The 46,352-nt window shown below is 45.9% G+C and carries 37 protein-coding genes; 16 read left to right on the top strand and 21 right to left on the bottom strand.

Going from position 1 to position 46,352, the window contains the following annotated elements:
* Positions 1-54 precede the first annotated feature (54 nt).
* Positions 55-669: a LuxR/HapR/OpaR family quorum-sensing transcriptional regulator gene (locus RH86_RS06925; RefSeq protein WP_009385704.1), complete on the bottom strand. Its 615-nt coding sequence runs from the start codon at positions 667-669 to the stop codon at positions 55-57.
* Positions 670-1,075: 406 nt separating this feature from the next.
* Here RH86_RS06925 and hpt point away from each other — a divergent pair, with 406 nt between their 5' ends.
* The gene (hpt, locus tag RH86_RS06920) at positions 1,076-1,606 is read left to right on the top strand and encodes a hypoxanthine phosphoribosyltransferase (protein ID WP_009385703.1); all 531 of its coding nucleotides are present in this window, start codon (positions 1,076-1,078) and stop codon (positions 1,604-1,606) included.
* A gap of 99 nt (positions 1,607-1,705) precedes the next feature.
* Here hpt and can read toward each other — a convergent pair whose 3' ends face one another.
* On the bottom strand, positions 1,706-2,374 hold the full coding sequence (gene can / locus RH86_RS06915) for a carbonate dehydratase (RefSeq protein ID WP_005593193.1): 669 nt from the start codon (positions 2,372-2,374) through the stop codon (positions 1,706-1,708).
* Between the two features lie 245 nt (positions 2,375-2,619).
* Here can and RH86_RS06910 point away from each other — a divergent pair, with 245 nt between their 5' ends.
* From RH86_RS06910 to RH86_RS06900, 3 genes are all read left to right on the top strand, one after another.
* Positions 2,620-4,293 carry a SulP family inorganic anion transporter gene (locus RH86_RS06910; protein WP_005593194.1) on the top strand — a complete coding sequence of 558 codons (1,674 nt, stop codon included), beginning with the start codon at positions 2,620-2,622 and terminating at the stop codon, positions 4,291-4,293.
* Positions 4,294-4,493: 200 nt separating this feature from the next.
* Positions 4,494-5,417 carry an ABC transporter ATP-binding protein gene (locus tag RH86_RS06905; RefSeq protein ID WP_009385701.1) on the top strand — a complete coding sequence of 308 codons (924 nt, stop codon included), beginning with the start codon at positions 4,494-4,496 and terminating at the stop codon, positions 5,415-5,417.
* Between the two features lies 1 nt (position 5,418).
* Positions 5,419-6,189, top strand: a complete 771-nt coding sequence (locus tag RH86_RS06900) for an ABC transporter permease (RefSeq protein WP_009385699.1) — start codon at positions 5,419-5,421, stop codon at positions 6,187-6,189.
* 166 nt (positions 6,190-6,355) lie between these two features.
* On the opposite strand, the gene panC is transcribed toward RH86_RS06900, so the two are convergent.
* From panC to sfsA, 7 genes are all read right to left on the bottom strand, one after another.
* Positions 6,356-7,258: a pantoate--beta-alanine ligase gene (panC, locus tag RH86_RS06895; RefSeq protein ID WP_009385697.1), complete on the bottom strand. Its 903-nt coding sequence runs from the start codon at positions 7,256-7,258 to the stop codon at positions 6,356-6,358.
* Positions 7,259-7,269: 11 nt separating this feature from the next.
* On the bottom strand, positions 7,270-8,064 hold the full coding sequence (gene panB / locus RH86_RS06890) for a 3-methyl-2-oxobutanoate hydroxymethyltransferase (protein WP_009385696.1): 795 nt from the start codon (positions 8,062-8,064) through the stop codon (positions 7,270-7,272).
* A gap of 24 nt (positions 8,065-8,088) precedes the next feature.
* Positions 8,089-8,574, bottom strand: coding sequence for a 2-amino-4-hydroxy-6-hydroxymethyldihydropteridine diphosphokinase (gene folK / locus RH86_RS06885; RefSeq protein ID WP_009385695.1), 486 nt, complete (start codon positions 8,572-8,574; stop codon positions 8,089-8,091).
* Positions 8,571-9,947 (bottom strand): polynucleotide adenylyltransferase PcnB, encoded by a 1,377-nt coding sequence (gene pcnB / locus RH86_RS06880; RefSeq protein ID WP_009385694.1) that lies wholly within the window; start codon positions 9,945-9,947, stop codon positions 8,571-8,573. Before pcnB ends, folK begins: the two co-directional genes overlap by 4 nt.
* A gap of 85 nt (positions 9,948-10,032) precedes the next feature.
* Complete coding sequence (gluQRS, locus tag RH86_RS06875; protein ID WP_009385693.1) at positions 10,033-10,923, bottom strand: tRNA glutamyl-Q(34) synthetase GluQRS; 891 nt, start codon at positions 10,921-10,923, stop codon at positions 10,033-10,035.
* 76 nt (positions 10,924-10,999) lie between these two features.
* A complete protein-coding gene (dksA, locus tag RH86_RS06870; protein ID WP_005593204.1) occupies positions 11,000-11,446 on the bottom strand; it encodes an RNA polymerase-binding protein DksA in 447 nt (148 codons plus the stop codon).
* 129 nt (positions 11,447-11,575) lie between these two features.
* Positions 11,576-12,295: a DNA/RNA nuclease SfsA gene (sfsA, locus tag RH86_RS06865; protein WP_009385692.1), complete on the bottom strand. Its 720-nt coding sequence runs from the start codon at positions 12,293-12,295 to the stop codon at positions 11,576-11,578.
* Between the two features lie 61 nt (positions 12,296-12,356).
* On the opposite strand from sfsA, the gene hrpB reads away from it, so the two are divergent.
* From hrpB to acnB, 4 genes are all read left to right on the top strand, one after another.
* The gene (gene hrpB / locus RH86_RS06860) at positions 12,357-14,843 is read left to right on the top strand and encodes an ATP-dependent helicase HrpB (protein ID WP_038219393.1); all 2,487 of its coding nucleotides are present in this window, start codon (positions 12,357-12,359) and stop codon (positions 14,841-14,843) included.
* 27 nt (positions 14,844-14,870) lie between these two features.
* Complete coding sequence (mrcB, locus tag RH86_RS06855) at positions 14,871-17,237, top strand: penicillin-binding protein 1B (RefSeq protein WP_009385690.1); 2,367 nt, start codon at positions 14,871-14,873, stop codon at positions 17,235-17,237.
* Positions 17,238-17,319: 82 nt separating this feature from the next.
* Positions 17,320-19,602: a patatin-like phospholipase family protein gene (locus tag RH86_RS06850; RefSeq protein WP_411572003.1), complete on the top strand. Its 2,283-nt coding sequence runs from the start codon at positions 17,320-17,322 to the stop codon at positions 19,600-19,602.
* A 277-nt stretch (positions 19,603-19,879) separates the two neighbouring features.
* Positions 19,880-22,468 (top strand): bifunctional aconitate hydratase 2/2-methylisocitrate dehydratase, encoded by a 2,589-nt coding sequence (gene acnB, locus RH86_RS06845; protein ID WP_009385688.1) that lies wholly within the window; start codon positions 19,880-19,882, stop codon positions 22,466-22,468.
* Between the two features lie 260 nt (positions 22,469-22,728).
* Here the strand turns inward: acnB and RH86_RS06840 are convergent, their stop codons facing one another.
* From RH86_RS06840 to RH86_RS06825, 4 genes are all read right to left on the bottom strand, one after another.
* Entirely contained in the window at positions 22,729-23,862 is a 1,134-nt protein-coding gene (locus tag RH86_RS06840) for a glycerate kinase (protein ID WP_009385687.1), read from the bottom strand.
* Between the two features lie 19 nt (positions 23,863-23,881).
* Entirely contained in the window at positions 23,882-25,147 is a 1,266-nt protein-coding gene (locus RH86_RS06835) for a GntP family permease (RefSeq protein WP_009385686.1), read from the bottom strand.
* A gap of 133 nt (positions 25,148-25,280) precedes the next feature.
* The gene (locus RH86_RS06830; RefSeq protein ID WP_038219391.1) at positions 25,281-26,432 is read right to left on the bottom strand and encodes a sugar diacid recognition domain-containing protein; all 1,152 of its coding nucleotides are present in this window, start codon (positions 26,430-26,432) and stop codon (positions 25,281-25,283) included.
* A gap of 185 nt (positions 26,433-26,617) precedes the next feature.
* Positions 26,618-27,784: a DUF5666 domain-containing protein gene (locus RH86_RS06825; protein ID WP_009385684.1), complete on the bottom strand. Its 1,167-nt coding sequence runs from the start codon at positions 27,782-27,784 to the stop codon at positions 26,618-26,620.
* Positions 27,785-27,871: 87 nt separating this feature from the next.
* Between RH86_RS06825 and RH86_RS06820 the strand changes: the two genes are divergently transcribed.
* From RH86_RS06820 to RH86_RS06780, 8 genes are all read left to right on the top strand, one after another.
* Positions 27,872-28,540: a response regulator transcription factor gene (locus RH86_RS06820; protein ID WP_009385683.1), complete on the top strand. Its 669-nt coding sequence runs from the start codon at positions 27,872-27,874 to the stop codon at positions 28,538-28,540.
* Positions 28,512-29,768, top strand: a complete 1,257-nt coding sequence (locus RH86_RS06815; protein ID WP_009385682.1) for a sensor histidine kinase — start codon at positions 28,512-28,514, stop codon at positions 29,766-29,768. The genes RH86_RS06820 and RH86_RS06815 overlap by 29 nt, the downstream gene beginning before the upstream one ends.
* Before the next feature lie 80 nt (positions 29,769-29,848).
* Positions 29,849-30,220, top strand: coding sequence for a YacL family protein (locus tag RH86_RS06810; protein ID WP_038219390.1), 372 nt, complete (start codon positions 29,849-29,851; stop codon positions 30,218-30,220).
* Positions 30,221-30,449: 229 nt separating this feature from the next.
* Positions 30,450-30,788 carry a P-II family nitrogen regulator gene (locus RH86_RS06800; RefSeq protein WP_005593219.1) on the top strand — a complete coding sequence of 113 codons (339 nt, stop codon included), beginning with the start codon at positions 30,450-30,452 and terminating at the stop codon, positions 30,786-30,788.
* A gap of 23 nt (positions 30,789-30,811) precedes the next feature.
* Positions 30,812-32,041 carry an ammonium transporter gene (locus RH86_RS06795; protein WP_005593220.1) on the top strand — a complete coding sequence of 410 codons (1,230 nt, stop codon included), beginning with the start codon at positions 30,812-30,814 and terminating at the stop codon, positions 32,039-32,041.
* Between the two features lie 151 nt (positions 32,042-32,192).
* On the top strand, positions 32,193-33,206 hold the full coding sequence (locus tag RH86_RS06790; protein ID WP_009385680.1) for a Fe(3+) ABC transporter substrate-binding protein: 1,014 nt from the start codon (positions 32,193-32,195) through the stop codon (positions 33,204-33,206).
* 87 nt (positions 33,207-33,293) lie between these two features.
* On the top strand, positions 33,294-34,919 hold the full coding sequence (locus RH86_RS06785) for an ABC transporter permease (RefSeq protein WP_005593222.1): 1,626 nt from the start codon (positions 33,294-33,296) through the stop codon (positions 34,917-34,919).
* Complete coding sequence (locus RH86_RS06780) at positions 34,919-35,950, top strand: ABC transporter ATP-binding protein (protein ID WP_005593223.1); 1,032 nt, start codon at positions 34,919-34,921, stop codon at positions 35,948-35,950. The genes RH86_RS06785 and RH86_RS06780 overlap by 1 nt, the downstream gene beginning before the upstream one ends.
* Here RH86_RS06780 and RH86_RS06775 read toward each other — a convergent pair.
* The 8 genes from RH86_RS06775 to RH86_RS06740 all read right to left on the bottom strand — a co-directional run.
* On the bottom strand, positions 35,947-36,225 hold the full coding sequence (locus RH86_RS06775) for a ribbon-helix-helix domain-containing protein (RefSeq protein ID WP_005593224.1): 279 nt from the start codon (positions 36,223-36,225) through the stop codon (positions 35,947-35,949). The genes RH86_RS06780 and RH86_RS06775 overlap by 4 nt on opposite strands.
* Before the next feature lie 97 nt (positions 36,226-36,322).
* A complete protein-coding gene (locus RH86_RS06770) occupies positions 36,323-36,883 on the bottom strand; it encodes a DJ-1/PfpI family protein (protein ID WP_009385679.1) in 561 nt (186 codons plus the stop codon).
* Positions 36,884-37,044: 161 nt separating this feature from the next.
* Positions 37,045-38,457, bottom strand: a complete 1,413-nt coding sequence (locus tag RH86_RS06765; protein WP_009385678.1) for a phosphoglucomutase/phosphomannomutase family protein — start codon at positions 38,455-38,457, stop codon at positions 37,045-37,047.
* A 49-nt stretch (positions 38,458-38,506) separates the two neighbouring features.
* On the bottom strand, positions 38,507-40,915 hold the full coding sequence (locus tag RH86_RS06760) for a GH36-type glycosyl hydrolase domain-containing protein (RefSeq protein WP_009385677.1): 2,409 nt from the start codon (positions 40,913-40,915) through the stop codon (positions 38,507-38,509).
* Positions 40,916-41,008: 93 nt separating this feature from the next.
* Positions 41,009-42,922: a beta-N-acetylhexosaminidase gene (locus tag RH86_RS06755; protein WP_009385676.1), complete on the bottom strand. Its 1,914-nt coding sequence runs from the start codon at positions 42,920-42,922 to the stop codon at positions 41,009-41,011.
* Between the two features lie 12 nt (positions 42,923-42,934).
* Positions 42,935-43,810 carry an N-acetylglucosamine kinase gene (locus RH86_RS06750; protein ID WP_009385675.1) on the bottom strand — a complete coding sequence of 292 codons (876 nt, stop codon included), beginning with the start codon at positions 43,808-43,810 and terminating at the stop codon, positions 42,935-42,937.
* A 4-nt stretch (positions 43,811-43,814) separates the two neighbouring features.
* Positions 43,815-45,533 (bottom strand): glycoside hydrolase family 9 protein, encoded by a 1,719-nt coding sequence (locus RH86_RS06745; RefSeq protein WP_009385674.1) that lies wholly within the window; start codon positions 45,531-45,533, stop codon positions 43,815-43,817.
* 80 nt (positions 45,534-45,613) lie between these two features.
* Positions 45,614-46,352, bottom strand: a 739-nt coding sequence (locus RH86_RS06740; protein WP_009385673.1) for an ABC transporter ATP-binding protein, incomplete at its 5' end; no start/stop codon positions are given.

Genomic DNA, 46,352 nt, shown 5'->3' with positions numbered 1-46,352 from the left:
GCCTAGACTGCGGTTTTTTATTGCTCAATTTTGTGTATTTGTTGATGACGTGAGTTATTGGTCTTCTTTGTAAATACACAGCATGTTTAGGTAGCTGTCTGCTAACTTCAACATCGCTTGTTCATCGGTGTGGCGGTTAGCTTGCACAAACAGTGAATAACAAATGCCGTGGAATAGCGTTGCAAGATCAGCAGGATCATGATCGTTACACACTTCGCCGCGCTCCATCGCTTTGATAAACATGTTTTGCACTAATAACTGGTTAGTTCGGTTGGTGCTAACAAACAGTGGCCAGACTTCATCACGGGTTGAAGCGCTCCACTCAAACCACACTTTAAGCCAATGACAATCTTCAGCGATGAGATTAACCATCTCTGATGTCAAATTCGCGAGGTTTTGTTTGGCGTGTAAATCTAGGTCGATATTGTCTGACAGAAAATTAGAGAACTGACGTACCACATAGTTCAGTACATCATCGACTAAGTCTTCACGTGTTGGGAAGTAGTTGAATACTGTTGCGACCGATACTTGTGCAATTTCTGCAATATCGGCATGACCACCACGACCAATCCCACGGCGCGCAAATACATCCAGAGAAATATCCATCAGCTGTTGCTTACGTTTTTTGGGCGAGAGTCGGGTGCGGGGTCTTTTTGCTATAGAGTCCATATTAATTTAAATCCTTGCCAAATGAGTTGATTACATCCATGCACATCATCATTCTTAGGTTCTCTTATTCAATTTAGCGATATCAATGGAATAAGAGTACTGCTGACCTCGGAAAATAAGGCGCATCTTAGTAAATGGGCTTTGCCCTAATTAGTATTTTATTAATTGTATATCGCGATTATGAGTGTAATGGTGCATATGGTTAGGGTCAATATTTTCAGTACACTTAATAATCAATTTTGTTAGTAACGTGCGAAAGGTCATACTGTTTTTCGCTCGTTTCAGAGAATTGTAGTCGCTTGAGGTTTATTCTCTTTCTGTGCTGGTGTTAAACTACGCGCTTGCAAACGCCCAACGGTGTCTGAGCTACTATTATTAGACGCTAAAAATGACAAGCGAGAGTGGTATGAAACATACAATAGAAGTAATGATTTCTGAGCAGGAAGTTCAGGAACGTGTGCATGAATTAGGTAAGCAAATCACAGCTCATTACCAAGGTAGTGAAGATCTTGTCTTAGTTGGTCTACTACGTGGCTCATTTGTCTTTATGGCAGACCTTGCGCGTGCTATTGAACTTACCCACCAAGTTGATTTCATGACTGCGTCTAGCTATGGCAACACCATGGAAAGTTCACGTGATGTGCGCATCCTTAAAGACCTTGATGATGACATCAAAGGTAAAGACGTGTTGCTAGTAGAAGACATTATCGATACCGGTAATACCTTAGCGAAAGTAAAAGAAATTTTGTCGTTGCGTGAGCCAAAATCGATTGAAATCTGTACCTTGCTAGATAAGCCTTCTCGCCGTGAAGTCGATGTGCCAGTACAGTGGATTGGTTTTGAAATTCCAGATGAGTTCGTTGTCGGCGTGGGTATCGATTACGCCCAAAAATACCGTCACCTACCATACATCGGTAAAGTGGTTCCTCAAGAATAAGCCAATGGCTTAATAATGCTTGAGTGGAAAGATTAAAAAAGCCCATCACGGTAACGTGGTGGGCTTTTTGCTATGTATTCATCTGTATAAGCTAAGCGATTAACGACACAGCAGTTTGAAATCAGGGTTAAGTATCGCTTCCAATGAAGAGAGGTAAGAAGCTTCTACTGATTCTTTCGAGTTGGAGCGATTGCCTAGATACTGCAAACGACCATCATCAATGCCATAAACCACACCGTGAATTTCAACTTCTTGACCGCGTTCCCATGCATTTTGAATGATGGTTGAGTTGCCTAAGTTATACACTTGCTCTGCTACATTGATCTCACCTAATTTATCGGCTTTATCTGCTTCAGACATTTGGTCTAGGTAAGCGCGGTGTTTGAAATAGATATCGCGGATGTGTAACAACCAGTTATTGATCAGACCCAATTGTGGATTATCAATCGCTGCATTGACACCACCACAGCCATAGTGACCACAGATAATAATGTGTTTGATTTTCAACACATCCACTGCGTACTGCACCACAGATAGGCAGTTAAGATCAGTATGTACTACGAGGTTTGCTACATTACGGTGTACAAACAACTCGCCAGAAAATAATCCGGTTAAACGCTCTGCTGGTACGCGGCTGTCAGAACAACCAATCCAGAGAAAGTCAGGCTTTTGCCCTTCCGCAAGTCGGGTAAAATATTCAGGTCGTTCCGATTTGATTTCTTCAGACCATTTCGAGTTATTGTCGAACAACTGTTTCATTTTCGGCATTGTCGTTACTTATATCCCTAAAGTTTCTGCTCAACAATATACACAATGTTACAAAGCCATTCTCTAAAAAAATGCATGAAAATGCACTCATCTGACGTGTTGCTGTAGTCAAAATCATAAACTTAGTCATTTTTATGTCAAATCCATCAGTTGTTATAGGTGTGTGATGTAATTAACACTGTCGTATCGCTAGTAACGTTTGGTAATATAAATCGGTTTGGCTGTTTACTATTGCAGGGAGCGATATGTTGTTTGGAGATCGTTTTAAAGAGATCAATTTGAAGGGAGATCTGTTTGGTGGTGTGACGACCGCTATCATCTCTTTGCCATTGGCGCTGGCATTTGGTGTTGCCTCCGGAGCCGGGGCTGAAGCTGGCTTGTGGGGCGCGATCATGGTTGGTTTGTTTGCGGCACTGTTTGGTGGCTCATCAACGCTGATCTCAGAACCAACAGGCCCAATGACAGTGATCATGACTGCGGTATTGACCAGCATGATGGCTAAGTACCCAGAGACGGGTATGGCGATGACGTTTACCGTGGTGATGATGGCCGGTGCTTTTCAAGTATTACTCGGTACCTTAAAGCTGGGAAAATACGTCACTTTGATGCCATATAGCGTGATTTCCGGATTTATGTCGGGGATTGGCGTTATTCTTATTATTTTGCAACTCTCGCCGTTATTAGGCCACGCAGCGCCCTCAGGCGGGGTGATGGGCACTCTGTCTGCATTGCCCGATACATTGGCTAATGTGAAATTTGGTGAACTGTTTTTGGGCGCGCTAACGCTCGGAATTTTATTTTTCTTTCCATCGAAATACCGCAAATACGTGCCTGCCCAATTAGTTGCATTAGTTGCGGTGACGTTACTCTCGGTTATTTTGTTTGATAACGATGCGATTCGTCGCATTGGTGAAATCCCTGCTGGGTTGCCTTCGTTAGTCGTGCCGCACATTAATACAGAAATGTTTACCACCATGGTGATTGATGCCTTGGTGCTGGGAACATTGGGCTGTATTGATACTTTATTGACGGCGGTTATCGGTGATTCATTAACTCGAAAAGAGCATGACTCTGATAAAGAGCTACGTGGTCAAGGTCTTGCGAATATGCTTTCTGGCTTGTTTGGCGCATTGCCAGGGGCAGGTGCCACCATGGGCACGGTGACCAATATTCAAGTTGGAGCTCGCTCGCCACTTTCCGGGGTGATTCGTGCATTGATGCTGGCATTGGTGGTACTTGTCGCGGGGGGCTTAACCGAGCCGATTCCAATGGCGGTGCTGGCCGGTATTGCGGTCTATGTTGGTTTTAACATCCTTGATTGGAGTTTTATTCAACGAGCACACAAAGTGAGTGTGCAGGGCATGGCGATCATGTACGGCGTGATGCTGCTGACGGTGTTTGTTGATTTGATTGCTGCGGTGGGATTGGGGGTTTTCATTTCCAATATTATCATCATTGAACGCTTGAGCCGTGAGCAGGCGCGCCAAGTTAAAGCCATCAGTGATGCTGATGAAGACGATGTACCACTGACGGAAAGTGAACGCGGCTTACTTGACCAAGCAAATGGCAAAGTACTGTTTTTCTATCTGTCAGGGCCGATGATTTTTAGTGTCTCGAAAGCGATTTCTCGTCAGCATAGCAGTATTGATGAATATGAAGCGATGATTCTTGATCTGACCGATGTACCGATGATTGATGTCACTGTTGGTCTGGCATTGGAAAATGCGATAAACGATGCGCTTGATGCTCATTGTGCGGTGTATTTACTGTGTCCGAATAAACAGATTTGGCAGCAATTAGAGAAATTCCACATTCTCGATTTAGTGCCGGGACAAAACATATACTCGTTCCGTTACGAAGCGTTACGTGCTGCGATTAAACATGTTGAAACGGATGAACATCAGATGATTACCGTTTAATTTGACCAATAGATTAGTGATTTAATTGAGGCCGTAAGAGAGATCTTACGGTCTTTTTATTTATCGCTAGGCTAAATGTTTCGAACTTATTCGAAAGGTTTATTTGTAATCATCGTTATTCGACGATAAACTGGTTTGAAATTGATAGTCGCTAACCGCTTTGTCATCGAAAAGCGGTTGGTCACAACAAGCGAGCGATTATGTACGCATTAGAAATAGATCAGCTAAGAAAGACTTATGCTGGCGGATTTGAAGCATTGAAGGGTGTTAGCCTGAATGTGGAAAAAGGGGATTTTTACGCTTTACTCGGGCCAAACGGTGCCGGTAAATCGACCACGATTGGCGTAATCTCGTCTCTTGTGAACAAGACCTCTGGCAAAGTAAAAATCTTTGGTTTTGATATTGATAGCGATCTTGAGCGCGCGAAGCAAAACTTAGGCTTAGTGCCGCAAGAATTTAATTTCAACCCGTTTGAAACGGTTGAACAAATCGTAATGCAGCAAGCTGGCTATTACGGTGTTGCCAAATCGCTTGCCAAAGAACGTGCTGAAAAATACCTAACCAAGTTAGATTTGTGGGAAAAGCGCAAAGAGCGCGCGCGTAACCTCTCTGGTGGTATGAAGCGTCGTTTGATGATCGCGCGTGCCTTGATGCATGAGCCACAACTTCTGATCCTCGATGAACCAACCGCAGGGGTGGATATTGAATTGCGCCGCTCAATGTGGGAATTCCTCAAAGAGATCAATTCAGAGCAAGGTATTACGATTATTTTGACCACACACTATCTTGAAGAGGCAGAAATGCTGTGTCGTAACATCGGTATTATCAATCGTGGTGAGTTGATTGAAAACACCTCGATGAAGGCGTTGCTCTCTAAACTGGATGTGGAAACGTTTATTCTTGATGTCGATACAGAGCAAACTCTTCCAGAGTTAGAAGGGGTCATTTCTCAACATGAAATCAATGGCTCGCTTGAGATTGAAATTGCCAAGAATAAAGGACTTAACCATGTGTTTGCTCAGTTGAGTGAGCAAGGTGTTCAGGTGATGTCGATGCGCAATAAAGCCAATCGATTGGAAGAGCTGTTTGTCAGCATTGTTCAGCAACAAAGCCGAGGCGAATAATATGTATCAACTTTACTGGACGGCTTTTTGTAGCTTATTGACTAAAGAAATCAATCGTTTTACGCGAATTTGGGTTCAAACTCTTGTTCCACCCGCGATCACGATGACGCTCTATTTTATTATCTTTGGTAACTTAATCGGTTCACGCATTGGCGAAATGAACGGTTTTAGTTATATGGAATATATCGTACCGGGTTTGATCATGATGTCGGTGATCACCAACTCATATTCCAATGTTGCATCGTCGTTCTTCAGCTCTAAGTTCCAACGCAATATTGAAGAGCTATTGGTTGCACCAGTACCAAACTACGTCATCATTCTTGGCTTTGTCATGGGCGGCGTGGTGCGGGGCTTGCTGGTGGGGACAATCGTGACGTTTGTGTCGCTGTTTTTTGTTGACCTACAAGTGGACCATTGGGGCATTATCATTGCTACCGTCTTTTTGACTTCAGTGGTTTTTTCTTTGGGTGGCTTGATCAATGCGGTCTATGCTCGCACGTTTGATGATATCTCTATTATCCCAACCTTCGTACTGACACCTCTAACCTATTTGGGTGGTGTGTTTTACTCGATCAGTTTGCTGCCTGAGTTTTGGCAGGGCATTTCGAAGATTAACCCAATCGTCTATATGGTCAATGCATTCCGTTACGGCTTTTTAGGTGTTTCCGATGTAGGTATTGTTACTTCATTTGGTGTGCTGGGAGTGTTTGTCGTCGTGTTATACGCGATTGCGCATCACCTAGTGACGAAAGGTATTGGTTTACGTTCGTAGGGTGTGGAGAAGCGAGAGGATAGAGCGCTTCGCTAGAGAAGTAAGGTGGTTAGTTACGAGATATTTTTAGAGTCTCAAAGCTTTGCTGTTTCTAATTGAACACTATTAAAAAAGGTTGGCATGTGCCAACCTTTTTTGTTTTATGTCTCATCGCTAGCGATTGAGTTTAACTCTCTGGAGAGTTCTCTTCGCTCGTATCAGCCTCTTCTTTCGCTTCAGTCGCCATCTCAACCGTTTGGTTGTCGATCAGACGAGCTTTACCGAGGAAAGCGGACATCAGAATCACTGCTTGAGTGGTTTCAGTTGTGATGGCTTGCAGCGTGCGAGCATCACGGATAAAGATCTCATCAGGCTGTAGGCCGGCTGCGCGTAGTTGGTCGCTAGCATCTTCAATCACTGAAGCGTAATCATCGCGGCCGCCGCGCATCGCGCTGCTGATCCAGCGCATGGTACGCGCTAACACTGGTGCACGTTGACGCTCATCCAGAGTCAGTAAACCGTTACGTGAGCTCATGGCTAAACCGTCCATTTCACGTACGGTTGCAACGCCGATGATTTCGATATCCATCGCCAAGTCTTCCACCATCTTGCGGATGATCGCTAGTTGTTGGAAATCTTTCTCACCAAAACAAGCCACGTCTGGTTGAACGATGTTGAAAAGCTTCGTCACGATGGTCGATACGCCACGGAAGTGGCCCGGACGAGAGGCGCCCTCAAGCATGGTTGACAGTCCTGGAACATCAACCGATGTTTGGCTTTCTAACCCTTCAGGGTAGATAGTTTCTGGTGTTGGTGTGAATACCAACTCAACCCCTTCGCCATTCAGTTTGCTCAGATCATCTTCAAGTGTGCGTGGATAGTTGTTGAGATCATCCGCACGCTCAAATTGCATTGGGTTGACGAAGATACTCACTACAACGATATCTGCGTATTCGCGTGCTTTGCGAACCAGTGTTAGGTGACCTTCGTGCAGGTTACCCATGGTTGGTACAAAAGCGACTTTGCGACCGTCACGCTTATACTGTTTAATCTGCTCACGGAGAGCTGAAATGTCAGCAAATGTTTGCATGATGATATCCTCTAGGCAATCGTATGTGCTTCATCTGGGAACGCACCACTCGCAACATCATCGATGTACTTAGTGATGGCTTGGCGTATATCGCCTGTTTCAGCTAGGAAGTTTTTCGAGAATTTCGGCATGTAGTTGGCTGCGATGCCAAGCATATCGTGCATTACTAGGATCTGACCGTCAGTCACATTACCAGCACCAATGCCGATCACTGGAACATCCAGCACTTCGGTAATGCGTGCAGCAAGTTCTTGCGGTACACATTCAAGCAGTACGATTTGCGCACCAGCTTCTTGCAATGCAAGCGCGTCACGAACCATACGATCCGCTTTTTCTTGCTCACGGCCTTGAACTTTAAAACCGCCAAAAATATTGACCGATTGAGGGGTTAAACCCAAGTGAGCACACACAGGTACCGCGCGCTCAGTCAGCATTTTCACGGTATCAATTAACCAATCACCACCTTCTAGCTTGACCATGTTAGCACCCGCACGCATTAGCTTGCCTGCGTTTTCACAAGCTTGCTCAGGCGTCGCGTAGCTCATGAATGGCATATCGGCCATTAGTAAGCTATTTGGGCTACCAGCGCGCACACAGCGCGTGTGGTAAGCAATTTCTTCGACTGTTACAGGCAGTGTGCTTGATTCACCTTGCAATACCATGCCAAGTGAATCGCCAACCAGTAGCACTGGCATTTCTTGTTGTTCAAACAACTGGCCAAAGCTTGCGTCATAAGCTGTAGAAGAGGCAAATTTACGACCTTCTTGTTTCCACTTGATAAGGTCGTTGATGGTAATTTTTTTCATTAATTATCCTTAATAAGGAGCTGGCTATGAGTGCCAAATTCTGAGTCCATTGCGGTCAACACTGTGTAGTAGTTGTGCAAGCTCAGTCCCGTCAGGGAGTGTTAAATTAGGGGCGATTTCAGCGAGCGGGTAGAGAACAAATTCTCTTTCACGCATTCCATAATGTGGAACGGTTAATCGCTCGGAATCGATTTCCTCATTGCCATAAAGAATGATGTCGAGATCTAGAGTTCTTGGTCCCCAGCGCTCATCTTTACGGACTCGCCCTTGTTCTAGTTCAATTGCTTGGGTGCAATCGAGTAGTTCAAGAGGCGTTAATTCAGTTTGAATTGCCACAACTGCATTGATGTAGTCAGGTTGATTTTGTGGCCCCATTGGCGTGCTACTATAGAGCATTGAGGCCTGAATAAACTCTGATCTAGGCAGTTGTTTTAGCGCCTCAATGGCGCTATTTGCTTGTGCAACAGGATCGGCCATATTACTGCCGACAGCAATATAGGCGGTGATCATGATGCGTTGCTGCTTTTACGCGTATTGCGTCGATTACGGTTATTGCTCTTACGACGACGTTGTCCGCTTTTCGCCGCTGGCTCGCTGTCTAATTCTGCGGCCATTTCTTGGCGAATATTACGACCGGCATTTTGGAAAGTGTTCCACCATTTTGCCAGTTTTCCGGTTTCGCCACCTTCGATTTCAGCGCGCATTTCTAAGAAGTCGTAACCAGCACGGAACTTGTTGAGCTCCATTAAACGGAAAGCACGTTTACCGTTGCGACGAGGCAAGCGCAATTGCAGTTGCCAAATTTCGCGAATGGTTGCGGTATGGCGGCGAGGAATTGCGATGGTGCGCACTTGCTCATCAAGAATGATGTTGCTAGCTTCCATCATGGCATCGTAATCACACAGTTTACGAGTTTCCATCAGCTCTTTTGCTTTCGCTTGCAGTGGGTACCACAGCATGGCCGCAAACATAAACGCAGGGTTAATGCGTTTACCTTCTTCAACTCGTTGGTCGGTTGAATCTAAAACGAGATCAAGCATTTGTTCCGCTGGTGAATCGTACTCTTCAGTGAAGAATTCCGACACCGTTGGGAATAGCGGTTGGAAAAGGTTGTATTCACGCATTAAATGGTACGTCTCAAGGCCGTAGCCGGTTTGTAGCATTTTAAGCGACTCTTCATACAAACGCGCTGAAGGGATCTCTTTTAACAGGTGCGCTAACTCTTCGATTGGCGCTGCGGTATCTTCTTCGATATCAAAATCAAGTTTTACGGCAAAGCGGATCGCGCGCAACATACGCACCGGATCTTCACGGTAACGCGTTTCTGGATCGCCGATTAGGCGGACCAGTTTGTCTTCGAGGTCTTCATTGCCGCGAGCGTAATCGTGAATGGCAAAGTTACCAATGTTGTAATACATCGCATTGATGGTGAAATCACGACGCTCTGCATCTTCATCAATGGTGCCATAGACGTTATCGCGTAGCAGCATGCCTTCTTTTGATTGCATTGCGACATTTTTGCTTGGCTCTTGGTGGTGACCACGGAAAGTCGCGACTTCGATAATATCGCGGCCAAACATAATGTGCGCTAAGCGAAAACGGCGGCCAATTAGGCGGCAGTTTTTAAACAAATGGCGAATCTGCTCTGGCGTTGCATTGGTTGCGATATCAAAATCTTTTGGCGAATGACCTAATAATAAGTCGCGTACGCCGCCGCCAACAAGAAATGCATCAAAGCCTGCACCATGAAGTCGGTATAGCACCTTCAGTGCATTGTCACTGATTTGCTTGCGCGAAATATTGTGCTCTTCTCGAGTAATAATATTTAGAGCGAGCTCCGGAAAGCTAGTTAGCTCGCTTGGTGTATAGTCGTTTTTATTCATGTGCTTTTGACAAAATCGGTCATTAAACCGCTTCTGTTTCCATTAAATTCTGGCGCCCAAGGGCGAATTTGCGGCTAATAATAGCTTAACAAGGCCGATTTGAGAATCTCGGCGTGATCTCTGTTGTATTAGGTAGCTGCTTAGTATGCCAATTTTGTACGCCCCAATGGATGATTTCTGCTAAGGAAGCGTTTGCTAAATCTTTTTCTAAATCAAAGCCTAAAAAGTGCATTGCTTCTAATAATGCGGGCTTAGGATTGAGATTGTCCACCGCAGGAGCATGATTTTGTTTTGATAATTTTTGACCATTCTCACCCAACGCTAAAGGCAGGTGAAGGTAGCTAACAGGGGTTTGACCTAACATTTTATAGAGGCTGATTTGACGTCCAGTCGGTTCAATCAAGTCTGCCCCTCGCACCACTTGAGTGATTCCTTGGTCAATATCATCCAATACTACCGCAAGGTTGTAAGCAAATAAGCCATCACGACGCTTTATAATAAAATCTTCATCAGCCAGTGTGGTCGGAATCGTCAGCAGGCCATGTTTTTGGTCGACGAAATCGTACACAGGTTCTGTCATGCGTAGGCGAATCGCACAAGGTGTTGTGGCAGAGAGTTTCAGATCGCGGCAGGTTCCTAAGTAAAACCCACCCGCTTGTTTGATCTCTTTTCGACTGCATTGGCAATAGTAAGCCTGACCACTCGCGAGCCATTGCTCGATTTGATCTTGGTAGAGCTGATGACGTTGGCTTTGGTAAACCACTTCACCATCCCAATGCAGTTGATAAGCCTCTAAGGTGCGCAAAATGAGATCCGACGCGCCCACCATTTCTCTGGGAGGGTCAATATCTTCAATTCTGACTAACCACTGGCCTTGATGGGCTTTGGCTTGAAAATAACTGCCCAAAGCGGCCACTAAAGAGCCAAAGTGAAGCGGGCCAGAAGGGGAGGGAGCGAAGCGACCGATGTAACTCATAATGAAACCGAACAAAGAAGTGAAGAAACCAAAAAGGGAGCATATCTGCTCCCTTTTCACTTAATGGCTGGCAAGATTAACCTTGCATCTGCTTTTCTTTCATCTCTGCAAGTGTTTTACAGTCGATACAAAGATCTGCAGTTGGACGAGCTTCTAAACGACGCACGCCAATTTCAACGCCACAAGATTCACAGAAACCAAAATCGTCTTCTTCGATTTTAGTTAATGTTTTTTCGATTTTCTTGATCAAGCGACGCTCACGATCACGGTTGCGTAGCTCTAGGCTAAACTCTTCTTCTTGCGAAGCACGGTCAACTGGATCTGGGAAGTTCGCCGCTTCATCCTGCATGTGGTGAACAGTACGATCAACTTCCTGTCTTAGCTGGTTGCGCCAAGCTTGTAAAATTTGGTTAAAGTGAGCCATTTGCTCAGGTGACATGTACTCTTCACCTGGCTTTTCTTGATAAGGTTCAACGCCTGCAATGGCTAGGATGCCTATCGCTTTTTTCTTTAATTCTGACATGCAGTATCTCCTAACACCTAGTCAACTGCTTGAGCAGTTAATTTAAGGCGGGTATCTATAGCAAAAAGAACTTTAGGAGGCAAACACTGTTGCGTAAAGTTATTGTCATTGTGAAGACGGCATCATTTTTTAGCAGTGATAGTTAAATTCCACAGCGTTAATGAGCTTTATCTCACTTTCTGAAAGCTGCGCCTTATAGCACAACACTTCCACTCCTTGTTCGATCGCAATTTTGAGTAATTGTGAATAGTTGGCGTCTATATGGTGTGCGGGAGATACTTTTTCAATCCCCGAATGTAAAACAATAAATAAAAGTACAGAACGCTTCCCATTTTTCGCCATTTCTGCCAGTTCACGTAGGTGTTTCTGCCCTCGAGTCGTCACTGCGTCGGGAAAAAATCCTTGCCCTTGGCTCTCTTCTGCCAATAATGTCACGCTTTTCACTTCTATATAGCATGTTGCTTTTTGCGGATCACTGAGCAAGATATCAATCCGGCTATTTTCTTGACCATATTTCACTTCAGTTTGAAGTTGCTCGTAATCGAGTAACTCGGTGATGACACCTTGTTGAATTCCTTCTACGGCTAACTGATTCGCGAGTGCTGTATTAATACAGATACGGTGGCCAGCGGCAGTTTGGCTCAACTCCCAGCTATTGGGATATTTTCGTTTTGGGTTGTCTGAGGTCGAAAACCAGACTTTGTCTCCGGGTGTCGCACACCCAGTCATGGCTCCGGTATTGGCGCAATGAATGGTGCGTTCACTGCCGTCATCAAACTGAATGTCGGCTAAGAAGCGTTTATAACGCTTTAATAGCGTGGCGGACTCTAGTGGAGGGAGGAACTTCATTTTGGTCTGGTTACGTTTCTTCTATACAATGTGGCTTCCATTACATCATAAGGCCTATCCATTGTCACAACTGCCGATTGAAGGCGTGATACCAGAGCTTCTCTCTGGTGTTCGCGATTGTAACCAACTCATCCTTAAAGCCGCCCCTGGTGCAGGTAAGTCGACCTTTTTCCCTTTGCAGCTGCTGCAACAGCAAGTGGTGAGCGGGAAAATCATCATGCTCGAACCTCGTCGTTTAGCCGCGCGTAATATCGCTCGCTATCTGGCACAGCAACTCGGTGAAACGGTAGGGCAGCGTGTCGGGTATCGGGTTCGTGGTGAGAATAAGGTGAGTCAAGCGACGCAGTTGGAGATTGTGACGGAAGGGATCATGACGCGGATGATTCAAAGTGATCCTGAACTCAATGGCGTCGATTTAATTATCTTTGATGAATTTCATGAGCGTAGTATTCATGCCGATATGGGCTTGGCGCTGTGTTTAGAAATCCAAGAGGCGCTGCGTGATGATCTTAAATTGGTGGTGATGTCAGCAACACTCGACCAACAAGCGTTAGCGCGTTTAATGCCACAAGCTCGTTATGTGCAATCGCAAGGTCGTAGCTATCCTGTTGAATTTCGTTACGCGCCACTTAAAGTGAATGAACGCTTTGTTGATGTAATGGCAAGAAACATCCATAGTCTGATGAATAGCGAATCGGGCTCCCTGTTGGCTTTTCTTCCTGGGGTTAGCGCAATTCAGCAATTACAGCAGCAGTTGCAGTCATCCAGTTTGCTGCTAAGTGATGTTGATATTTGCCCTTTATATGGTCAATTGAGCTTCGAACAGCAGCAAGCGGCTATTCATCCAGCACCTACGGGACGGCGTAAAGTGGTGCTAGCGACCAATATTGCTGAAACATCACTGACGATTGAAGGCATTCGCATGGTGGTCGATTCTGGTTTAGAGCGCATTGCCAAATATGACTTAAAAACCGGTATTACTAAGCTTGAGCAAGTGCGTATTGCCCAGTCGTCAGCTGAACAGCGCGCAGGCCGTGCAGGCCGTACAGAGGCGGGCATCTGTTTACGTTTGTACAGCGAAGGACAATTAGCGCAGCAACCTGCTGTACCTGCGGCTGAGATCCTGCATAGTGACCTCTCTTCATTAGCGATGGAACTGGCGCAATGGGGTTGCCTTGATGCGGGTGAGTTGAATTGGTTGGATCTGCCGCCTAATAGCGCAATGGCACAAGCGCGTAGTTTACTCTCTTCGCTTGGTTTGGTGGATGACAAACACCAATTAACGCCAATGGGGCAAAGTGCGCAAAAGCTGGGTTTAGAACCGCGTATCGCGGCGATGTTGGTGCAAGCGACGCAATGGGATCATGGTAGGCCAAACCATTGGCCAACGACCGCTTTAGCGGTTGCGGCATTGCTCGAAGAGCCAGAACGCAATGTCGTGGATTTCGCTCACTCAGTGCAGCGTTTTAAAGTTCGCAAACACACCAAGCAACGTATCGTTGAAGCGCGAGCGCAGGGTCTTGCGCGCAAGTTAGGGCTGAGTTTTTCTCTTGCTGAGGTTGAGGAAATGCAAGTCGCGCTGGTGCTAGCGTTGGCGTTTCCCGATCGCGTGGCACAGAGCCGTAGTAAACAAGGTGGTCGTTATCTCCTGGCGAATGGCCACGGTGCACAATTGCGTGACGATGAACCGCTTGCGGCGAGTGATTACCTGATTGCGATTGATTTGATGCGCAGCCACGGCGATGCGGCAATGATTTATTCCGCGATCGATCTTGATCTCCATGCGTTGCAAAATGCCTTGCCAGAAAAATTTATCCAGCAACAAATTGCGGATTGGGATGATAAGCGCGGCAAGTTAGTAGCTGAAGAGCGCACTCAATGGGGCGATTTAATTGTTGATAGCCGCGAAATGGCACAACCATCCGCAGACAAAATGAGTGAGGCGCTGCTCAATTATGTCCGCCGCCAAGGGTTACAATGCTTAAACTGGACGGACTCGGCGAGTGATCTATTAGCAAGGCTGCGTTGTGGTTGTGAATGGTTACCTGAGCAAGCATGGCCAGGATTAAGTGATGACGCATTGCTCAATGACCTTGAGCTGTGGTTGTCCCCGTATTTGGTCGGCGTACGCTCTGCTAAAGCGCTGAGCCAAGTTAATCTTAATGAAGCTTTATTGGCCTATTTAGGTTGGCCACTCAACCAAGAAATTGAGCAATGGTTGCCGATCGACTATGTCTTGCCGACTGGCAGTAAAAAGAAGATCCGTTATCAGGTCGGCCATGAGCCAATTTTGTCTGTTAGGATGCAAGAAGTATTTGGTGAACAAAGTTCGCCAACGGTGGCGCAAGGACGCAAAACAGTGGTGTTAGAACTCCTTTCTCCGGCACAACGCCCATTGCAATTGACCAGTAATCTTGCAAGTTTTTGGTCAGGAGCGTACCAAGAAGTTAAAAAAGAGATGAAAGGTCGTTATCCTAAGCACGTTTGGCCTGACGATCCTGCTAATCACGTCGCTACGACCAAAACCAAACGACACTTTAATCAGTAGCCTATTCGATGAATATGACCAATAAACATGACCGATAAAAATAAAACGCCGCGCAAACCGGCAGCGAAATCCGCAGCGAAACCAAAGGCGAAGCGTGCCAAAGCCGCACCCAAGAAGAAAAAGGCAGTAACCAATAAAACGTGGCTAAAAACCTTATGGGGTATGACATGGAAGCTCGCATTAGTTGGCTTTGCCATTTTGTTTTTTGTCGGTATTTATCTCGATAGCTTAGTTAAGCAGAAATTCGAAGGACAGCTGTTTGAACTACCAACGGTGGTTTATGCGCGTATTTTGAATTTAGCGCCTGGTGATCAAATCAGTTTAAAAGAAGTGCGTAATGAGCTGGATGTATTGAACTACCGTAAGGTTAGCCAGCCTAAGTACCCGGGCGAATACTCCTCTTCTTTGACCAAGATTGAGTTGATGCGCCGCCCATTTGAATTTACCGATGGGCCAGAGCCTGATCGTCATGTGATGCTGCATTTCGATGCTTCAGGTTTAACGCGTATTCAATCGTTGGAAAAACCGGGAGATCTTGGTTATTTGCGTATCGAGCCGAAGATGCTGGGTATGCTAGAAAAAAATCGAGATGAACAACGTTTATTCCTACGTCGTGAGCAATTTCCAGAAGTCATGGTCGATGCGCTATTGGTGACCGAAGATCGCGACTTCTATCAACATGATGGTGTTTCACCGTTGGCGATTGCCCGTGCTTTGGTGGCGAACATCAAAGCGGGTCGGACGGTACAAGGGGGCAGTACCCTAACTCAGCAGTTGGCTAAAAACCTATTTTTAACCAGTGATCGCACCTTATGGCGTAAGATCCGCGAAGCGTATATCGCGGTGATCTTAGATTATCGTTATGACAAAGATCGTATCCTTGAAGCGTACCTTAATGAAGTGTATCTCGGTCAAAGTGGCGGTGAAGCTATTCACGGTTTTGGTTTGGCTGCGCGTCTTTACTTTGGTCAGCCAATCCAAGAGTTACGTATTGATCAGCTAGCACTGTTGGTCGGCATGGTTAAAGGACCGTCTTACTACAACCCAGTGCGCTTTCCTGAGCGAGCGAAAACCCGCCGTGACTTAGTGTTGCGTTTGATGATGCAACAAGGTTACCTCACTGCGAGTGAATTTGATCATGCCGCCAGTCGTCCGTTGGATATTCAAGACAATGTACGCATTGCTAGTCGCCAACCGGCTTATTTTCAGCAACTGCAAATTGAGCTCAAAGAGAAAGTGGGCACAGCGTTTGAAGCCGATAAGGGCTTGAAAGTGTTTACCTCACTTGATCCCGTTTCCCAGCATGAACTCGAAACGGCGATTAAAACCAAGATCCCACAACTTGCTAAAGTGGCGGGTAAAGATCTGGAAGGTGCGGCAATTGCCGTTGACCGTCATAGTGGCGAGATCCGTGCAATGGTGGGAGGAAAGCGCACCGGTTATGATGGCTTTAACCGTGCACTCAACGCCAGCCGTCAAATTGGTTCACTGGCGAAACCTGCCGTTTATCTAACCGCGTTGCAGCAGCCGGAGAAATACAGTCTAGCCAGTACGCTAAATGATAAACCGCTGAGCTTAAAAGGCTCGAAAGGCAAGGTGTGGTCGCCACGTAACTACGATCGTAAATTCCGTGGTGATGTGCCGTTGTATATTGCATTAGCAAAATCACTGAATGTTCCTACGGTGCAATTAGGTATGCAATTGGGCATTCCGAACGTGGTGGATACGTTTGAAAAACTGGGCATTAATCGCGATGAGATCCGCCCGGTACCATCGATGTTTTTGGGTTCCTTTACTCTGACTCCATTTCAAGTGGCGCAAATGTATCAAACGCTGACCAATTCAGGTAAACAAGCCAAGCTTTCTGCTTTGCGCTCTGTGGTCGATATGGACGGAGATGTATTGTATCAATCCCTGCCAATTGCCAAGCAAACCGTAGATCAAAATGCCGCTTGGCTGACAACTTATGCCATGAAGCGTGGTGTGGCTGAAGGAACAGGGCGTTTTCTCAATGGTCAGTTTGCTTGGGCGGCACTGGCGGGAAAAACCGGTACCAGTAATGACACCAAAGACAGTTGGTTTGTCGGCGTTGATGGCCGCGAGGTGACCACCATTTGGCTCGGTCGTGATGATAACAAATCGACCAAACTCACTGGCTCAAGTGGCGCGTTGCGCGTTTACGCGGAGTATTTGCAACATCGCATTCCGACGCAGTTAACCTTACCGTGGCCAAAAGATATCTCAACTGTCGGTTTTGCCAAAACCAGTCGTGGGGATTTGCAGCTTGATTGTGAGAATGCCTTCAAATTACCCGTTTGGGATAATAAAGGTCAGTGGAAAAAAGAGTGCAGTAATCAACCCGCACAATGGCTAAAAAATATTTTCAGCTGGTAACGATTTGCTTATATTGTTCAGTGAGCCGCCTTTACACGGTGCGCTGAACGATCAGCCGTTCGATGAGAAAGGGACATCATTTGTGAAAACGTTTCGCCTATTATTGGTCATGCTACCTTGGATGATCGCATCTTCAGCGATTGCCGCGGAGCAAGAAGAAAGTGCTCCTCGCACGAAAGTCGCCGTCGTACTCGCTGGTGGTGGAGCAAAAGGTGCTGCGCACATTGGGGTGTTAAAGGCGCTCGAAGAAATGCGTGTACCTGTCGATATGGTGACCGGTACCAGTATGGGGGCATTTGTCGGTGGCTTGTATGCAACGGGCATGAGCGCCGATGAAATCGAAAGTTTTCTTACCACGATAGATTGGAATAATGGCTATCGCGATAGAGTTGATCGTAGTCAGCGTCGGGTTCGTGATAAAGAATATGAAGACCGCTATCAACTGACCACCGATATTGGTTTTGGCTGGGGTGAACTAAAAGGCACTCGCGGCGTGGTGCAAGGGCAAGGGATGCTGCGCATCTTGCGTGAAACCACCGGTAACCTACCGAAATTTAAATCATTTAATGATCTAGCTATTCCTTACCGTTCGGTCGCGACCGACATTATTGAACTTGAACCAGTGGTCATTGATCAGGGCTATCTGGTTGATGCGATGATGGCTAGCATGTCAGTACCTGGCGCATTGCCACCGTATCGTCTTGACGATCACCTGTTGGTAGATGGTGGTGTGACTAATAACATGCCTGTTGATGTCGCTCGTGATCTCGGCGCCGACGTGGTGATTGCGGTCGATATCAGCACCGATTACAAGCAGGAAGAAGACTTTACCGGTCTATTTACCGTCGCCGATCAACTCTCCAATTATTTGGTGCGCAGTAGCACCTCTCGTCAAGCCGCGACCCTTCATGATTCGGATTTGTTGTTGCAACCGAATGTCGGTGATATGGAAACTACCGAATTTGAACGCATGCCAGAGGCGTATCAAGAAGGTTATCAAATCACCATGGCGCAGCGAGATAAATTGTCTGCGTTGGCGCTGACTGCAGCGGAATACCAAGCCTATATCGACCACAAACAGGCGGTACGTAAACAACTGCGCTACGGTGATGAAATTGAAATCAGTGATGTGGTGATCAACAACCATACCCACTACAGTGATGAACTGCTGGAAAACCGTTTAGATATCGATACTGGCCGCCAAGTCACCACGCATGAGCTTGAGCAAAGCGTACAGGATTTATATGCGCTTGATCGTTTTGAATTGATTAGTTATCGCTATGATCAAATCGATCAGCAAGATGTGCTGGTGGTCGATGTAAACGAGAAATCATGGGGCCCGAATTACATGAACTTTCGTTTTTTCCTTGAGGATGATTTCTCAACCGATAGCCAATATTCGATTGGTATTTCGACCAACTTTACCGATATTAACCAAAACGGTGCTGAACTGCGTACTAACTTGGAGATGGGGACTGATAAGACCATCGAGGCAGAGCTTTACAGCCCCTTCTTCTCTCAGCAAAAAGTGTTTACCACCTTAGGTCTTCGTTACAACAAACAAAAGCGCAATGCGCCATTAAGTGGTTTTGATGATACCAGTTTAGAATCAACGCAAGATTTCCTACCGGTCACTTACACCGAGTGGGTTGGCGAACTTGCATTAGGTTACCAAGAAACGTTGTGGCGTGAGTTTAAAATCGGCTTGCGATACACGGATGGTGATGGTGCCTTTGCGTCATTGCCTTCGATTGGCGATGTCCAATTTCAGCGGACGGGTGTGTTTGCCAACTACCGAATTGATACGTTAGATAACTTTAGCTTGCCGACTCGAGGCGTCTATTTTGATATTAATTACCTCATTTCCCACGATGAAGGCCAAGGAAATGTCTCTTTAGCGGCAGCAGAAAAAGATACCTCCTATGAATTTGGCGCCAAATTGATCGCGGCGACCAGCTTTTCTCGCCATACTTTGGTCGCAAATCTCGATACTGGATTTGTACAGAGTAAAAACTCGGCGGTTCCGGTTGATCCTAAAGAGATTGGTGGTTTCTTAAATCTCTCTGGTATTCCTCGTAATAGCCTTATTGGCCAAAACAAAGTCTTTAGCAGTTTAGTCTATCGCTATCGTTGGTTTGATAATGATTTCGGCTTATTTACTGCACCATTTTATTTAGGTGCATCAGTGGAGTATGGCGGAGTTTGGTCCGATCCTGACATTGGTATTGAAGATGCGCCACTATACAAAGCAGGGTCTATTTTTGCTGGTATTGACTCTCCTATTGGACCAATAATGCTGGCGTATGGTCGTACAGAACACAATTTCGATTCGGTTTATTTAATAATAGGAACGTCTTTTAAGTAGCTGAGTTAAGATAAACATCACTCTGTTTTCAGAGTGATGATGCGGGACGGTTGGATGATTATTCATAGAACTTTAGTCTTAAGTTGCTATGTTGGTCAAAATGGCAAGATTTTAATTTAACGTTAAATTTGCTATCATGCCGCCCACAGTTTGGCCTCTCTGGCACTGTTTATCAGTCTAAAAAGAATGACAAATATGGCAATGGAGAGCCAAGTTTCCAAGGATGTTCACTCCCCACTGAAAATAGGCGGAGGAACCGCAATGAGAGGAAAAAGTCGTGCTTGAAGCCTACCGTAAACACGTCGAAGAGCGTGCTGCTGAAGGAGTTGTACCAAAACCTTTAGACGCAGAACAAGTTGCTGGACTCATCGAACTTGTTAAAAATCCCCCACAAGGTGAAGAAGCCTTCATTCTTGATCTGCTTGAGAACCGCATTCCACCAGGTGTTGATGAAGCGGCTTATGTAAAAGCCGGATTCTTAACCGCTGTAGCAAAAGGCGAAGTGGCATCACCACTGGTGAGCCGTGAGAAAGCCGCGCAACTGCTAGGTACCATGCAAGGTGGTTACAACATCGAGTCATTGATTGAGTTGCTGGATGATGCTGAGTTGGCACCGATTGCGGTCACCGCGTTATCGCATACTCTATTGATGTTTGATTCATTCTACGATGTGGAAGAAAAAGCCAAAGCGGGCAACACGCACGCACAGCAAGTGCTGCAATCTTGGGCGGATGCTGAATGGTTTACGTCGAAAAATAAAGTCGCAGAAAAAATCACGGTTAAAGTATTTAAAGTCACTGGTGAAACCAATACCGATGACTTATCTCCAGCACCAGATGCATGGTCGCGTCCTGATATTCCTGTTCATGCTAAAGCGATGCTTAAGATGGAGCGTGAAGGCATCAATCCAGATGATGCGGGTAACGTAGGTCCAATTACTCAAATTGAAGAATTGCAAAAAGATGGCATTCCACTGGCTTATGTCGGAGATGTTGTTGGTACGGGTTCTTCACGTAAATCAGCCACCAACTCTGTACTTTGGTTTATGGGCGACGATATCCCTTATGTACCAAACAAACGTACTGGTGGTATCTGTTTAGGTGGAAAAATTGCCCCTATCTTCTACAACACCATGGAAGATTCAGGCGCTTTGCCAATTGAATTGAATGTACAAGATATGAATATGGGCGATGTTATCGACATCTACCCATATGAAGGTGTGGTTTGCAAAAACGGCGCTGAGATTTCAAGTTTCAAACTGAGCAGTGTATTGCTTGATGAAGTCCGTGCGGGTGGTCGTATTCCTCTTATCATCGGTCGTGGTTTAACCAGCCGTGCTCGCGCTTCTCTTGGTCTAGAAGAGACCGAACTGTTTGCGAAACCGATTGATCCTAATGCTTCTGATAAAGGCTATACGCTGGCACAGAAAATGGTCGGTAAAGCGTGTGGTGTCGAAGGTGTTCGTGCTGGTCAATACTGTGAGCCGAAGATGACGACAGTTGGTTCGCAAGATACCACCGGCCCAATGACGCGTGATGAGTTGAAAGATTTGGCGTGTCTTGGCTTCTCGGCTGACTTGGTGATGCAGTCTTTCTGTCACACCTCGGCTTACCCGAAACCAGTTGATGTGAATACGCACCATACGCTGCCTGATTTCATTATGAACCGCGGCGGTGTATCACTGCGTCCGGGTGATGGTGTTATCCACTCATGGCTCAACCGTATGTTGTTGCCTGATACTGTTGGTACTGGCGGTGATTCACATACGCGCTTCCCATTGGGTATTTCATTCCCAGCAGGTTCTGGCTTAGTGGCCTTTGCTGCGGCAACGGGTGTGATGCCACTGGATATGCCAGAGTCAATTTTGGTGCGCTTTAAAGGTGAAATGAAGCCAGGTATCACGCTACGTGATTTGGTACATGCCATCCCTTACTACGGTATTCAGCAAGGTCTTTTGACGGTAGAAAAAGCGGGTAAGATCAACGAATTTTCAGGCCGTGTACTGGAAATTGAAGGGGTTGAGCATCTTAGCGTGGAACAAGCATTCGAACTGTCTGATGCTTCAGCAGAGCGTTCTGCTGCGGGCTGTACCGTGAAGCTTTCTCAAGCGTCGATTGAAGAATACCTAAACTCGAATATCACCATGTTGAAGTGGATGATTGCAGAAGGCTATGGCGATCGTCGTACTATCGAGCGTCGTATTACGGCGATGCAAGAGTGGCTAGCAAACCCTGAGTTGATGGAAGCGGATGCGGATGCAGAATACGCACACGTGATTGAAATTGATTTGGCTGAGATTGATCAACCTATTCTTTGCGCACCAAACGATCCTGATGATGCTCGTCTGTTATCGGATGTGCAAGGTACACAGATCGATGAAGTCTTTATCGGTTCTTGTATGACCAACATCGGTCACTTCCGCGCTGCAGGTAAGCTGCTTGAGAAGTTTAATGGTCAGCTCGATACGCGTTTGTGGGTCGCTCCACCAACGAAGATGGATAAGGATCAGCTAACCGAAGAAGGTTACTACGGCATCTTTGGCCGCGCTGGGGTGCGTATTGAAACTCCGGGCTGTTCACTATGTATGGGTAACCAAGCTCGCGTAGCAGATAAAGCGACAGTGATGTCGACTTCGACGCGTAACTTCCCGAACCGTTTAGGTACTGGCGCGAACGTTTACCTTGCTTCCGCAGAACTGGCTGCGGTAGGTGCAATTCTAGGTAAGATTCCAACGATGGAAGAGTATCTAGAGTACGCCAAGCAAATTGATGCGACCGCTGCCGATACTTACCGTTACTTGAACTTCCATAAGATGGCCGAGTACACCAAGAAAGCGGATGAAGTGATTTTCCAAGAGCCTGCGTAAACGCTGATGCTTTCCCTGTTGAACTAGTGTGTTTGATAGAAAATAAAAAACCGCAGATTTTTAGTCTGCGGTTTTTTTATCTCCGTCTTATTTGTCATTGCCGCTGTGTTAGCTTGCTCTCAGCAACATCATCACGGTCATCGAATAAAGACGCCCACTATGCTCAGAAGATTGCTTCGTTTGCTGCCTTGCTGCAATACCAACTAATTAGGAGATATTGGTTTAATGTTCATGGTTGTTTCAGAACATATAGAGTGAATCTAGATTTTTAGCGCGAACATTGCTGCGACATTACGTGCCGTTAGTTCAATGTTCTCCGCCGCTTCTGCCATCGCTGTTGGTAAATCGACTGAACGGTTCACCACCGCAAATACCGCATCAATACCGTGCTCATGCACGACACCGCAGTCTTGCGTCAAACAGCCTGAAATACCGATCACTGGCACTGAGTGTTTTTTCGCTGCGCGTGCGACACCAATTGGTGTTTTACCGTGAATGGTTTGGCTATCAATACGACCTTCTCCAGTAATCACTAAATCGGCATCAGCCACTACATCCGTTAGGTTTACCGCATCCATTACAATCTCGATGCCCGGGCGAAGTTCTGCATTAAGCAAGCCCATCAGTGCCGCACCTAAACCACCCGCCGCACCAGCGCCTGGACGGTTTAGAACATCGTGACCCAATTGCTGTTTGATTACTTCTGCGTAATGAGCAAGGTTGCTATCAAGTTGTGCCACCATTTCTGGTGTTGCGCCTTTTTGTGGGCCGAATACTTGCGATGCACCTTTAGGGCCACACAGTGGGTTGTCCACATCACACGCCACTTCTAAACGCACTTGTGCAAGACGAGGATCAAGACCGCTCATGTCGATGGTGTGCAGTTTTTCCAGCTCGCCACCGCCAAAACCCAGCGATTGACCAGCTTCATCCAGTAGACGAATGCCCAGAGCTTGCGCCATTCCGAGGCCGCCATCGTTGGTTGCGCTGCCACCAATACCAACGATGATGTGTTCAACACCTTTATCAAGCACCGCTTGGATCAACTCGCCGGTACCAAGGGTTGTGGTCAGCATAGGGTTACGCTTTGCTGGCTCAACCAGATGTAGGCCAGATGCTGCTGCCATTTCGATGATTGCCGTTTTGCCATCACCCATTAAACCGTAGAAACCGTTGACTTGCTCGCCAAGTGGGCCAGTCACTGCGTGCTCGATGATGTCACCACCGGTAGCATCCACCAAGGATTGCACCGTGCCTTCACCACCATCTGCCATTGGCAGTTTGATGTATTCAGCGTTTGGCAGAACTTGTTTAAAGCCGTGTTCAATCGCAATCGCGACGTCCATCGCACTAAGACTTTCTTTGTATGAATCTGGAGCAATAACAATTTTCATAGTAATAACCTTAAACGCCTTAAACAAATAAACCAAACACACCGAACATCATAGTAGAGACAAATGCGATCATGAGACCGACGGCTGACTCATAAGGGATGAGCTTAAGACGCTCGCGAATATCCATGTGTACTGCACCGCCAGTGGCATGGAAGAAGCTACCATGAGGCATGTGGTCAAATACGGTTGCACCAGAGTGAATCATGGCCGCGCCAGCCAGTGCAGGTACGCCAAGTTCTAGGATTGTGCCACTAAATACGCTTGCTGCGACTGCTGTACCTGCTGTAGTAGAAGCGGTTGCTAGTGACATCATGGCACCAGAGATTGGCGCGAGTAGGTAAGAAGGCAAACCTGATGCCGTAAGAATATCAATCAAACCGCCTTTTAGACCTGAGTTCGCAATGATGCCGGCCAGAGTACCGGTACCCAGTAACATCACTGCCACTGGCGCCATGCGGCTTAGACCAGAGACCGCGAAGCGGTTAGTATCATGGAAACGGCCCATCACCACTGCACCAAGGAAACCACCCAGCGGTAGAGCAATCAGAGGATCGATGTTGATGCCTGCGATTGGGCGTAGCGCAAGTAGTGCGATTGCCACAAGTGGCGCAACAATCGCAGCACCGAAGCTTGGTAGTTTGCTTAGGTCAACGGAAACCACTTCGCTTTCATGCACCATACTGCCTTTGTTAGTCAGGCGCTTCGCAATCATGTAAGCCACGATAAGACCAAACAAACCTGGGATCACGCCCGCGGCCATTACTGAGGTCAGTGGTACGTTAAACGCGTCTGCTGCTGCGATCGCATTTGGGTTTGGTGACATCACGTTACCGGCTTTACCGCCGCCGACCATTGCCAGCAAAATTGCGGCTTTAGAGATGTTGGCACGTTGCGCGATAGCCAGAGCGATAGGAGAAACGGTGATCACCGCAACGTCAACGAATACGCCAACAGCAGTAAGAATAAGAGTCGCTAGAGCAAGAGCAAGTAGGGCACGAGTTTCGCCTACTTTTTTTACAATCGTTTCAGCAATCGAGGTAGCTGCACCAGATTCAATCAGCACGCCAGCCAGTACACCTGCGGCTAAAATACGCAGCACTGCCGTAACAATGCCTTGTGCGCCGCCAATCATCAGTGAAACGGTATCAGTCAGTGATACACCACCAATGACACCACCAACCAGTGCGCCAATGATCATGCCGTAAGCGGGTGGAACTTTGCGTAGGATGAGCGCGATTGCCACAATCAGTGCAGCTAAGGCGCCTAGGGTAGAGACTTCAACCATGGTTGTTTCCATCTAAGTTATAAGAGTTATTTTTTGCTGACTATAGAGAGGCGCAGGCTCATCGTCTTTAGAATGGTTAACAAATATTCCAGCGTTTAGATGGTGATTTTTGTGCAACTGCACAAATTTGGAATTAATGACCAAATAATTTCAAGGCAAGATAGAGGTGTAACTTGTCGTCTAAGTTGTTGATGTTTAATGAGGTTATTTCTTCTATTCGTTCTAGTCGATAACGTAGAGTATTACGGTGAATATGCAGTGTTTGGCATGTTTGACAAGCGTCACAGTTCTGGGCAAAAAAAGCTTTAAGTGTCTTTACCAATGCCCCTTTGTTGTCCTTTTGCATTAATAAATCAAACGGTTCTTTGATTTGTTCTACTTTCCAAGACTCTTCAAATAGGCTACTGAGCAGGACGGGTAAACGGTGGTTTTGATAGAAAAACACCTCACCGTCTTGATCGTCAATGGCATCCAATGTCAGCTTGGCAGTTTGATAAGACTTACTCAAACCATCAGGACCTGAAAAATAATCACCCAATGCCATGCGAATTTTAAACTTACCCAGCTGACGCACTCGTTTTAGTAGCTTGGTGACTCGCTTACGTTCGTTTTCAACCGACCAGCCTGATTTGGTCAGTTCGATAGGCTTTAATACCACCACTTCATTAGTCGATACCGATAGGATTCCGACCAAGTTATCGCGCTCAGGAAACTCTAATAAGTGCACTAATTGTTGTAAGTTTGCCAGTGAGAGTGGCGCATGATCATCATCCGACATCACTTGAACGACAGCGGCGATGCGCGGTTTGGTTAAATCCAGTTCCAAACGCTCGGCAATCACGCGGATCTGACCGTCATCCAATGGCGCACCTTGGATCAATTGCATCACCAACTCTTCGCGATGGCGCTTATGCCACTCAACTTGTGACATCAGCGCTGCTTGTTCAACGATCAATTCAGCGGTCATTTTGACCAGTTCACCATATTGCTGAACGTTGTCAGGTTCGCCTGAGATACCAATCACCCCAATCACTTTATCTTGATAGATGATCGGGAAGTTGATGCCCGGCTTGACCCCTTTGAGGTGCTGAGCGGTGGCAGAGTCAATCGCCACCACGCGCTGTTCTGCGATGGCAAGAATCGAGCCTTCATGACGTTGACGCAGCCGAGTTGGATCGCCAGAACCAATAATTCGGCCAAACTCGTCCATCACATTGACTGAATAAGGGATGATTTTCATCGAACGCTCAACGATTTGTCGGGCGATGGTTTCGTTTAACTGCATAGAAAAGGCATGGTGTGAGCAAAAAAGGAAAGATACCACTGGCCTAGCAATGGAACAATCCTACTCTCACGCCCAGTTGGAAAGCGGTAAATTAAGATTTATTGTGGTGAGTGTTTTGGCTATGAAAAAGCACCTGCGAGGCAGGTGCTTTGATATGTTCTAGTCGTGGTTTAGTCTAGTCTAGTCTAGTCTAGTCGTTCAATTTCACTAGCGATATATTGACCGTTGACTATAGAGGCTTCTACTTCTACTTCCTGTTGAGTTAAGCTTCTAAAGGTTAGGCCATCGTCAAATTCAGTAAATCTATTTACATAAATAGTGTCGATATTTCGACTACCAATCGTGAAACTCATATTAGTTTCATCGATCGAATTTACAGTACCTTCGATGTCTATATCATTACCGTTCCAGCTGTTTGAATCGTCATTATCGTTATCAAACTCGATTTCAAGAGCGGTATTATTAGTACCAGTGGTTACTTCAATCATAGTACCTTGTACTAAGTGGTTTTTATTACCATCTTCAAAGCGTGTTTGGGCTGTAACATTAAAACGACCACGATAGTTTAGCTCAAAGGCACTCTTATCGTTGGCAACCCATGTTAGTAGACCTTCAATTTCAGTATCGTTATCGATATCGTCGTAGGTTTCGATTTCAACCTCAGTTGCATTAATCGTATTCCCTATTGCTTTACCTTCAACTTCAACCCAAAGGCCATTGGCAAGCTCTCCACCTTCAACTGAATTTTGAGTGTAGATAACCGTCAATGCAGCACCAAGATTGAAACGTAAATTAGTCTTATCGAGATTTGAAATAGTCCCTTCAATTTCAAAATGATCCTTTAGTATTTCATTCTCAAATTTGACTACTGACAATACTTTGTAGCCATCAGTTGCTGTAGGTAGTGACGATACCATTACCCAATCACCACCACGAATATGGCCTTGATCAACTAATGCAGATAGTTTAGGAAATGTTAGTGCGACACCATTGACTGTAAATTGACCAGAGTCTTTATTCGTAATCGTGATTATGCCTGCAATAGTTGGTTCAAGCTGGACGTGTTGGCCTACCGCGCGTGTTGGGTTTGGTGACAATGCCACTAACATTCCAGGACTAAGTTGCGTCGTACTCAGTGCTACATTTTCATCGCCTGCAAGATAGTTAACGCTCGCCACATCATATTGATGACCATTAACGGTAATTACATTACCAGATACGCGCTCAATCGTACCTTGTGCTGCATTTGGTCGATGGTTGCTATTGTTATCAGATTTGTCATCTGAACCACCACCGCCACCACAACCCGTTAATATTGCGCCGAGTAGACTAACTAAAACCAACTTTTTCATTTACTTATTTTCCTGACTAGAATGCTTAAAACGGGTGTATCCTAATCGACCAAACGTGAAGCGCTCGTGAAGAAATGTGGAAGTAGCATGAAAATATTAATTGTGGATGATAGTCATAATGTCGCAGAAACCATTGCTGACTATTTAGAGCTAGAAGGTATGATCATCGACTGTGCCTACCACGGTGAAGCCGCACTGAAGTTAGTTGCCGAGCAACATTATGATGTGATCATCATGGATATTATGATGCCGAAAATTGACGGTATTTCTGCGGTAAAGAAACTGCGCCAAGAGCAGTTTTGTAACACGCCGATTCTGTTTCTCACCGCTAAAGATAGTTTGGACGACAAAGTCGCGGCTTTTGAGGCGGGAGGCGATGATTACTTATTAAAACCTTTTGCAATGCAAGAGTTGAGTCTGCGAGTAAAAGCTTTAGCAAGTCGAGGACCTCGCCAAGATATCGGTCAATTGGGTTTCGCCGATATTACCGTCAACACTCAAACGGATGAAGTGCGTAGGGCTGGTGTTGTGCTTAAGCTCAGTCGAATTCAGCGCAAAATATTAAAAGAGCTGCTACGCCATGCGCCTGCGATCGTTTCACGACAAGAACTAACTGATTCAGTGTGGGGCGATGACGAGCCGAGTAGTGATGCTTTACGTAGTCATATCTATGGTTTGCGTAGCGCATTAGATAAAGGTTTTGAGCAATCCAGATTAGAGACTATTCATGGACAAGGTTACCGAATCAAAGCATAAGCATTATCCGAGTATTTATCGCAAGATACGCCTTAGTTTTGGTGTTATGACATTATTGATGTTTAGCACCTTTTGGGCAGTGATTTACTTTGCTGAAAATCAAATCGAAATTATTAGCTTGCACCATTGGCTCGACACCGAGGCCTCACGCTACAATGCGGATTATAAGCGAGAAGGCGCAAATGCACGCCTACCACAAGAGGCGGAATTCTCCACCTATTGGAGTGAAAAATCGCTACCAGTCTGGTTACAAGGTTATCGTAAGCCAGGTTTTTATGAGCACCTGCTCGGCAAAGAAGATAAGCACTTTATCGTGACTGAACATCCGTCTGGTCAAGGGATGTTGTACATCGTCTTTCAAGATGATGCTGATGATTACCTCGATGAATATGAATTTAGTCTACATAACTCGACCTTTGTGATTGGCGGTTTTATCTCAATATTGGTGGTGTTGTATGGCGTCTATGTGGTGCGTTCACTTTCACGTCCACTCAATCGTATTGAAGACAAAATTCGGCATATGCCACCGGATCAGCCAATATTTAGTGTAGATACCGAATATGCCGAAACGCGGCATATTGAGCAAACCTTGCTCGATAGCAAGATGAATATCTCTGGTTATTTTCAGCGCGAAAAAGAGTTTAGTCGTTTTGCATCGCATGAACTGCGCACGCCAATTATGGTAATACGAGGTTCAACCGATCTGCTTGGTAAAATTCCTAATCAAGTCCCGTTAGCCAACAAAGCCATCAATCGACTCGATCTCGCCTGTGAACAAATGCGAGTATTAACGGAAACCTTTTTGCTGTTAGGTAAAGAAGAAATAGATCACCATCATTTACAACCGTGTTGTTTGTATGAGGAGCTCGAGGTTCAATTAGCCGAAATGTCACCGTTATTTGCTAAACAAGATGCCAGTTATCAGTTGCGTGTTGAGGGCATGAGTAAGGTGTTTGCACCGAAAAGTTTTGTCGTAATCGTGATTAACAATCTAATCAAAAACGCCTTCAGTTACAGCCTTGGTGATATCGATGTGGTTCTAGAAGGAGCGACATTGTTCATCACTAATCGTCACGCAGGTCATGAAACCTACAACGCAGGTTATGGTTGTGGTTTGGTGATTGTGGAACGAATTTGCGAAAGGATGGGTTGGGAGTTTATTCGCCAAGATGATGGTGAGTTTTATCGTGCCCAAGTGCAGTTCCGATCAGCACCGTCTGACTTATAACGGGTCAGTTAGATGGCAGCTTTGCGTCGAAGGTGGCTTGTCGTTATACTCGCCGCGATTAAATTTGCTAGGTCTTAGTGATGGAATTTGAATTTGTAAGAAACACCCTAATGGGCGAATACTATGTGAAATGTAGTATGGGACATGAAATCGTTGGGCGTTGGCTACAAGAAGAAATTGGCAAAGATGAGCAGAAAATCGCTCAAGTCGAACAATTGATCGATCAAGCTCTATCCGCGCCTCAGCAAGAGCACATGTTACTCGGCAAAGAAATTAGCCTCTCTATTTTAGGCGATGAAGTGATGGTGCAAGAAAACGTGTTATTGCATGGTGAAGAGCTGGATGCTGATAGTGAATACGATTTCTATGATTGTGAAAGCACCGCGAGCTGCGGGTTGGAAGATTTTTCACTCGCCATTGAGCAATGGAAACGTTTTCTAGCCAACCGTTAATACTGAGTTGATTACACAGTTTGTTGTATGCTGGCCAATAAAAAATGAGCCGAGCTAACAATGCTCATTTGATGCTTTATCTTTGTGAAAAGGCGCACCACGATGGTGCGCCTTTTTTGTTTTTAGAATTAGTCTGTTTTGGTTCTTTAATAAAAACAACAACTTAAATTCTGGCACGTAACTTGGAATAGGAATAATAAAGTAAAGGACAGAATATTGAGAGGAAGCAATGAAACTAATCAACGCCATTATTAAACCATTTAAATTAGACGACGTGCGAGAAGCGCTGGCCGATGTCGGTATTGAAGGGATGACCGTTTCTGAAGTGAAAGGTTTTGGTCGCCAAAAAGGCCACACGGAACTGTATCGCGGTGCGGAATATCAAGTCGATTTTTTACCAAAAGTAAAACTGGAAGTGGCTACTCAAGCGGAGAATGTCGATCGTGTGATTGAAGCGATCACGAAAGCGGCGCATACCGGCAAGATCGGTGACGGCAAAATTTTTGTCTATGACTTGAGCCAAGCGGTACGGATTCGTACCGGTGAAATGGACGTTGAAGCACTTTAATAGCAAAGGATTGGAGAATGAACATGGAATTATCGTTAACAGTAACTGAACTACGCTACGCCCTCGACACCTTTTTCTTTCTTATTTCTGGTGCGTTAGTGATGTGGATGGCAGCCGGTTTTGCCATGCTTGAAGCCGGTTTGGTACGCTCAAAAAACACCACAGAAATTTTAACCAAAAATATCTGCCTTTACGCAATAGCGTGCACCACTTTCCTCTTAGTGGGTTACAACATTATGTATGTTGATAATAGTGCTGGTGGTTGGTTACCTTCATTTGGTGCCCTGATTGGTACGCAAAGTGAAGGCGCGGATCATTCGTTGGAGTCGGATTTCTTTTTCCAAGTTGTGTTTGTAGCCACAGCAATGTCGGTGGTGTCTGGCGCGGTAGCAGAACGCATGAAACTATGGTCTTTCCTTATCTTTTCAGTGGTGCTAACCGCATTTATCTATCCAATGGAAGGCTATTGGACATGGGGTGGCGGTTTCCTTTCTGAGGCTGGTTTTAGTGACTTTGCTGGCTCTGGTATCGTGCATATGGCAGGCGCATCAGCGGCATTAGCTGGCGTACTATTACTGGGTGCGCGTAAAGGGAAATACGGTAAGAATGGCGAAATTTACCCTATTCCTGGTTCAAACATGCCACTAGCAACATTAGGTACTTTTATTTTGTGGTTCGGTTGGTTTGGCTTTAACGGCGGTTCACAACTGATGATTTCAGATTTTGAAAATGCCACAGCCGTTGGTCAAATCTTCTTGAACACGAATGCTGCGGCAGCAGCTGGCGCGATTGCCTCTTTATTAGTGTGTAAAACCACTTGGGGTAAAGCAGATCTGACTATGATCCTCAATGGCGCTTTGGCGGGGTTGGTTGCGATTACCGCCGACCCATTGTCTCCTTCACCGATGTACGCAGTGGCGATTGGCGCGGTATCAGGTGTGGTTGTGGTGTTTAGTATTGTTGCTCTGGATAAAATGAAAATAGATGATCCAGTTGGTGCTATTTCAGTTCATGGAGTGTGTGGTTTCTTTGGTTTGATGGTGGTGCCACTGAGCAATGCAGACGCGACATTCAGTGCGCAGCTGTTAGGCGCTTTGGTTATCTTTGCTTGGGTATTTGCAGCAAGCCTTGCGGTATGGGGGGTATTGAAGCTGACGATTGGTATCCGCGTGTCGGAAGATGAAGAGCAAGAAGGGATGGACTTACATGATTGTGGTGTTGGCGCTTATCCTGAGTTTGTCTCTCTGAAATAGTATTGAAATATAGCGTTACAAAATAACCCTTATGAAACCTGTCGTTATCGGCAGGTTTTTTTATGTTTAAGAATTGTATTCTAACCGTACATGATTATAATAACGCAACTGATAAACATTATCATTTAATAAAAATAAAGGATTTCTGAGAATGAAAAAGCTGCTCACACTTTCTGCACTAGCTTGTGCAACTATCGCCCCAACAGCAATGGCTGCTGATGAAGTGAACGTATACTCTTATCGTCAACCTTTCCTAGTTGAACCAATGTTCAACGAGTTCACTAAAGAAACAGGCATCAAAGTAAACGTTAAGTTTGCTAAAAAAGGGTTAGCAGAAAAGCTAGCTCAAGAAGGTGAGTACAGCCCAGCAGACGTTGTTCTAACAGTTGATATCAGCCGCCTATCTGAATTGACAGAGAAAGGCTTAGTTCAACCAGTGAACAGCGACATTCTTGAAAAAAATATTCCGGCGCAATACCAAGATACGGATAACGAGTGGTTTGCACTGACTACACGTACTCGTAGCGTTTACTCATCACGTGACCGTGTTGGTAAGCTAGGTCAAGATTTTACCTATGCAGACCTTGTTAAGCCTGAATTCAAAGGCAAAATCTGTACACGTAGCGGTAAGCACCCTTACAACGTTTCTTTGGTTTCAGCGATGATCGCTGAAAACGGCGAAGCGGCAACAAAAGAGTGGTTAGAAGGTGTTAAAGCGAACCTAGCTCGTAAACCGCAAGGTAACGACCGCGCGCAAGTGAAAGCGATTAAAGAAGGTCTATGTGACGTTGCACTTGGTAACAGCTACTACCTAGGTAAAATGGTTAACGATCCTGAGCAACTAGCATGGGCAGAGTCGGTATACATCAACTTCCCTAACCAAGAAACCACCGGTACGCACGTCAACATCTCTGGTATGGCGATGGCGAAATACGCACCAAACAAAGAGAATGCTCAGAAATTGATGGAGTTCCTAGCCGGTGATGTTGCACAGAACATGTATGCAGAAGTGAACTACGAATACCCAGTAAAACCAGGTGTAAAACCTTCTGAGCTAGTAGCATCATGGGGCGAATTTAAGGCTGACCCAATTTCACTTGATAAAATCGCTGATCACCATGAAGCGGCTATCAAGTTACTTGATGAAGTGAAATTTGACCTGTAATCATATCTAAGGGTATAACAGTACCCAATGTTTTAAGGAATGAGGTGTATTTGTATTTACACCTCATCAGCCTGATATGACTAGGCAATGAAAGAAAATAATTATTTCTGGAAAACCAGCAGTGGGGCGCTTGCTCTGCTGCTGGTTTTACCTATCTTAGCGATATTTTTTACCGCAGTTGGTGAAACAGACCAACTCTTCTCTCACTTGATGTCTACAGTGATGGCCACTTACACCTATAATACGGTGGTGCTGGTTGTTGGTGTGATGCTGCTTTCCCTTCTATTTGGTATCCCGTGTGCGTGGTTGATGGCGATGTGTCGTTTACCAAGCGAGCGTATTTTGCAATGGGCTCTGGTGCTACCGCTGGCAATGCCTGCTTATATCGTCGGTTATATTTTTACTGATTGGTTTGATTTTGCAGGCCCGATTCAAATTGCATTGCGAGATGTGATGGGCTGGCAAGCTGGGGATTATTGGTTCCCTGATATTCGTACCTTGGGCGGCGCGATTATTGTGTTGGCATTAGTCCTTTACCCATACGTTTATCTGCTGTGTCGAGCAGCCTTTATGGAACAAAATGTTTCTTTGTTGCAATCGGCTCGACTACTTAAATGTTCCCCTTGGCAGAGCTTTTACCGTATTTCATTACCTTTAGTCCGTCCTGCGATCGCCGTTGGTTTGTCGCTGGTGGCGATGGAAACCATTGGTGATTTTGGTACGGTGAGCTATTTTGCTGTGAATACGCTTACTACCGCGGTTTACGATACTTGGCTCGGCTATTCTAGCTTAACGGCTGCAGCAAAAATCTCGGTGATCATGCTGGTATTTGTGATTCTGTTGTTGTCGCTAGAGCGCTACAGCCGCCGTAAACAAAAATTGTTTCAGAGCCAATTTAGCAGCCGTGAAGACTTCCGTTATGAACTGCGTGGTTGGAAAAAATGGCTCGCACTTATTTGGTGTTGGGGCTTGGTGGCTGTCGCCTTTATCTTCCCGCTAGGGCAGTTGTGCCTCTATGCTTATAAATATTTTGCCCAAAGCTGGACGCCAGAATTTCAACAATACGCGCTCAATAGTTTGTATGTTTCATTAAGTGCGGCGGTGATTGGTGTGCTGATCGCATTAGTGGTCAATTTCTATCATCGTCTGAGTGCCAGTCGTACTTCAGTGCTGTTTATGCGCCTCTCTTCTTTAGGTTATGCAGTGCCAGGCACGGTATTGGCCATTGGTGTTATGGTGCCGGTGATCTTTATGGATCATGCGGTCAATGACTTAGCGAAAGCGATGGAATGGGGCCGCCCGGGATTGATTTTCTCTGGCTCGATGTTTGCGATTATTTTTGCGTTAGTGGTGCGTTTTTCTGCGGTCGCAATTGGCAGTATTGAAAGTAGTTTGAGTAAGGTATCTCCTTCACTTGATATGGCCTCTCGTACCATGGGCTGCAATCCCAATACTATGTTATTGAAGGTGCATGTGCCCTTGATTCGTCGTGGTGCGTTGATTGCAGCATTGTTGGTATTTATTGAGTCAATGAAGGAGCTCAATGCCTCGCTATTACTGCGTCCATTTAATTTTGAAACACTGGCGACTTATGTTTTCAACTATGCGTCAGATGAGCATCTAGAGCTGGCAGCAATGCCGGCGGTGATTCTTGTTCTGGTTGGCCTTGTGCCATTGGTATTGATTAATCGTTCTTTAGAGCAGGTACATTGATGAGCTGTGCACTTTCCATTAATAATCTCACTTGCAAATACGATGAGCAGACAACGATTTTAAAAGAGCTCTCTCTTGAAGTTGAGCAGGGGGAGATTATCTGCTTACTGGGCGCGAGTGGCTGTGGTAAAACGACTTTGCTCAAAGCGATTGCTGGCTTGCTTCCTCTAAGCTCTGGGTCGATGACGTTAAACTGTATGACCATTGACGATGGTGAGAATTGGCTGCCGCCAGAGCAACGTAATATTGGGATGATCTTCCAAGATTATGCGTTATTTCCTCACCTTACCGTTGAGCAAAACGTGGCCTTTGGCCTCCGCGATTTAAGCAATGATGAAAAACGCAGCATTGTGGCTGATATGTTGGAGTTAGTGCACCTTACTGGCTTTGGCGAGCGTTATCCGCACCAGCTTTCTGGTGGTCAGCAGCAGCGTGTCGCGATTGCTCGTTCATTGGCGTATAACCCAGACTTATTGCTGCTCGATGAACCATTTTCCAATATTGATACTCAAGTTCGTCATGAACTGATTGGTGAAATTAGGAAAATCTTCAAGCAGCAAGGCGTGACAGCCATTTTTGTTACTCACAGCCGTGAAGAGGCTTTTGCCTTTGCCGATAAAATGGCGGTGATGAATCACGGCGTGATTGAACAGTATGGTACGGCAACGGAGTTGTACTATCAGCCATCGAGCAAGTTTGTCGCTGATTTTCTGGGCGGCGGAAGTTACTTAACGGCGCAACGCGTATCCGAATTTGAATATCAAACTGAGCTTGGTTTGATTGAAGCGACGGCGCAAAGAGAGATTGAGTTACAAGCACAATGTGAGTTGCTACTGCGTCCGCAATATATTCAAATCAGCGCGGTGGAAGAGAGCAGTGTAGTCGTGATGGAGCAGCAATTTATGGGCGATCACTGTCGCTATGTGATTAATGCCTACGGAAATCGCTTGCTAGCGAGCGCTTCTGAGCCATTAGAAATCGGTCAGCCTGTTTCGGTTAAGGTTGAAACTCAAGGTATTTTAGCTTTTTAGCTAAGAGAGATTCGCTGGCCACCGTTAAGATAGGTAGTACAAGCAACGCGCAATAAAGAGGTGAAGTTACCGACTTCGCCTCTTTTTTCTATCACTTCATTGTAAATACGCGTTAAAAACTCAGCCACGCTAATGTCAGATTCGCTGGCGATGTCTTCAATGACCTTCCAAAAAACTGCTTCCAATCGCACGCTCGTGACGACGCCGTCAATGCGTACTGACTTTGATTTTAAGGCGAACAGCTCGACTTCTGCACCAGAGTAGATCTCACACATATTAAGCACCTCCTTTGCTTAGGAGTGATTAGCATAATCGATTGATAAGAAATCACAGTAACCCTTTGGTCTAAGCAAAGATCAAAGGGTTATCGTATTAGGCTAATTGCTGGTTGAATTGAGCAAGCCATGCTGGATGTGCTGGCCACGCAGGTGCAGTTACAAACTGACCAGAGGTGACTGCTTGATCCATTTCTAGTGCCACGTAGGTCGCGCCAGCTAACTCAACTTCAGGCTGACAAGCTGGGTAAGCCGAAATCTGTTGCCCTTCAATAATGTTTGCCGCGGTGAGCAATTGCGCACCGTGGCAAATCGCCGCGATCGGCTTATTATCTTGGTAGAAAGCTTGAACTAAGATAATGACTTCAGGATTGAGTCTCAAGTACTCAGGGGCGCGGCCGCCGGGGATCAGCAAGGCATCATACTGAGTTGAATGTACCATGTGAAAGTTGTGATTGAGGGTGAAGTTATGGCCAACTTTTTCGGTGTAAGTTTGATCCCCTTCAAAGTCATGAATGGCCGTTTTTATTTGCTCACCTTTGAGTTTTTCTGGGCAAACGACATCGACGTGATGACCCAACATTTGTAGCGCCTGAAAAGGCACCATTAACTCGTAATCTTCAACAAAATCGCCTGCAATGATCAGTACTTTAGCCATGAGAACTTATTCCTTGTGTAGTGGAATGGCCAAATTAACAACTTATTTACAATTGGTGGTAATAAGGGATTACTACATCGAGTGATTAGAGAGCAGAAAAAAGCCCAGCGAATGCTGGGCAATGCTCTCACCTATAGGGTGTTGAGATACTTGGTAAACTGTTAGAGCTGTAAGAACTCTTTTACCTGCTGTACCACACGCTCTGCAGTTTCTTTGTCTGCCATTTCAGCAAAGATACGCAGTAGTGGCTCGGTACCAGAGAAACGAGCGATAACCCAGCCGCCATTCTTAAAGTACACTTTAGCTCCGTCTTCGTAGCTGACCTTTTCGATGTCAAAATCGAATTCAGGAAGTTGCTTGTCGACGTAAATTTTGCTGTATAGCGCATCTCGGTGTGCAGGTTTAAATTTGCAGTCACCTTCAGCGGTATAGGCATAGCCGTATTTCGCGTAGATTTCATCGAGCAGTTCAGAAATCTTTTTGCCCGTCACAGAGATCATTTCTACCAAGAGGCTTGAGGCGAATACGCCATCTTTGCCTTTGATGTGACCACGAATCGTTAAACCACCAGAACTTTCACCACCGATAAGCGAATCATCGGCTTCCATTTGTGAGCTAATGTGCTTAAAGCCTACTGGAACCTCAAAGCTCTTTTCGCCGTGATCAGCGGCAATCTTGTCCAAGATATGCGTGGTCGCGATGTTACGTACTACAGAGCCTTTCCAGCCTTTGTATTCAAGCATGTAGTAGTAAAGTAGCATCAGTACTTCATTTGGATGAATAAAGTGACCTTTTTCATCGATGATACCCAGACGGTCAGCATCGCCATCGGTACCGATACCGATGTCGTAGCCTTCATGAGCGACGATGTGCATCAGGCGGTAAAGCGTGGCTGCACTTGGTGATGGCATCAAGCCACCAAAGTCTGGGTTCTTACCGTCATTGATTACGTCGACTTCACAACGACCATTGATCAAAACGGTTTGTAGGGCATTTTTAGCCACACCAAACATTGGATCGATCAGTACGCGCAGATTGGCTTTTTTGATCGCTTCGATGTCGATAAAGTTAATGATTGAATCAACAAACGCGTTCATTGGATTGATGATTTCAATCAGTTGGTCAGCCTGAGCTTGTTCAAAATCGACACTTTTTACTTGGTCAGCGGTTAGAGTCGAAATCTGCTGTTCCACTTTTTGTGTGATGACTTCATCTGCATCACGGCCACCTTCAATGAAGATTTTAATCCCATTGTAGTCAGCCGGGTTGTGCGAAGCGGTAATACAAGCAGAGTAAGCACAGTTGCGCTCTTTTGCTTCAAACATCACGATAGGGGTTGGAACAAACTTGTCGATGAAGCTGACTTTAATGTTATTAGCGGCAAGAACTTCAGAGAACCAACATGCTGCTTTGTCAGACAAGAAACGACGGTCATAACCGATGATAAAACCGCGTTCAGCGACGTTTTCATCGTTAATAATATTAGAGAGTGCTTGGGCAACAAGACGAACGTTGTCTTTGGTAAATTCTTCACCAATGAAGGCGCGCCAGCCGCCTGTACCAAATTGGATCATGGGATATTCCTTAGGAAAGAGGGCAGCAGCATGACTGCTGCCCATCAGATTAGCCTAGTGTTACGATAACTTCGTTTACTGAGCCTTCCGCTTGAACCGGTACAGCTGTACCCGTGATTTGCTCACCATTTAGCGTAATAGATTTCACGCCTTTGCTGACTGAATCTGGGTTAACAACTTGGATGTTGTACGTTGCACCTAGCCATTGACGAGTCACTTCAAATCCAGGCCAGTTGGTCGGGATACATGGATCGATGGTTAGGCCATCAAAACCGGTACGAACACCAAGAATAAAGTTAGTCACAGCGAAGTAAGCCCAACCAGACGTACCCGTTAGCCATGGGTGGTTTGCACGACCGTGGTCTTGGTGGTCACGACCCATGATGAACTGAACGTATGAGTATGGTTCTGCATAACGTTTTTCAATCATGTCGTTTTGGTTGTATGGGTTTAGTGCATCGTAGAACTTCATTGCACGGTCACCACGACCTAGTTTTGCTTCCGCAACCCATGCCCATGGGTTTGGATGCGAGAAGATAGCGCCATTCTCTTTTACGCCTTGGTAAACGCGAGTCACAAAACCGATGTCATCATTTGGCGTTGCAAATGATGGTGAGTTTAGATGTAGACCGTATTCAGAGAATAGGTTCTCATCAACTGCATCCATCGCTTTCTCACCGCGCTCTTGAGAAACCGCACCAGATAGTACTGCTAGCGTGTTTGACTCAAGGTGTACACGGCCTTCCGCTTGTTGCGCAGTACCGATCTTGTCACCATTCTTAGTCAAACCACGGATGTACCAGCCGCCTTCGTTATCCCACAGGTGCGTTTCACACGCTTCACGAACGTTAGCCGCCATGATGGTGTATTTTTCCACGTCTTCGTTCTTACCTAGGAATTTCGCTAGGTCGATGAACTCTTGTAGTGCCCAGAAGTGGAGGAATGACACCATTGAAGACTCACCACCGCCTAGGTTTAGACAGTCGTTCCAGTCTGCGCGTAGGCCTTTACAGATACCCGTTTGACCAACGTATTCAGCAGAGAAGTCCAGTGCCGCTTTCATGTGATCGTAGACAGTTGCAACGCCGCCATCTGCGTAAGGGATCATTTCATTGAAGAAGCTGTGCTCACCAGTTTCCATCACGTACTTACAGATAGTCGGAACTAGCCATAGGTGGTCATCAGAACAGGTATCTTCGATACCGTGGATCTTGTCATCATCTGATGGAGTAGGGACTACCGTTGGTGATTTAGATGGAGCAACATCTGCTTTCTCTGGATCGAACCAATCAGGATCGAATAGGTGCAGACCGTAACCCGCTTTTACTTGGCCGCGCAGTAGATCAACCAAACGCTTACGCGTCATCGCAGGGTTGGCATGTGGAACCGAGATTGCGTCCTGCGCAGTATCACGGTAACCCAAGCCAGTACGGCCGCCCACTTCGATAAATGAAGCAAAGCGAGACCAAACCACACACGTTTCAGCTTGGTATAGAGTCCATGCGTTAATCATGGTATCTAGACCTTCGTTAGGCGACTTCACTTGGAATTTCGCACAGCGCTCATCCCAGTGCGCTTTGATGCCAGCAAATGCGTTATCTACTTCAGCAAGGTTTTGGTATTTCGCACGTAGACGCTCACCGTTGCCTTTACCGATACCAAGGATGTAAGCAAAGCGAACTTCTTGGCCTGGTTGAATAACAAATTGCTTGTGTAGAGAACCACAGTGGTTGTAACAGGTTTGCGCTGTGTTGAAACACTTACCTTGTTCTACGGCTAGTGGGTTTGCTTCGTCGCGGTACGCGCCTAGGAAGCTATCACGTTGACCGTCATATGAATCTGGATCAAACGTTGAAGCTAGGTAGTAGAAACCTTCGAAATCATTGGTGTTGTAGTAAAGATCGTATTCGATCACGCCATCATTGTAAGACGTACCCGCAGAGTACAAAGACATCTGGTGGTTTTGATTGTCAGATTGGATATGGCTGAAAGAGAACTCAACAAAAGAGAAAGCACTGATAGTACGTGGTTTATCTGACGTGTTTTTGATCACAACATCCCAAACTTCCGCATCTTCGCCTTTAGGAACGAATAGCGTTTTAGTTGCTTCAATGCCGTTGTAATCACACTTGAATTTCGAGTAAGACAGGCCGTGACGAACTTCGTAGCTCGCTTCGTCTAGACTTTTCGCTACTGGCTGCCATGAGATTGACCAGTAATCGCCAGTCTCGTCATCACGCAAGTAAACGTAGTGTCCTGGGCGATCGAATGTCGCGTTTGGACGGAATTTTGTCACACGATTGTACTCTGGAGAGTTGTAGAAAGAGTAACCGCCAGCATTGTGTGAGATAACAGTACAGAATTTTTCTGTACCTAGGTAGTTCGTCCATGGTGCAGGCACGTCAGGGCGAGTAATGACATATTCGCGATTGTCGTTATCGAAATAGCCGTATTTCATCTTAATTTCCTTTTTACCAAGAGCCACTCTTAGGTGGTTAAAATTTTAAGCTAGAGAAAACAACTAACATTGTTATGTGTTAGCTTGTTGTTTTTATTTCCACGGTTGGCGGTATTCGACACCCTGTTTATCCAGTAGGGGGAGATGACCTTTCAATCGAGATAAATAGTCTTGCCAGTTGCGTTGTGGCTTATCCGTCCAGCAGGCTTCTGCCATCGCGGTTAAGCGCGGGAAAATCATGTAATCCATGCGCTGTTGATGGGTGACAATTTCACACCACAAAGCACACTGAATACCGAGAATTCGTTTACGAATCGGATCGTTGTCTGGGACTTCTTTTAAAGGCTCATAACGGTAAGCACTTTCCAGAGGAATGGTGCTGGCCCAATCGACGCCGGGTTCATCCGGAGAGTAGTCTTGCGTCATATCTAAATAGGTGTATTGCGCCGGTTGCAAAATGACATCAAAACCTTGGCTGGCACAGTTGAGTGCAGCTTCTTCGCTGAGCCAAGAATAAATAATGGTGTCTTTGCTGACCTTGTTACCATGTTGTGCTTCTTCCCAGCCAACCATGCGTTTACCGAGCGTTTGTAGGCGTTTTTCCGCGTAGCGCAGTAGGTGGCCTTGCAACTCTTTGCTGCTCTGGTAACCGTGGTTTTCCATCAATACGCGGCAGCTTGGGCTATTGACCCATACTCCGTCCGGCACTTCATCCGCACCAATGTGAACCCAAGGTGATGGGAACAACTCGGCAACTTCAGTGAGCACGGTATCAAGGAACTCATAGGTGCCTGGTAACGCTGGTGACAGAACGTTGTCGGTATAATGCTGAATGCTGCGGTAGACCGATTGGTCTTGGTCATCTTTCAATAGATGAGGCAACGCCTTGAGAGCCGCACGGCAGTGGCCTGGAATATCAATTTCAGGAATGACGGTAATGCCACGCTCTGATGCATAGACAATCACATCACGAATTTCCTCTTGGCTATAAAAACCACCATGGACACCGTTTAATGTACTGAACTGGGGCTCTAAAGCGGTACCTGGGCCACGAATCGAGCCGATTTCCGTCAACTCAGGGTAAGCTTTGATTTCAATTCGCCAACCTTCATCATCGGTCAGATGCCAATGAAAATGGTTAAATTTGTAGTGAGCCAAATGATTAATTAAGCGTTTTACTCGTTCAACAGAATGAAAGTGACGCGCACAATCGAGCATCATGCCGCGATAGCGGAAACGTGGAGCATCAGTAATCTTGATGTATGGTACTTTGAGCGTATTGGCTTGTTCCGTGGTTTCAATTAACTGAAGCAAAGTGGCGCTGGCGTGTACAAAGCCTGCTGCTGAACCCGATTCAAGGCGAATTCCATTGCTGCTGACAGTTAGCGTGTACTCACCTTCATCTAGCGTTGGGTTGTTGCGAAATAGAATATCGCTATGACCAATCGGATGCGTTTTAAAGCTATACAGCGACTCTAATTCGACTTGTAGCCATGTCGCGGCTTTCTCAGCAAGGTTGGCTTGCAAAGTGATTTGACTATTTGGCGACAGTAAATAGTGACCATCCATGTGAACGATGTTATTTGGCTTTGGAATTAGAGCAAATTTGCTCGCCTCAACATCTGGCACTGAACTGCGGTCACGGTAAGGTGACGCAAGGGAAATTGGCGTGACAACGACAGGGTGCGACACCTTGCCATCTTGTTCTACCAGCAACGCATCTTTGAAGCCATCGGTGTAAAAACGCAGTGGCGCTGTGGTGATGCTGAATTCGCAATAGTAGTGTGTGTTGGCAGTAAGCACATTGACTTCAGGCGTGACTGTACAAAAACTACCAATTTGCTTCACGTCGCCGTGGGTAAAGCTGTCAGGCAAAATGTAGCGGTCGATAATAAATTGCAGTTTCCAATCGACCAAATCTTGGTCTGACAGGTTATGTAACGTTAGACCAAAGCGGCAAAACTGTTTTTGCTCGGCAAGTACGGTCAGGTCAACGCGATAGCTCATATCTACAAATCCTTAATACAGATTATGCTCTGGCTTGCCAGCAAACATAATTGCGCCTTCAATCGCATCGAATTGAGGGGCGACGATCCATTGTTGAACAGGGGGGGAAAGCCAATCTTGAATGCGTTCCGCTATGCTGCCCATTAGACAAATGCGCGTTGCGCCTTGCTTGTTCAATGCAATGAGGAACATCTCGATATCCGCTGCAGTTTGCTTAAGCATCGAAATGGCCAGAGGGTCACCTTGGTAGGCGTGTTCAAAAATAGCAGGAGAAAATTGACCGTAGTCTTTTGGTATCGCCCCTTTTGACCATTCCACAATGGCATCAACATCATTATCGAAGTGGCGCAAAACGTGACTAGCAAGTGGGGTTTTTTCGACGATGCCATCGTAAGCCAACAGCACCTGTTGAATCAGACGAAGGCCCATGACTGCGCCACCACCTTGGTCTGAAATCGGAAATTCACGACCGCCAACCACATGTTGCTCGCCACCTTTTAGGTAGATACCACATGAGCCAGTGCCACCAATCATGATGGCGCCATCGTCACCGTTATGCGCACCAATACAAGCGCCATAAGCATCCGTATTAAGTGTCATTGAAGCAAAGGGGTGCGCTTGTGCCATGAATTGTTGCCATGATGCTTTGTGCTCTGCGCCAGCGAGTGCTAAACCAATGTGCATGTTGGCGAAATCTTTGTCGTCCAGTCCACCTTGCTTAGCGGCTGAAGTAATGGCATCGATAATGGCTGCCATCGCAACTTCTGCGCCAAGCATGATGTTAGCGCTGCCACTTTTGGCTTCACCAATTAATGTGTTGTGCTCATCACGAATACGTGCGCGGCAAGAAGTGCCGCCGCCATCGATACCGACATGGTATAGCGTCATGTTACTAATCCTTTATGCTGTCAAAATGGTCGAATTGACAGATGATGGCGAGTAAATACCAAGCTCCGTGAGGAATCCATTGCTCACCCCATCGCCAGTTTTGCAACATATCATCTTTCTGTTTGGCTGGATTAAAGGCGATGTCTTCCTCGTCCTCAAAACCGCCTGTAATCCCATTGCAAACGCCACCCTTGGCGTTGAAGAAACCTAAATGAGGCAAATAGTCAGGATTATTGTGGCCGTAACCATCGAGCATGCACATGTTGTATGGGTTTTGACCCACGACCCAGTTGAGGGCATTTTGTGCAAATTCAATTAACTGTTTTTGTTGCGCGGCATCTTGGGCATAGTTTTTCGCTAGGAAAGCCATAGTCGCTAAAGAGCCGAGACGCGCGTTTTCACCCTGCCACCAGTAGCCAGTTTCATTGTCGTGAGCGACGAAGAAAGCCGCACGCTTTTCATCATTGACAGGTTTAACATATTGGCGTGGGTAACCAAATGGGTTCGCCACTTGGTGAGAAATCGTTAGTTCAAAGTTGATCGCTTGTGCGACGATTTTTTCAATGCCTTGTTTTAAGGCCGGGTCATTTTCAAACGCAAGATATTCGCATAGCGCGATCACCGGTAAGCCGGCTTCCGCTGCATGGAAATAAGGGCGTGAACCATCTTGGTTGGCAGACCAGTAATGCTTGATGTTGTCATCTGACATTTGACGCTCAGCAAGGCGCTGTGCCCAAATGCGGCTTTCAGCAAGAAAATCATTATTTTGAGTGGAGCGATACAGCTCGACAGTCGCTAATAATGCGCAGTACTCATCAATGATGTTCTCTTCACCATCATTGAGGTACTGGCTGTTCATTTCTTTAAGGTGCCAATAGCCTTTTTCTGCCGCCTGTAAATATTCTTGAGCGGTGTAATCACCCTCAACGTTAAGACGAGCTGCGGCAGCAAGTGCAGCAATCGAAATACCGCCACCTTGTCTAAAGCCTGCTTGGTAATCTTCTGACTTATGGCCTTGCTGAGTGGCATAAGCGCAGATCTCACGTTGGTTGATATCTTTAGACCATTTATCAAAGACGGTCATGTAGAAGAAACCTTGCGGGTTTTGCATTCTCATCAAAAAGTCTGCACCGAATAGGGCTTCTTCTGCTAAGCGAACACGTGAGTATTGGGCAAATTTTTCATTGTCACCTACAAGCTCTAACCCTTTTAGCATATTCCAAACCACCATTGGGGTTTGTTGAGGGTTAAAGTAGTTTGCGTAAGATAAGTGGCTTAGGTACTTACTTACATCACCAGATGCATCATACCAACCGCCATGAGCGTCGATGGTTTCATCGCTGCCAAGAATACGAGCTTGCTTATCTTGTTTATCAAAAATACCACCGCAGCGCTGAGATTTGAAATAATGCAGTACGTCAGAGAAGGTCTGCTGCATCAGCACGCCCTGGCCAATTTCGAATACTTCTGAGCGAATATTGTCAAAGCGTAAGTAATAGCTACCTGGAGTTTGGAAGTCTGAAAAATCAATGCGGAAAAAATTCCCTTGGTGCCACTTCGCGACTTTGCTGCCCTTTTGGACATGCAAAGTTGCAACTGTTTGATGGCTATCAGCGCACACCAGCAAGGCAGTGGTAGTAGACTGGCGCGTCTTTTTTGTCATCAAAACAGCCTGCTTAGGCCCAAGGGATTCATAACCAATATGGTTAGTAATTAGCAGCATTGATATCTCCGCAAAAAATTCTTAATGACTTCAATTAAATTATGAGAGCCAAGAGAACAGGTCCCTTGGCTCTTTCGTGCTTAGTCTTCGAAAAGGTAACAACGCACAAAGTGGTTTTCAGAAAGTTGCGTCACGCCTGGTAGACGCTCACGACATTTCTCAGTTACATGAGTACAACGGCCTGCGAAAGGACAGCCGACAGAGTTTGGCGTCCAAAGTGGAATTTCACCTTTGTTGCCTTTTAGCTCTGTATGGATTGACTTGCTTGGATCTGGCACGGCAGAAACCAGCAATTGAGTATACGGGTGTTGAGGATCATGGATGATCTCTTCCGTATCGCCCCATTCAACCATGTGTCCGACATACATAACCGCAATGTCTTCCGCAATGTAACGCGCTGTTGCGATATCGTGCGTGATGTAAAGTAGAGACATTTCCTTCTCAAACTTCATCTCTTCCATTAGGTTAAGTACGCCGGCACGAATTGAAACGTCGAGCATTGATGTTGGTTCATCCGCTAGAACAACTTCTGCACCAACCGCAATGTTACGTGCTAGGTTGACACGTTGACGTTGACCACCTGAAAGCTGATGCGGGTATTTTTCCGCCGTTTCTTTTGGTGGGATCAAGCCAACTTGCTCTAGCAAATCGTAAACACGCTCTTCCAATTCCTTCTTGTTACCTGGGTTGACCTTTTTATGGATCAACAGTGGTCGAGCAATGTGGTGGAAAATATTGTGCGTTGGGTTTAGCGAGCCAAACGGGTCTTGCCAAACCATTTGTACGCCTTCACGGTAGTGCATCAAATCGGATTTAGAG

Origin of the sequence: Vibrio sp. N418 (assembly GCF_000222565.1) — a bacterium.
Lineage (GTDB): Bacteria > Pseudomonadota > Gammaproteobacteria > Enterobacterales > Vibrionaceae > Vibrio > Vibrio scophthalmi.
This window is presented reverse-complemented; position numbering and strand designations above follow the sequence as displayed.

Coding starts and splice junctions, on each gene's coding strand:
- mrcB (WP_009385690.1), top strand. CDS start 14,871: ATGACCGATAAAAATAAAACGCCGCGCAAACCGGCAGCGAAATCCGCA.
- RH86_RS06795 (WP_005593220.1), top strand. CDS start 30,812: ATGGAATTATCGTTAACAGTAACTGAACTACGCTACGCCCTCGACACC.
- gluQRS (WP_009385693.1), bottom strand. CDS start 10,923: ATGAGTTACATCGGTCGCTTCGCTCCCTCCCCTTCTGGCCCGCTTCAC.
- RH86_RS06775 (WP_005593224.1), bottom strand. CDS start 36,225: ATGTGTGAGATCTACTCTGGTGCAGAAGTCGAGCTGTTCGCCTTAAAA.
- RH86_RS06825 (WP_009385684.1), bottom strand. CDS start 27,784: ATGAAAAAGTTGGTTTTAGTTAGTCTACTCGGCGCAATATTAACGGGT.
- folK (WP_009385695.1), bottom strand. CDS start 8,574: ATGATCACCGCCTATATTGCTGTCGGCAGTAATATGGCCGATCCTGTT.
- RH86_RS06905 (WP_009385701.1), top strand. CDS start 4,494: ATGTACGCATTAGAAATAGATCAGCTAAGAAAGACTTATGCTGGCGGA.
- RH86_RS06760 (WP_009385677.1), bottom strand. CDS start 40,915: ATGAAATACGGCTATTTCGATAACGACAATCGCGAATATGTCATTACT.
- can (WP_005593193.1), bottom strand. CDS start 2,374: ATGCCGAAAATGAAACAGTTGTTCGACAATAACTCGAAATGGTCTGAA.
- RH86_RS06820 (WP_009385683.1), top strand. CDS start 27,872: ATGAAAATATTAATTGTGGATGATAGTCATAATGTCGCAGAAACCATT.
- sfsA (WP_009385692.1), bottom strand. CDS start 12,295: ATGAAGTTCCTCCCTCCACTAGAGTCCGCCACGCTATTAAAGCGTTAT.
- RH86_RS06900 (WP_009385699.1), top strand. CDS start 5,419: ATGTATCAACTTTACTGGACGGCTTTTTGTAGCTTATTGACTAAAGAA.
- RH86_RS06750 (WP_009385675.1), bottom strand. CDS start 43,810: ATGACGCTATACCATGTCGGTATCGATGGCGGCGGCACTTCTTGCCGC.
- RH86_RS06755 (WP_009385676.1), bottom strand. CDS start 42,922: ATGAGCTATCGCGTTGACCTGACCGTACTTGCCGAGCAAAAACAGTTT.
- RH86_RS06925 (WP_009385704.1), bottom strand. CDS start 669: ATGGACTCTATAGCAAAAAGACCCCGCACCCGACTCTCGCCCAAAAAA.
- RH86_RS06770 (WP_009385679.1), bottom strand. CDS start 36,883: ATGGCTAAAGTACTGATCATTGCAGGCGATTTTGTTGAAGATTACGAG.
- RH86_RS06830 (WP_038219391.1), bottom strand. CDS start 26,432: ATGCAGTTAAACGAAACCATCGCCCGACAAATCGTTGAGCGTTCGATG.
- RH86_RS06835 (WP_009385686.1), bottom strand. CDS start 25,147: ATGGTTGAAGTCTCTACCCTAGGCGCCTTAGCTGCACTGATTGTGGCA.
- panC (WP_009385697.1), bottom strand. CDS start 7,258: ATGCAAACATTTGCTGACATTTCAGCTCTCCGTGAGCAGATTAAACAG.
- RH86_RS06815 (WP_009385682.1), top strand. CDS start 28,512: ATGGACAAGGTTACCGAATCAAAGCATAAGCATTATCCGAGTATTTAT.
- RH86_RS06800 (WP_005593219.1), top strand. CDS start 30,450: ATGAAACTAATCAACGCCATTATTAAACCATTTAAATTAGACGACGTG.
- panB (WP_009385696.1), bottom strand. CDS start 8,064: ATGAAAAAAATTACCATCAACGACCTTATCAAGTGGAAACAAGAAGGT.
- RH86_RS06765 (WP_009385678.1), bottom strand. CDS start 38,457: ATGATCCAATTTGGTACAGGCGGCTGGCGCGCCTTCATTGGTGAAGAA.
- RH86_RS06810 (WP_038219390.1), top strand. CDS start 29,849: ATGGAATTTGAATTTGTAAGAAACACCCTAATGGGCGAATACTATGTG.
- pcnB (WP_009385694.1), bottom strand. CDS start 9,947: ATGAATAAAAACGACTATACACCAAGCGAGCTAACTAGCTTTCCGGAG.
- dksA (WP_005593204.1), bottom strand. CDS start 11,446: ATGTCAGAATTAAAGAAAAAAGCGATAGGCATCCTAGCCATTGCAGGC.
- RH86_RS06910 (WP_005593194.1), top strand. CDS start 2,620: ATGTTGTTTGGAGATCGTTTTAAAGAGATCAATTTGAAGGGAGATCTG.
- RH86_RS06785 (WP_005593222.1), top strand. CDS start 33,294: ATGAAAGAAAATAATTATTTCTGGAAAACCAGCAGTGGGGCGCTTGCT.
- RH86_RS06780 (WP_005593223.1), top strand. CDS start 34,919: ATGAGCTGTGCACTTTCCATTAATAATCTCACTTGCAAATACGATGAG.
- hpt (WP_009385703.1), top strand. CDS start 1,076: ATGAAACATACAATAGAAGTAATGATTTCTGAGCAGGAAGTTCAGGAA.
- RH86_RS06840 (WP_009385687.1), bottom strand. CDS start 23,862: ATGAAAATTGTTATTGCTCCAGATTCATACAAAGAAAGTCTTAGTGCG.
- RH86_RS06790 (WP_009385680.1), top strand. CDS start 32,193: ATGAAAAAGCTGCTCACACTTTCTGCACTAGCTTGTGCAACTATCGCC.
- RH86_RS06745 (WP_009385674.1), bottom strand. CDS start 45,533: ATGCTGCTAATTACTAACCATATTGGTTATGAATCCCTTGGGCCTAAG.